Raw genomic sequence first — 57,671 nt, forward strand, 5'->3', positions numbered from 1 at the left:
GCTGCTGTTGTAGCAAAATACAATGAGAACCCTAATTACCCTGCTAAGGCTATGTACAGGCTTTCAGGCTATCAGTTCTATAATGTCAGCGAGTTCACTTTGCAGGAGCTGTGCAACGATGCCGACCACATTGCGGAAAACTTTAAGGCGTACATTCAGGGCTTTTCTGATAACATTAAGGATATTTTGAATAACCTCGACATGGAAACACATATCAAGAAGATGGATGAAGGCGGCTGCCTGTTCAACACGGTCAAAGCCTTTTCCGAACTGGATTTGTCTGTTGAAAGCTTTGACAGCATTAAGATGGGTTATATCTTCGAGAATCTTATCGGCAGATTCTTCCAGAACGTAGATGCCGGTCAGTTTTACACCGGTCGTGATATTGTTAAGCTGGGCGTATCTTTGCTTGTTTCCGAAGGCTGCGACGATATTTTTGATGACCACAAGCTGATTACAATTTGTGACCAGGCAGCAGGAACCGGCGGTATGCTGAGCACGGCGTACAGCTATTTTAAGCATTATAATCCTACTGCCGATGTTAAGCTGTTTGGCGTGGAGTTTATGGGAGTTTCCTGGGCTGTGGGCATGGCTGAAATGCTGATTAAAGGTCAGGATGCAACGAACTTTGTGCATGCGGATTCCTTTAAAGAGGATCCTTCCGCTGATACCAAGATGCGCTTCGTGCTGATGAACCCTCCCTTTGGTACTCCCTGGAGCGGTAAAGACGCAAAGGCAGGACAGGAAGAAGCAGTAATTAATGAATATGCTAAGGAAAACAGCCGTTGGGGTGCAGGTTTGCCCGGTGGTGGTGATTCTCAGATGCTGTTTTTACAGTCGGCCATTGCCAAGCTGGATGAAAAGGTTGGCCGTGCTGCGATTATCGAAAACGGTTCGCCGCTTTTTACCGGTGGTACAGCGTCCGGCGAAAGCCAAATTCGTCGCTGGCTGCTGGAGAACGATTTGCTGGAAGCGATTATTGCTATGCCGACGGATTTATTTTACAACACTGGCATTGCCAGCTACTGGTGGATTATATCCAAAAACAAGCGCCCGGAGCGTAAGGGTTATGTGCAGCTCATAGATGCGACCAATATTTATCACAAGCTGCGTAAGCCTGTGGGCAACAAGAAAAACGAGTTCTCCCCCGAGGACAGAGCGCAGATTGCTAAGCTGTATACCGATTTTGACAAGGCCGACAGCGAGTACAGCAAGATTTTTAAGAACGAGGATTTTATGTACCGTGAGTATGCTGTTATGCAGCCTTTGCAGCGCAGCTATTCTATCACTGAGGCAAGCATTGAGCGTATGCTGCAGAAGGGGGCGCTGAAGGGCTTGTGGGATGAAGCCAAGGTTGCAGAATACGAGGAACAAGGCAATGTTTTGAGTGGTAAGGACCAGAACAAGCTGCAGGCCTTTTATGCTACGAAGCCTGTTTATGATGCAATTTTGGCAAAGCTGCAGGAGCATATTGCTGATGAAAAATGGCTGTCGCCTAAAGTATTTACACCGGTGCTGCAAGCTGTTCTTGGCGATTTGGCTGATAAAAAACTCTTTGAGAAAATCATGGACGGACTTTCCGTTATGGATAAGACTGCGGAAATTCAGCGCGATAAAAAGGGCAACATTGTCTACGACAAGGAAACCAAGGATACAGAGCTTGTGAAGTACACCGAGGATATTGAAACCTACATGGCGCGTGAGGTGCTGCCGCATATTCCTGATGCCAAGTGGTTCTGGGAAGAGGATTTGACGAAGAAGAAGCCTGTAATCAAAACCGGTGCGGAAATTCCCTTCACCCGTTACTTCTATAAATATCAGGCACCCAGACCTAGTGCGGAGCTGCTGGCAGAGTTTTTGGCAATCGACAAGGCCGTGAATGAGCGCATTGCTCGCCTTATGAAATGAGGTGATGGGAATGCGTGAAATGAAGGATAGTGGGATTGAGTGGATTGGGCAGATTCCGAAAGATTGGGAGTTTCCGAAGATTACTCATGTATTAGATTATACGCATCCTTATCCGATCGGTGATGGTGATCATGGAACTATAAAAGCAGAAAATTATTCAGAAGAGGGTATTCCGTTTATTAGAGTACAGAATTTAGGTTTTGCTACTGAATTGGTTATGAATAATTTGGTTTATATAACCGAGAAACAAAATAATGGAATAATTAACAGTACATTATATCCGAACGATATTTTATTCGCTAAAACTGGTGCGACTATAGGGAAAGTTGGCTTTATGCCAGAAAATATAAAAAAAGCTAACACAACTTCTCACGTTGGTAAAATTACCGTTTCTGAAGAAGTAGTACCTAAATTTATTTTTTATGTTCTAAGCTCTTTTATAGGTTATAAACAATTTTGGGATATAGCGTTAATGAAAAGCACTCGTCCTGAATTGTCGATAGATGAAATCAAAACTTTACATGTGCTTTTACCAAAAACTTTAGTTGAACAACAGCAAATTGCTGACTACCTCGACACCAAATGTTCCGAAATCGACGCGACCGCTGAAGATATCCAAAAGGAAATATCTCTTTTGGAGGAGTATAAGAAATCCGTTATTACCGAAGCGGTTACCAAAGGTCTGAATCCTGATGCGGAGATGAAAGACAGTGGGATTGAGTGGATTGGGGAGATTCCGAAGGATTGGGAAGTGCATCCGGTATATGTTTATTTTGAAGAAGGAAAAACTAAGAATTATCGTATGCAAGAGCAAAATTTGTTGTCTTTAAGTTATGGAAGAATCATAAGAAAAGATATTAATACTAATGGTGGATTGCTTCCAGCTAGTTTTAATACTTATAATGTTATTAATGCTGGAGATATAATTATAAGACCGACAGATTTACAGAATGATAAACGCAGTCTTCGTACTGGGCTTGTTAAAGAACAAGGGATTATTACATCTGCGTATATTGATTTAAGACCTAAGGATAATGTTAACAGCGCATATTATCACTATCTTCTTCATAGTTATGATATTATCAAGGTTTTTTATAATATGGGAAATGGTGTAAGGCAAGGGTTGAATTTTAGTGAGTTTGCAAAACTCTTGTTGTTAGAGCCGACAACCGTAGAACAACAGCAAATCGCTGACTACCTCGACATTAAATGCTCCGAAATTGACACCCTCATCGCTGACAAAAAGCGTCAGCTCTATATCCTTACCGACTACAAAAAGTCCCTCATATACGAGTATATCACCGGCAAGAAGGAGGTTCCTGTTAAAGATTTTTGACACTGATTTTTGCCTGTGCTAAACTTTGAGTAACAAAGAAAGCACAGAGTATAGTTAGTCAATCGAGGTGTTTGCTTATGACTAGTACGTTAAATACTGCTTTTTTAAGCAATAAGGGCGAATATACTTTTTTTAAGTTTCGTGATAGGGTAATAACCTTTTTAACCGGAAAACGACTAGAAAAGTATACAGAAGTATTAGAATGGGATAATGGCTATATAGTTGTACTTTGTAAGAATAAAAATGAAGATAAATTGGAAGAGGATTATATAGATTTATTACCGATTTTGGATAATCTGTATATTGAATCTGCGGAATTTCTTGCGCCAATAAAGAAGGTTGAGGTTAGTTATGACTGAAGCAAAAAATGGCGATAGCAGATGCCGCTGAAAGGATTGTGGGCGTATCTGTGTTAGGACTGTGAGAATGGATTCTTTGACGAAAAGAAGTAACCATAACTGACAAGAAGGAGGCCTTCATGCATGAATAACATACTAACGGAAAAAGAATATCAGCGGTATATCATCGAGCAGCTTGTAAAGACGGAATGCGGTTACGTAGAAGCTCCGGCAGCGGAGTTCGACCGCCTTTTTGCTATGAACCGCAAAGCGCTGTTTGCTTTCCTTGACGCAACTCAGCCGGAAAAGCTGCAGGCTTTGCGCAAAATCTATAAAGAAAAAACCGAAGATACCCTTGTTGCCTTCATCAATCAGCAGGAAACGAGGGCGAACGGCAGTCGTCTTGATGTGCTTAAGCATGGCGTGGAGCTGGCCAACATTCATCTGGATTTGATGTATACGAAGCCTGCAACGACCTTCAACAAGGAACTCAACGCTTTGTACCATAAGAACATCTTCACCGTTTCCGAAGAGGTCTGGGCAAGTGATGATGAACGCATTGACCTTGTAATCTTCCTCAACGGCCTTGCAATCATCACCTTCGAGCTGAAATGCAATGCTGCAGGACAGTTCTATCAGGATGCAATCTATCAGTATCGCATGCAGCGTAATCCTAAAGACCGCCTCTTTTTGTGGAAGGCCGGTTCCTTGGTAAACTTCGCTATGGATTTGGAGCAGGCTTATATGTGCACCAAGCTCAGCGGCAGCAGTACCTTCTTCCTGCCATTCAATATGGGCTGTGGTGAAGGTATTCAGGTCGGTGCCGGTAATCCTTTGCTGAAAGATGAATACAGCGTTCATTATATGTGGGACGATATCCTGCAAAAGGACAGCCTGCTGGAAATCCTTGGCAAGTTCATGTTTATCGAGGTCAGCGAAAAAGAAGATGCCAACGGCAAAGTAAAGAAGAACGAAACAGTTATCTTCCCTCGCTATCATCAGCTTGATGTGCTGCGCAAGGTGCTTGCTGATGTTAAGGAGCATGGCAGCAGCCTGAACTATCTTCTGCAGCACAGCGCAGGCTCCGGCAAAACGAACGAGATTGCCTGGCTTGCACATCGTCTGGCGTCCTTGCATAGTGCAGACAACAAGATTATCTTTGATAATATCATCATCTGTACCGACCGCGTAGTAGTCGACAGACAGTTGCAGCAGGCAGTGCTTGGCATTGAGCACAAAGAAGGCCTTATCCGCGTTATGGACGACCAGTGCAATTCTACCGACCTTGCCAATGCTCTTGGCGGTAACACCAAGATTATTGCTACGACGATTCAGAAGTTCCCGTATATCGTGGATAGCGTCAAAGGCTTGAAAAATAAGCATTTTGCCGTAATCATCGACGAAGCGCATTCTTCTACCTCTGGCAAGAACATGGCAGCGATTACCAAGTCGCTTGGCTCCGGTGAAGTGGAAACCGATGTTGATGTTGAAGATATTATTACCGATGAAATCCAGCGCAACGGCAAGCAGCCTAATGTGTCGATGTTTGCCTTTACCGCTACGCTGAAACCGACTACTCTGCAGCTTTTCGGCAGGGTAAATGAGCAGGGACAGTATGAAGCCTTTCATATTTACTCTATGAAGCAGGCTATCGAAGAAGGCTTTATTCTTGATGTGCTGCAGAACTATATCACCTACGATACGTTCTATCGCCTCAACAAAGAGATTGAAGATGATCCGGAAATGAAAACGAATGATGCCAAGCGCCAGATTGCTCGCTTCGTGCAGTTGCATGAAACCAATATCTCGCAACGCATTGAGGTTATCATCGAGCATTTCCGCCAGAACGTCATGCAGGAGCTTAACGGTCAGGCAAAGGCTATGGTCATTACGGAATCTCGTGCCGGTGCGGTAAAATATCGTCAGGCCTTTGAGGACTATATCAATCGCAAAGGTTATACCGGCCTGAAGGCATTGGTTGCTTTTTCCGGCAAGGTCACCATCGACGGCAAGGAATATACGGAAGTAGGCATGAACGGCGTTGCTGAAAAGAACCTGCCTAAAGAGTTTGATAAGGACGAATATCAGGTGCTGCTAGTAGCAGATAAATATCAGACAGGCTTTGACCAGAAGAAGCTGTGCGCTATGTATGTGCTCAAAAAGCTGCGTGGCGTAAATGCAGTGCAGACCTTATCGCGCCTGAACCGTATTTGCCCGCCCTTTGATAAGAAAAGCTTTGTCCTTGATTTCGCCAATGATTATGCGGATATCGAGAAGGCGTTCAGCAAATACTACACTGTGACCTTGCTGTCCAACAGCATTAACCCGCGTTCTATTTATGATATCAGCGCGAAAATCGACGGATATTTCTTCCTTGATCCCGGTGATGTAGAGGACTTTAACACATTGCTGTACAAGGAAAAGGTTACCGCTGCGGACAAAAAGAAAATGACCTTCTTCCTGCAGAAGGCCAAAAACGTCATCGAAAAGAACAATGACGAGCAGACGCAGAAGGAAATCCATATGGCAATCCGCCATTTCATCCGCTGTTATGAGTTTTTGGTACAGGCAACCTGCTTTGAAGATGTTGATATTCATAAGAAATACAAGTTTCTATCCTACTTGCAGACGTATCTGAAAGTACGCCATTCCGGTGGCGGTTTTGACCTAACCGGCAAAATTAAGGCAGATAATTTCGTGCAGAAAAAGAGCGGAGAATTTGTTAACACCAAGCATAAGGCAGACCCGATTGTTACGCTGCCTACATCCGAGCTGTTGAGCCTTACGCCGGCAAAAATTGAGCGTCTGTCGCAGATTATTGCGGAAATCAACAGCAGAACAGGTAAAAACTACAACAATGACGTTGCAGTCAAGGCCATGCTGCAGATTAAAGACATCATGCTGAAATCCGAAAAACTGCGTGCCAGCGCTCAAAACAACACCGAAAGAGATTTTGAGTTTGCTTATTTTGACAACGTTGACGATGCTTTGGTAGAAGGCTTGGAGCAGAACCAGGACTTCTTCAGCTTGCTTTTGGATAATGATGAGATTAAGCGTCAGGTGCTGGGAATTTTCGCCGGTGAGGTTTATCACGCACTTAAAGGCGATAAGCAAACTAAAATGCTGTATCCGGAGCCCGGCAGGCAGGAAGAGCTAAAGGCTGCCGATGGCGCTGCTGCGTATGGCAAGCAGGGTGATGAATAAAGGTTAGTTATAAGGCGCAAAGATTAGGACGATTGGAGGTCTTGCATATGCCTAAAACGGAAATCTCTTTTGAAATTGTTGAACACATCGGTGTTCTGAGCACCGGTTCTAAAGGCTGGACTAAAGAGCTTAACCTTGTGTCCTGGAACGGACGTGAGCCGAAGTACGACCTTCGTGAGTGGTCTCCGGAACATGAAAAGATGGGTAAGGGCGTGACGCTCAGTAAAGAAGAGCTGGATGCACTGAAAGGTATCCTGGAAAAACGGGAGTAAATGACAGGAAACTCCTAAAGTAGACGACTGCAATATAAAGAGTCTACTTTAGGAGTTTTCATTCTAGCAAAATCAAAATATAACTTTATTGCTAAAAAGTACAATTGGTTTTATGCAGCTTGTCATGGCAAGCACTGTGTAATAACACCAAATTATTTAAGCATGCAGAGGCTTTCTCCGGACAATCATAATAGCATAGTTCACAATTAGGCGTCATCGCATAAATCATGCCATTGTCTCTAGGAAAAAAGCATTTGATTTCACTTGTCCTTGAGCCACAATAACGTGTATAGCTGATATGATGTACATTAGCTGGCGATTCTAGACTAATCAGCTTGCCGCATACAGGACAACGACCATACTGCCTAAGCCTCAATACATGACGTATAAATTGGTTATGGGTGCAATGCATGTGGGCTAGAAAGCGATCTTCTCTACCAAGTGCTTTATGCGCTTGACGCGCTTTTTGGTATTCTAATGTCGGTACGGTTGGTTGGTTTAAATTAAACATTTTTAGACATCTCCTTTATTTTAAGATGCCTGAATCATCAGCGTGGCTGACGCAGTTAGTCATAGAGCAGAGTTCAGCGAAGCGTAGCGTAGCTGAAAAGCTCTTGACTTACTGCGCCAGCTGCGCTATTCTTTAAATTACGAAATCAAACGGAGGTGTTTATCTACTATGAAATTACCATCTTTGCAATCTGCATATGCAATTATTTTAGATTTCGACAAAACAAATTTATCACTACCATACGATGAAGCTTTAAGTAATATACGTAATGTAATAGTTCAATTCCAATTTAAGCCTTTAACAAATAATGTTTATGTATGCACATCGTCAAAAAATCAATTGGCCTTGCTTTACATGCTCGTCCAGGAGTTATCTAATATTACCTGGCTCAGATCTTCTTTAGTAACTCTCAAAGCCTTTAAAATTGATAATATCTCTGATTTTACTGACATAATTAAAGGCAAATAGGATACTTTAATGTACCCAAAATACTCTTGCTATTAATATCTTCTGATGATATAATTTACTTAGTTGCACGGGTAGCTTCGCATATGCGTTGAGGTCGTGCCTGGCTGTGTGAGCCAGTGGCATCTGTCGAGCTTGACAGGTGCTTTTTTTATTATCCGTATACATGAAAGCGAGGTATGTAGAATGAAATATACTGTTACGTACAGCTGTGGACACACTGGTACCATACAACTTTACGGTAAAACAAAAGAACATAAACATCAACTAAGAAAATACGAAGAATTTTTCGTTTGTCCTGATTGTTATGATAATGATATCAATAGTATTAACTCCAAAAATTGCATTGAAAACGAAATGCTTTACAGCGAGTTTAAAAGAAATTACAAAGACTGCAAAACAAAGCGGCATAGCTATAATGATAAAACTAAAACTATTGTAGTTTATATTCCCATTAATAACCCTGATAATAAAAACGAAAGCGTTAAATAGACAACCATTAACTATGCGATAAAAAAGCGCTAACAACAATTTAATTTCAAATTCTTTTCCTATGTAATCGGCTTTGTAAATTTCAGCTGTATTTTCTGACAGCAGCAGTTCAACCCATTTATCATGATTTTGTTTATTATTAAGAGCCAGCCTAGCACATACGTCAGGTTAAAATTTGTTTCATTTAGGCGCTTTAATCAAGCTGTACATTATGCTGCTTCCTGTTGCCACATTGGCTGTGTCGGCAAACCAAAAGTTCTTTCTGGATATTATAAATGGCTTAAAGATACAAAGAATAGCAAGGAGACTGTGCCATGAATAACATAGACATTCTCATTTCTGATCTTACACTACAACTAATCAATATATTCACTGTTCCAAATGTCAAAGAAATAATATTATACGGCTCTGTCGCACGCGGGACAGCAACATCAGAATCAGATATAGATATAGCGGTAATTCTTGACGATTATACGGATAAAATGCACGATGAGATGATTGAATTTGTTGTGGATTTAGAACTGAAATACAATAAAGTTATATCCGTGCTCCCGATATACAACAAGCAATTTAATGAATGGGGTAATATTACACCGTTTTTCAAAAACATCAAAAAAGACGGGAAGGTATTATGGAAATCTACATTCTGATATGTCAATGGGTGCTCAAAATGCTCTTGCTCTTAATATCTTCTGATGATATAATTTACTTAGTTTCACGGGTAGCTTCGCATATGCGTTGAGGTCGTGCCTGGCTGTGTGAGCCAGTGGCATCTGTCGAGCTTGACAGGTGCTTTTTTATTTATTACGAAAGAGGTGATTCTTATGCCGATATTATATTCCTATACTCCTGAAGAAGTTGAAAAATTCAAGGCTAAATTAAAACAAACTGAAGAAAGAGCTGCGTTTTTCGAAAAAGCTTACAAACAAGAGCAAGCGAAAAACGCTAAGCTACAGCAACAGCAAAAAGCAGATTAACTTGCTCATTATTTAGGCTGTAAATCTCTCACATCGCCTTGTATATTGCTTAGTACAAGGAGCTTTAAATTATATCTGTTTAAGCTCGTAATTGCTCGCTAACTCATAATAGCCTGCTTTTACGAGCTTTTCTTTTGGTATTGATCTATTTTGAGTGCCGTGTCTCATGCATCTGAGCGCGTGGTGGATTTGCAATACTTAGTTATAGCCAATGCTGAGCGAAGATAGAAAAGGCTGGGGCAAGCCCCAGCCTTTGAACACTATGTTAGATTTCTACTTTTTTATCATATTCTACAGAAGTACAAGCAAGTACATCTGTTGCTGCTCCTGTATTTGCTGAGATTTCTCAAGCCTTACCTGTAAAAACTGCTCCTGCTAATGTTGCTGCAACTTGTTCTTGTAATTTACGAGAGTAAAATAATTTGAATGTAAAAAAAGACCGCCGGCGGCTGTCTTTTTTCATATGGGGACGTTTTAACGGGTGCCTGTTTGACGCTTACGAACAATCTTATCATAGAAAAGTTTTCCTGTTGCAAAATCGAGCTTTGTTATAATCTTTGTAGGTTGATCATCAATATATCTTTTAAGAATGTCGTTATTCATGCTATTCCCCTCCGAATATTATCTACATGCTTAATATTTGAGCAAAGCCTTTATGGAATCCATAATTTGCTCGTAAGTAATATTCTTTGCATAGGAAAACTGCTTGCGGTATTTATCCCACATCGTTTTGAGTTCCGGACTTTCTTCAATGTTATGAAGAATACTTGGAACATCTGCGATCTGATTTGTAGTACCGCGGTGATTTGCCGTTGCTTTCAATGCATCCTCAAAGACCGTAATATCAAATTTCTGCGTTGTAGTCAGTATGTAGGCATCGTAAAAATCTCTTGGACGGGTGTTGAATATGCCGCGTCGCAAAATGGTTTCCACCTTTTCCGCCATAACTGTTTCAATGTTGTATGCCCAAAGCTCGTATGATTTCTCGTCATCAAAAATCTCGGAGAAATTGTACTGCACCGCATGAGGCGTAATTACGTCTCCGGTGGATACATCAATGCTAAGCGGTGTTAGCATAATATCGAACCTGGCATTTAGCATGACACGATATCCGCCGTAAATGTCATCTTTACGGATGGGAGAGATTGTGCCAATTTCATACACAACGCCGTCATCGAATGCGATGCTGCAGATGTCTTCCAACGCACTGCGAATTGCTTCCGGTGTTAAAGGAAGGTTTTTGAGCGTAGTATCCATATCCATCGTTGCACGGTTGTCGAGACCAACAATCGCTGCTACCAACATTCCACCCTTTAATACAAATTTTTCTTTGTATTCAGAAGCAGACAAACGGACAAGCAAACGCTCAAACATATAGTTCTGCAAAATGACCTGTGCAGGAATATTTTTCTGCTTGGCAATATTGCGAATTTTCGCTTTCAGACTCATTGCTTTACTCACAGAAGCACCTCCAAATACTGACGCAGGATATTAGACACTCGCATCTTTTTTGCGTAAGAGTTTAGTTTGTTCAAATCTTTCTTTGGGTTAGCTGCATACAGTTTTAATGCCGCAAGGAAAGTTTCTGTTCCCAACTTGTTGCGACTGCGGATTATATCGCAGACCGTGCGTTCAAGATCGTATGCGGTAACATCATTTCCTGCAGATGTCTTCATCGTTGTTTTGCCAAGCTCAAATAATTCGGGTTTGATGTAATATACCTTGCATTCAGATTTGATTGCTGCAGATGGAATACAACCGGACGGTGCTGTAACCGTATGCTCGAATGGGGTTCTGTCTGAAATCCCATGAAGGTAAAGGGCTGTTTCATGAGAAAATATTACTCTTTCAGAACGATTACTGATTGCCAACAACTCATCCTGCATATCATCGGGAAGAATGTACTGACCTTTTACAATGCGTTGTATTTTATCTTCTTTGCACAACTTATAAAGCATTGCTTTGGATATGCCATGTTGTGCTGCTATTTTTGTTTTGATAATTCCGCCATGCGATTTTGCAATAGCGGTAAGTTCAGTCATGTAATCCATACACTCACCTCAATTGTAACAACTCAATAATATTATATTTATAATTACGATGTAAGTCAACAAAGTGGAGCAATCATTCGAAAAATATTTAATAAGGACACACCGCTGGGCAAAAAAAGAGTTGGCGTTTTCATACCAACTCTACTAATTTGATCTTGACAATATCCCTTAGATGAGTAGATGTAAAGATTATCTTCAACATCAGCATCATCTACAACTCTATTAGCTTGGGTTATATGTCTACTATAATTATGCTGGGTTTTAATGGTTCTGGCTTATTCCTATAATCTAAAGGTCTTTTTCTTCATGCACTTGACCGAAGCCATTCTTGATTTGCTCTATACTTCTATCAAGTTTAGCAAGGTATTCTGCATTGCGGACATTTTTCATAAGCTGATTATAATTATCAAGGCTCATAATAACAATGCTCTTTGATTTTTTACGAGTAACAATAATAGTTTGATTATTATCACTTGCTTCATCACAATAATCTTTTAAATTGTTTTTGAGAGTAGAGTAGTTTACAGCTAACATAGTTATAGGCCCCCTTTGCTTCAAGAATGTAAGGCAAAATCATTGAATTTGTTCATATATACCAACGCGCTATATTTACCAAACTCACCAATGCCCACAATATCTATACTTTACGTAGTGTAGCTCTTCCAATAACAGCTTGTTTAACAGCGGAGTGCATGCAAGTATCGTAAGCCCTTCATTGTACCATGGCAAGGTTTTTCTATAATCAGCTAAAATCTCTTCAGCCTCTGAATAGGTAAACCGTCTCACAATATCCTCTTTTTCAATTCTTATCAACATATGCAAGAGGACATTATGGACTAAAGTTTTATTGAATACAACATTCATACGAGCTAGTATAAATATCACAGCAAAATCTAACACCAACAGCTTATACAACAAATTAATATCAGTATAAATCTGCATTTTTACTGGGAGTATGAATAAAGCTAAGCTTATCAAAAATAAAACAATATCGTATATTTTTTCCAGCTTTCTTTTTCTCCAAAAAATGCCATAGCCAGATTTGTTAATACAAATGTAGGATGAAAATGTCATTTTTAGCTCAAAATAGCGAATTGCCAATACACATCCTATCAATCCTTCAGCAAATAAAAGCGTCATTAATACCGGTTCAACCATCTCATCCCCTCCTTGCCTTTATTATAGCAGAGTATGATATATTAGTCTATTGTTTTTACGTTAAAATCATATATAATAACAGCGATTATCATAACTATAATTATAAATATAAATATAATTATAGTTAGTGTCATAACGTTAATTATAGACATAACTATGGTTAGCATTATAACTTTAATTATTGATATAACTATAGTTAGTAGACTAATATAGGTGACTTTTATAATCACACTACCTAAGCTTACATGTCCCACTCGCTACTCTTTCGACTGTTAAGGCTTACGGTCATTTTATTCCGTCTTATGTTTTCCTTGCCTGCATTTATGATATTGCGTAACAGATTATTTATATCATTCCTTGCGTCAAATATAGCTGATGCTCCGTTGCCAAGTTCTGGAGCACGATATTTAGATTTCATTCTGTAATGCAAGTGCGGGTTTATTTTCCTGCCAACTTCGATAATCTCTTTTCGCAATTCTCTGTACTCATTATTTAATTTGAGTAGATTCAATTTTTGATCCTCCATGTCTTTACTTTGTTCGAGCATTTCTTTTATCAATTTTTTATACCATTTATCACCTGCTTCAGAGCTGATGAAGCTGTGTATTTCTGCATCTTGCTTTTTATAATCAGCTTTCAGAATTCTGTAAGATCGTCCTTTTTCGTTATACTCTGCTCGTATATTATTAGGCATAGATTCTTTGGGACCGTATAGGCTTAAGATTTCTTTTAGTCTAGTTTTAAGACTGATTATTGCTTCACCTTCTTTTTGCAATTTTTCAAATTTGCCGCTGGTCATAATATTAAGTACCTTGCTTGGCATTTGATCAATCGGAGTTATTGTTTTTTCAATTCTTATAATTGCAGATTCGTTATATTTTATTTGGTTATTAACTGAACCAAGTAATTTTACAAAATCTTTTCTGATAATTTCGCCGGACATAGTAAGTTCGGCAAATCGTTTTTCACTATATTCCTTTTCTTTACGTTCTAACTCAATTTGTTTTTTGTATTTTAATTCAGCAGCTTTACGTGCTTTTTGAATTTTATCTATAATTACGCCAAAAGCCTTGACACTCATTTGATAAATTTTGTCCAAGGTATTATCGATATTTTCTTGATCATAACCATTTTCTTCAATGATTTTTTTGGTTTTATATGCGAGAGCAGGTCCAAGATGCTCCTGGGGTTCGCGATCAAAAAAATCGGCAAGATCATTATCTCCTGCTGCAGCTGCTAAATCTCGTTGGACCTTTAACGTTTTGCATGATACAGTTTTGTTTATTCTACGTGATGTGTACTCCGTGTTAACCATATCTTCCCAGCTCTGTCGGATTTTCTTTATGCTATCGCGTGCATCACTAGATGTAAAACGCTCATCTTTTTTGTATCCACTATTATCCGGACTCTTTCCATTATATCGTTTAAAAAATTTAGAGGGTGATTTGGCTTTTGTCATGCCATCTTCTACAACTCGTTCACAAAACATTATATGTGCATGGATTTGTTCTTCATCATCATCGAACGTAGCAGGTTTACTGTGGATAGCATATGCCCATACTTTGTTATTTCCAATATGCTTACCAACAAAATCATTTACCAATTTTTGATTTTCCTCGTGCGTTAGCTCATTTGGTAGTGCTATCTCAAATTCTGAGTATGCTCTGCCATTAGTGCGCTCGTACTTATCTGCGTGCGCAAAAAAATCAGACGCAGACATAGCCCAATGTGGGAGATTGGCGTTTTTATAAACGAGTTCTTCCGCACGTCGCCCACTACTAAAGCGTCCCTCGCGCAGTATATAGTCTGCATGTTGCTTTGCAGTTCCAGTTTTCCCATTTTTAAGGCTTAAATGATATGTTGCCATTATGCTTTCCTCCTGAAAAAAACAAAAAATCCTTAAGCAATTCCTGCAGATATAATCTGCAATTGATGAGGGACCAATGGTCCTCATCCTCCTTGCTTAAGGATTATGTTTCTTTTTATTTTTTTAGCTTTCTTGCACGGGTTTCTACCAAGGCTCTGCCTTGGTACGAGAAACCCATAAGTGCGCCTAATGCTACGCGTAGGAAGAGAACGTAAAAATCGTTACTCATTTATTATATTTTAGCGCATAAATTCTATGGTTACAATAGATTGTTTTTATATTTACCTATAAAAAAGTCCTGGCTTATGAGTGCCAGGACTTAATGTTAAAGCTTTGATTCATTTATACTACACGTTTTATAGAAATATCTGAAGTAATCTGGTCCAGTTTCCCATAATCCAGCTTCAAAATCATATAGGGCTTTATAAGCTTCGGGATTTAAGATTTTGTGTCTCGTTTCCTGCCAGGAAATACCTTCTTCATCAGCCATATCCATAATAGCATCAGTCAAAATCAAATCTGCACAAAACCTTTCTTGTTCGGTACTTTTATCCGTAACTGCCTCTAGTTTATTACAAACTACTCCTTCAAGCTTAACACCATTTATTTTTAACATCTCTACAATATCGTTAACAGCACACTCGTCACTACTTAAACTTAACATATCATACGTATCTTCAATATACTTCCATACACCATACGTCTCAAACAATTTATTAGTATCAGCAGACGAAACTTGCAATTTTTCGCAGAACATTCTAAAGATACGTACTTCAAAAAAGATAAGTTCATTTAACATGATTGCGTTCCTCCTTAATACTAATATTGTAGCTTACACACTAAAAAACAACAATACATTCAACTATGCTATATTGATTTTATTAATACCGCTTCAGGTTAGTTCACCTATTTTATCGTACCGGTACTTTATAGGCAACAATATTTTCCAAAGATAACGCTCGCGTCGTAAGGTAATATGTACCTACGCCATTAGTCCATTGCATTTCTATTGTTGTGGTAATCCATTGTCTGTCTAGTAAAACTTCAAAAATACTACCACAATGCAATTCTCGTTCATCTCCTTCTCCTTTAATCACATATCTATCAGTTCGACGATTGTATACTAATTGTTTCATATCGCTGTACTCCTTCCTAAAATTGACTTTATAAATTGTACCCTACTTATCTCTATCATGCATAGTATGTTGTTTTGCGTAGAGCTTATTAGATGTTTGATATATTATTGTTAAGAGAGTAGGGGCGGAGTAGTGTTAATGGATTTTTTGCCTTGTTGAGCAGAGGAGGAAACAGACACTGCTCCCTATAGCAGCTCAAAAAATGAGTTACTATAGGGTATGCTTGGTTGGCTAATCATCGCCCCGCCGTCGTCGTGAGGTATCCATCCACCCATCTCCTGCATATGAGTTACATCAATCAGCTAAAATCAGTCCTAGCCGTCCGTAACCTACCCCGACGTAATGTCGCCTGATTACCATACCGCGCCGTTATGGCCGCGCACGCCACTAAACGATCCTGGTAGGAGAGGTATGCCAGTCTGTCCGCTTGTCCAGGCGTCAGATCGTTGCGGTTGCTTGGGCGGTGTCCGCTACACCGGCGTTTTTTTGTGTTTCGCCTCGGCGGCGACCGCAGTGTTAGTCCGTTAACCACTACAGCAATCCTAGATAATCTATTGCCTAAATTAGATTAATGGTGTATAATCTAAGTAGCTAATTGGATAGGCGTTCTGGCTAGATTATTGTCGGCTTGAGCGCTTATTTTATTTTGGGGGACGACTACATTTTGAGTACACTTTGACTCCGTTTCTCCAAAAACTGGATAAACTGGGTATAAAAAAGGTAAAAATTATAAACAAAAAGCACTATTCCATTAACTGATAAAGCTAATGAAATAGTGCGCAAAAAGAAGTTAAATAATTGCGGCGCTGGGATACCAGCACTACATATTGTTTAAAGTCTTCTGTTTATGACCTCTATGCACTATATCTAGTGCATAGAGGTTTTTTGGTTCTATAATAAGTGTTGGAAGTATTGACTTAATCCAAGTCAATACCCCAACACTTATTATAGAACCGCTTTTTTATATGTAATTGAGAATTTATGGGCTGCTAGGGGCTAAATCAAGCTATACTTTTCAAAAACTATGCTGTTTCTCAAAAACTGATTATGTATAACCACCGAATAATAAAAACGATTATAAAAAACCGTTGACAAAACATGGCGGTGGGTATATAATTAAGACATACTAAGTTAGGATAGTAAAATGAGTAACAAAATGGAGGGATTAAATTGGCTAACGATATTTTGAATACAAAAATTAATGAGGCTACTTGGGAAATTAAAAACACATTGAGAATGAATGGCCTCCAAGACAACTACTTTACTTTTAGTTCTATTGTATTCCTTCTCTATAAGGCAAGTATCAGAATTGATTCCCATGATCTGAGTTACAACGATGTTTTATCAACTTTAAATGAAAATGAAAGAATGGTTGTAATGGATTCAATGTTTTTACGTAATCATGAAGTTGAGATTTGGGAACAAGTCAAAGGATTGTCTGTAAAATATACGCCTGCAGTATTCGCTCAAATACTTTTAAATACAGAGGACGAGAAATTTGGTCGATCATATGGGTTCATTGATAGGCCTAAGTGCTTTATTGGGCTTTTAGAAGAAATCCTAGATATTCACGATGGCGAAAAGTTTTTAGAGACTTCTTGTGGTATCGGAGATACCTTGATTGCTCTGAGCCAAAAGTATGACTGCAAATTCACTGCATACGAAGTTGATTCGATGGCCAAAGGCATAGCTAGTATTAGATATGGTCTGCTGAATAAGGCATGCACAATTATTAATAGACCGTTTTTACATTTGGAACACAAGCGTAATCTTGATGTAAAGCCTTGTTATGATAAAATCCTCTCTATGCATCCTCTGGGGTTAAGGGCTGCATTTAGTGGCTTAACTGAGGAAGGATATGTTGAATCTATTAATAATGAGTTTTGCTACCAAATTTTAAAAAGTGGCACCTCCTTAGATTGGCTTTATGCTATAGGTGCAGAAAAGGCTTTAGCAGATAACGGTAAAGCGGTTTTGCTTGTTGCCGATGGTTGTTTAATGAATGGCCTAGATGAGCAGCCTAGGAGATACTTTGTAGAGAATGGCTTGCTTGAAGCTGTTATTAGCTTGCCACCCAAGCTATTCTCTGTAATTGGTGTAAATCTATCCCTGTTGGTTTTGAGCAAAGGTAATAAATATACCCGTTTGGTTAACGCTAGAAAGTTCTATCAGCCTGGCAGAAGACAAAACATTATGTCCGCTGAGGACATTTCTAAAATCATGGATGCTTATCACAATGGTGGTAAATATACCGTTGATATTACGGCCGGCGATATTCAGACTAATTCCTACTCCTTGAGTCCCGAAAGATACATGGCTGTAGATACTATTGACCTAAAGAATCCTGTACCATTGGCTAGTGTGGTTGATAGCTTTGGCCGTACAGCTCCTTTAAATGCAGCACAACTCGACGAATTGGCTTCGGATGAGCCCACTGATATTAAATATGTTAGATTGGCGGATGTGCAAGATAATATGGTTAACAAGGAATTACCTTACCTAAAAGCTGTGGATAAAAAATATGAAAAGTACTTCTTAGAAAATGACGATATGTTGCTCTCTAAGAATGGTTACCCCTTTAAAGTTGCTATAGTAAAAGTTGCAGAAGGTGAGAAAATCTTGCCGGTGGGCAATATGCATGTCTTAAAGGTAAATAAAAATAAGCTTGATATAGTGTACCTAAAGGCATTTTTGGAGAGTTCCAAAGGCATTGGACTCCTGAAGAGCGTTGTTTCTGGAACCACTATTCCAGTTGTAAACCTAGCAAGCTTAAAGAAAATGCCTATTGAGCTACCTACTATGGAGCAGCAGAAAAAGATCACTGAGAAATATAAAACCATTAGCGATGAAATCGCTCTGTTGAAGCTTAAGATTGAAAGGGCCAATGATAGATTGGCCAGAATCTTGGACGAAGAGGATGGTGAATAGAATTGCTGAATGTTGAAGAATTGATGGAATTGGAAGAGAAGTTCCGCAAGACTATTGCTGAAAAGTCAGAAGAAATTTTGTCAAAACTAAATAGGGATGGCAAATTGGAGGAAGTACTAGAGTTATTGGGACTAGCAGATTTATTGGCAGATGATTGTGCATATAAACCTTACAAGACGGGGAAGGTGTTTATTGTTGGACAATGTGAAGTAAAAATGCAACAATTACTTGGCCTCATAAAAGGTATGGGATTTGACAAGAATCGTTTTGAGTTCTGCTTAGACTATGATGATGTCAAACGCTTTAATTTTGAAAAGTTATTCTGGAGACCGGAAAATACTTTGGTCCTTGTTGGTCCAATGCCACACAAAACATGCGGTACAGGTGATTATAGTAGTGCCATTGAAGCAATTACTCAGAGACCTGGCTCACCTAATGTTATAAGATGTGGTAGTAATTCACTCAAAATGACAAAGAGCAGTATTCGTGATGCACTGCAGCAGGCATTGGATTTAGGAATGGTTGTTGCTTAAAGTAGTTAATAATTGAGTAGATGGTGGTGAGGGCATGAATTTAAACTATGTTTTACAGGCATTAAAACCATATATGAGAGACAATAATGTGATTTTATTGCCTGGCTTTAATGTGGCTTTTAAATATTTGGGTGAAGAACTAAAGCATGAGATTCAGAATGAATTGAGCTCTAGAGGATATGTTTTTATTAACATGAGTTCGGTTGATTATGATTCTCGGATTAATGCGGGTAGAGGTGAGTTAGTTAAGCCAAATAATACTGCTGATGAGATAACATATTATCCCGCATCTAATGAGGTAAAGCAGAGCAATGAAATATTGTGTGCCCTCATCAAAAGAGGCAACGAAAAAGCAAAGAATGATATATGCATAAAAAACCAAAGGCTTGTGTATATGTTTGCGACTAAGTATTTAAACTTTGCTGGAAATGATTTGGAGTTAGAAGACCTGGCGCAATATGGTATGATGGGCTTGTTGCGGGCCACTGAAACTTTTGATAGTAGTATTGCAGAAAAATTTTCCACATATGCAGTGCCTTGGATAAAACAACATATTTTAAGAGCCATTTATGATAATGGATTTACTATTAGAGTACCTGTACATCTGATGGAAATCATAACTAAAGTGACTGCTTTGGACAACAGATTATACCGTGAGGGAATAGATTTACCAGAGAGAATTACCAAGATAGCGATTGAACTAGATATAGACACCGCAAGAGTTGAAGAAGTAATGGTGATACGCAACTGTTACCTTAATACTGTCTCTTTAGATGTGCCGGTTGGGGAGGAAGAAGAAACGGTATTGGGAGAGTTCGTTTCTGATGAAGGTAAACCGTCCGTGGAAGATCAGGTAATGGCGGCAGCCTTAAGAGATTCCATTGATGCAGCACTATCTCAATTGAAAAGCAAAGAAAGGGATATAATTATAGAGCGCTTCGGTTTAGATAGTGGGCATCCCAAAACTTTGGAGTTGATTGGGCAAAAATATGGCGTGACCAGAGAACGCATTCGACAAATTGAAGCAAAAGCATTGAAGAAATTGCGTAGCCATCATTTTAGGCAGCTCTTTAATGATTATTACGAGGAGAGGTGAGCATATGCAACAATATTTTGTTGAACTAATAAAAGCTAAATTAGAGAATCTGTATATAGATGAGAATACTATTGTTGTCCTGAAGGGGTTTTCAAAGGATGTTTTGGCCGCTTTTGGTTGCGAAACAGCTGATTTGCAGGCAGCCGTAAAGAATAAAATAATGTATTTTGCTAGTGTGATTTCTAAAAGAAAGTATATTTCTTATGAAGAATACCTTTTGCTGGCAACTTTTATACAGGAACAATTCAATAATGTATATGTAGTGAATAATAACCTCTTCATGAACAAGTACCCCTTGAATGTGTGCTTTGATGAGGAGACAAAGAATAATCTTTTGAACCATTATTTGGTTACTGATGATGATTCACAAGATGATTTAGCAATTGGTAATATTGATAAATACGTTGAGATTTATGATGATTTCCAAAGTGTAAATGGCCAAATAGTGGGTGCATATTGCGCTTTGAAGGCTGGTGATGAAACAGGGGTAACACAGGTTAATGTTTTTGACTCTAATGTTGAGAAGCTCACTGTTAAGGATAATGCAGTTCAGGAAATATTCTATTTGAACGAAGAGAATGATTTCATTAGTTTAGTTCTAAAGGCTGAGTCTTTGGCTGGAGAAATATTTATTGACATTAATGGATACGTTGGAGATAGATTTCTGTTAGAGGAACATTTGGCATATTTAGCTAGCATTATTAGAGATAGGGCTAGTTTATATTTTGTGTCTTTGGAGTCCGAAGAAGAAGGCTATAACAGCAGAAAAGAGTTCACCCAAATATTAAAAAAATATTGGGGCTATGATAGTTTTAGAGAATTACAGGTTTACAATCTGAAGAAACTCAACGATGGTAAAGAACGAGAGATTGTTAGCATCTCTCAGGAAAGAATTATTGCTAACCTAACGGATGAAGCCGAAAAAGCAAGCAATAACCAAAGCTATAGAGATTTGTTTGTTACTGCTCCGACTGGCTCAGGAAAATCTGTTATGTTCCAGATTCCTGCTATTTATTTAGCTGAAAAGTATAATTACCTTACAATAGTCATTTCACCTTTAATAGGCTTGATGAATGATCAGGTTTATAATTTGAGCAAGCGTGAATACAAATATGTTGAAACGATAAATTCTGACCTTTCTAATATCGTAAAGGAAGATATTAGGCGCAAGGTTGCAGAAAATAAGATTCACATTCTTTACATTTCCCCCGAAACCTTATTGAGTCGTAGTGACATTACTAGTTTAATTGGGGACAGGACTATAGGCATGGTTATTGTTGACGAAGCTCACATTGTTACTACCTGGGGAAAGCAATTCAGACCTGACTATTGGTATTTAGGTGACTATATTCGCAAACTGCGTAGAGAGAGGGACAAAAAATTCGTTGTTGCCACTTTTACGGCCACAGCTATTTACCATGGTTTTGAAGATATGTATTCTGAAACACTGAATAGCCTGCATATGATTAATCCTATTACTTATTTAGGCTATGTGAGGAGAAATGACATAAAGATTACTATTAATAGACTAAAACCTCCTCCTGGAAAACCTGTTGAATATGAGCTGGATAAGTTTGATGAGATTATGCAGATTGCCAACGAAGCGGTCGTTACCTGTAAAAAAACCTTAATATATTTCCCAACCGTAGCCTTAATTAACAGATGTGAAGAATTCTTGCGGGCACAGAACCCGTTAGTTGCAAAATACTTGGCTGTATACCATGGTGCCTTGAGCAAAGATAGAAAAAGCGACGCATATGAGGGCTTTAAAAAGCATTATGATAGTGGGAACCCAGATTCTCCTGAGAATGAAGGCATCAGATTTGTAATGCTTGCCACTAAAGCTTTTGGTATGGGTGTAGATATAGACGATATTGAAAAAGTCGTTCATTTTGCTCCTACCGGCAATGTATGTGATTATGTTCAGGAAATTGGTAGAGCCGCCAGAAAAGAAGGGTTAAATGGTGAGGCTTATTACCACTATAATAGCAGGGATTTTAAACACATTAATAGATTACATGGCCTTTCTTCTATTAGAAAGTCTCAGCTTATTGAAGTAATTAGCAAGATTGTCGAATTGTACAAGCGTTCTTTGGCTGGTAACGGTGGTCGACCAACCCGCAAGCGTCACTCTATGCTTCTTGATGCAGAGAACTTTGCTTATATTTTTGGTGACCCAAGGGGTGATGAGGATAATACTATTAACAAAGTAAAAACTGCTTTGTTGATGATTCAAAAGGATTACGAAAACCAGAAGGGCTATTCTCCGATTTATGTAAAACCTATTCCCATGTTTGCTAATGGCTACTTTCAAATTAGTAGTGTAATGCAAGAAAAAATAGCAAATAGATTTCCTGGATGCGTTAGCCGCATAGATACAAAGTTCCCCGACATATGCAAGGTTAACCTGAAAAGAATTTGGGAACAAGCGTACCATAGTATGTCCTTTCAAAAGTTTAAATATTTGCTTTATACCAAGAGTGATGAATTGTCCTTCAATAAGAAGTTTGATTTAACTGCTGCCCTTCAAGTGAAAATAGATTTTCAAAGTAATGCCAAGGCTTTGTATAAAAGACTATGGGGGGTTTTTGAAAATATTATTTATAAGCATGTTGAAGATGGTAAATACGTTAGTGTTAATACCATTGCGATGGAATTCAAGAGACAAGCTAATATAGAAGAGTACAAGGCTCGGTCTATTACAGAAGTTATTATTGCGTCCATGGATTCGTTCCGTAAAAGATATATGAAACAGCCCACCAGAATTGTGCAGGAAATGTCCAATAGAAAAGGTGAGATAACATATTGTTTCTTTAGTGCTGTAAACCATTATTTTGCCTGGGTTAGCAGAAGGTTTGATGACATAATCCGAGAAACGATAGATGGTGAACTGTATTTAATTGATAATGCCAACAGCAAGGCAGGCGAGTTCTCTACTGTTTTGGGCGTATTAGAGGCTATGGATGTTCTTTCTTTTGAAATGCTGGGTGGAGCTAATAGTCAACTATATATTTATGTTACCCAGATTCAGCATTTAATAAACATTCTGAGCATGCCTAAAAACTACGATAACAAGCTATTGAATAGAGTGTATGAAAGGCATTTACTGGCTGTAAAAATGCTCACATACATTTATGAAAGCGATTTTTCTAGTGACGAAGTATGGGATATTCTTGAAGATTATTTCTTAGGTAATGTGCCAGAGATGGTCAAAATTGCCTGTCATAGAGAAAACCCCAATATTACCTTTGATTGACTGTTGCTTTAAGGTTGAGCAAATATAAAAATGGATGGAGCAACCAAAATAGTAGTAGCTCCATCCATTTTTAAGAAAGCTATCAAAACTTTCAACTTGGTACTGTCAATAGTTTTGCGCAAATTTCTTCAGACATCCTAGCAGAAGTTTAGTATATAAGTTTAACGGTTAGTGCACTTCACCGTTAAATATCAATTAGCTTCTGCTTGAGATACCTTTGCTTATTAAGTTAACTGTTTTTAAGATATTTTTGCTTCATAATATAGTTCTTCGGCAAGCATATCTGTTAGATGTTTCATGTTCAAGTAACGTTTTTTGCCCCAATCATTGCTGGCTATATAACGCAATCTTGCACATACAAGCATCAATGCTGATTCACCATCAGGAAACGTGCCAATCACTCTTGTGCGACGCTTTATTTCTCTGTTTACACGTTCAATAACGTTATTGGTACGTATACGTAGCCAATGCTCTGACGGAAAATCCATATAGGTCAAGGTTTCCTCTAAACCATTTTCTAGTTTGTCGGCAGCCTTGTTAAGTTTCATCTCACGTAATCTGGAAATTACTGATTTTGCCTTTTCTTTAGCTGCTGCTTTATTCTCCTGAGCATGAATTGCTTTGAGCATCTTGGCAACTTCCTTGACAGTTTTATGTGGTACTACAGAGAATATATTACGGTACATATGCACCGTGCAGCGTTGGTATCTGGCATTTGGAAACACTTCACCTATGCTTTCTACCATGCCTAAATTTTTATCGCCAATTATAAGTTTTACGCCATCTAAGCCACGGCTTTTCAGCCATACAAAGAAATTTTTCCAGCTTTCGGTATCTTCTTTGAGGCCCTCGGCTGTACCTATAACTTCTCTGTATCCGTCTTCAGTGACGCCAATAGCAACTAATACAGATGCGTTTTCAAAGGAGCCTCCCCAACATCTCTTTAGGAAAATACCATCTACAAAGACATAGGGACACTTTTCTGTAAGCTTTCTGGAGCGCCATTCTTCAATTTGAGCAAAGCATTTTTGATTCAGATTGCTAATGGTTTCGGCTGAAACCTTCTGTCCCCAGAGAATCTCTGTAATACTTTCAACACGACGCATAGAAACTCCGGCAAGATACATTTCTACCAAGGCTTCTTCTACGGAGCATTCACGTCTTTGGTAGCGCTGAATAATAGCAGACTCAAAAGTAAGACCTTTTAATTTAGGCACTTTTAAAGTAACGTCACCAGCTTGAGTAGAGAATGATCTTTCGTAATGTCCGGCACGATAACCTTTTCTTGTTTGGTCGCGTGCGTAGCGTTCAGCTTATACAAGTTTGTCAGCCTCAGCGTCCAAAAGAGCATTGAGAGTTTCTTCTACACTATTTTTTACAATAGTTTGCAATTCGTTGTGGATAAATTGCTCATTTAATTGTATAATGTTACCAGACATAGATTCTACCTTCTTTCATGTTTTGTGTGGTAACTTAATTGTAAGCAAAGGTAGTCTTTATGTCTATCTTTTTGAATTGAATTTGCGCAACTTATTATACGTTATCAATATCATGGGTTACTATCACATAAACGATACTGGAAAAGGCGTTATCATCAAGGATTTTGACAATATCAGCGAGGATTATAAAATGCCTCCTATTGATTACATCAAAGAATATTTTGAAAGCAAAAGAGGAATTGGCAAAAAGAATCTTGAATGGCTTGCTAGTATGGATGTCTATCATCAGTTAGCATATCTTGCCCTGAATGATTACCGGCTTTCTTATATTGTAAGCAATTTGGATGAAAAGACTCCGGAAGCTTTTTGTAAAAAATATGATGAAAGCTATAGCAATGAATTTTCTTCTGATGTGGCAGATATTTTCGAGTGCTTGTTTTGTTATAGGTTTGGGTATCCTTTCGGCTGCTTTAAGGGGATTTCGGATTATGATGGAACTATTATGTTTTTCTGTAATGTGCAATATCCTCCTAAAACTTATAATAAGAAACTAGGAGAGTTGACTGAAGTTGTTTTCATCAAAGAACTCAGAGAGTTTTTCTATGAGCTTTTTAAAGACGACTATTATAAAACAGTGGAACTTGAATTATGTGAAGAATACATTAAGGAGTAAAGGCAGTCATTTTATAATTTAATGTTGAGAAATAAAAACAGCGATAAAACCGGCATAAAGATATAAGCTTCAACCTTGCTTAATGTTCTAACATAAAAAATGACATTATAATATTTTTATGTTATAATAATAAAAAATATGTTAGAAAGGAGAGAGCGAGATGGAGAAATTCTTGAAAGATATTTTTGGAATAGATGCAGTGTGCAAAAAATTTAGCGATTTTGCTAGCTTAAGCCGTTTGCTTGTTGAGGCTTACGATTACGTTTTGGTAGAAATAGATGAAGTGAAATTCCTGGCTATAGCTCCTGTATATGAGCAGCCTACGATTCCTACACTGGTTAATCATATGAAAAAAATAAGCAGTGAGAAAAATTTACCTGTCGTTTATCATCCGAGAAGCTTAACATATTCTAAAATGAAAGGCTTGCTTCAACAGAAGGTTCCTTTTATTGTGGATGCCAAGCAAGCCTATCTGCCGTTTTTGGGAACGTTTTTGCAAGCGGTCAGCGACGAAAAAAATGAAAAAGTAAAGTTCTCACTGCCAGCGCAGCTTTTGGCAATGATGTATCTTTATTCTCGCGAGCCTTTCCTCTATATAAAAAAAGCTGTTGAGTTTTTGCCGTATTCTGCTATGAGTATAACGCGAGCAATGCGTGAGCTTGAAGCCAGCGAATTGTTTTACGTAGAGAAGGACAAGCAGAGTAATGTTTTGCGCAGTCAGTTAGCGAAGCAGGAACTGTTTGAGGAATTGAAAGCAAGATTTAATTCACCGATATGGAAGTGTGGATATATAGATAATGGATGTCTTGTGAAGGAAATGGTGCTGGCCGGGGAAGATGCGTTAGCTGAAAAAAGTATGCTTGCCAATACTTTGCCTGCTAAGTATGCTACGTATAGAAAGAATGTTGATTTAAGTGTCCTGCATAGTGAATTACTTGATAACAAAAAGCAAAGTGAATTGCAATTATGGTCATATAATCCGTTGCTGTTTTCGCAGCTGGATATACCTGATCCGATATCTTTAGTTCTGTCGCTAATGGATATTCATGATGAACGCGTCGAGCAGGCGCTGGATGGAATTATGGAAGAAGTTTGGGAGGGACAGCATGGTACCTGGATTAAAAAGTTTTAAAGAAAGCTTTAGTGACTTTATGGATCAATATGTTATCATAGGCGGTGCTGCTTGTGATATCTATATGGAAAGTGAAGACAGTTTTTTTAGGGCTACTAAGGATTTGGATATTGTGCTGATTGTAGAAGCGCTTACACCGGAGTTCGTCAGCAAATTTTGGCAGTATGTACAGACGGCTGGATATCAGCATATTGACAAGAGCAAGCAGAAGCCAGAGTTTTACAGATTCAGTAAGCCTATAAGCAAAGAATATCCTGCTATGATAGAATTGTTTAGCAGACCGCCGTATAATGTGGAGTTAAGCTTTGCTGCTAATGTTGTTCCTATTCATGTTGATGATTCGTCAATCAGCTTATCAGCTATTTTGCTGAATGATGAGTACTATGAGTTCATGAAGTCTGGCAGGATTAGTATTGATGGTATAAGCATCTTGGATTATCAATATATCATTCCGTTTAAGGCAAAAGCTTGGCTAGATTTATCTGAGAGAAAAATTTCTGGCGAGAGTATAGACAGCAAGAATATTAAGAAGCATAAGAATGATATTTTTCGTTTGTCTGCTCTGCTTCTAGAAGGTAAGTCCTTGAGTTTACCTGATAAGATTGCTGAGGATATGCTGGAGTTTATTACAAAGGTAGCTGATGAGCCTGTCGATATGAAGAGCTTAGGACTCAAGGGTATGAAAGTTGAGAGCCTGTTGGAGCTTATTCGTCAATACTACATGTTGCGTTAGAAAAAATCGCTGGTACTACCGTGATACTATCAGATTGTTGATTCGTCTGCAATCCGACTCCCGATGCACTTAGGTGTGTCGGGAGTTTTTTTGATTTTCTGCCTCAAAGAATATATAATATTTGCAACGGAACCAGGAGGTGAGTAGGGGATGCAAGTCAATTATCAAGGCAATCGCGACGCAAAAGTAGTCTTGCTGCAAATAATAGGAGAACATGAGTTGCCGTTTATCGAAGATGAACTGTCCCATATAAAAGCCGTAACACAGAATACAGATTTTTTGTTTATTACCGTGCAGGTTGATAGCTGGAACGACGACCTTTCGCCATGGGTGGCAGAGCCGATTTTTGGAGATGCTGCCTTTGCTGGCAATGCGGAAAAACTTCTAACACGTATAAAAAATGAAGTAATTGTTCCGTTATTAAGTGAGCATCAAGATATAAAGATTTTTGCGGGCGGCTATTCCTTAGCCGGATTATTTGTATTGTGGGCGGCTTATCAAACAAATTTATTCGAAGGTATAGCAGCAGTATCTCCGTCTGTGTGGTTTCCTAAATTTATTGATTTTGTACATAACAACAAAATATTAACCAATAGAGTCTATTTAAGTCTTGGCGATAAGGAAGCAAAGACACGTAACAAAATTCTGGCACAGGTGGCAAATGATATTCGTGATGTGTATACATCATTGGAAGATTATAGGTTGAGCAGTATTCTTGTTTGGAATCAGGGAAATCATTTTAAGGAACCTGCTTTGCGTATGGCAAAAGGATTTGCATGGTTGATGAGTTATGAAAAGATTCACTCATATGAATTTTTTCTTAAAATATTTGAGCATGATGAAGTTTTTCTTGTTGATGAAACCTTATTTTATTTTGATGATGAGCCTAAAAATCAACAGGAACATTACCTTGGCTGTTTACGTGAATATGATAAACTATATTGGGTGGGGTATTGTGACATACCTGATGGTGAGGAATTCTTGACTGCCAAAGAAATGTTAGAAGCCAAAATCTTTGAAGGCAAGTCAATTAAGGATAGATGGGAACATGTTGTGATTGTAAATATAGGTGGATTCTGTTGGGAGGATTGGCTAGATATGTATATGAATAAGCTAGGTGGAATAAGTGATTTAAAGTAGTATTTATTTGCAAGATAATACATTAATAATTGACTTGGATTTCGGCTGTAAAGTAATTAGCGATATCACTTGTAATATATACTTTCACCTTAGCTCAGCTTTCTAATAAAAAAATTACATTCTAACATTCTTATGCTATAATATAAAAAATGACCTACTATATTGCTGTGTAAAAATGATAGAGATTTTTTATAAAGGAGTTTTATATGCTTACAGACGAAAAACGTAAAAAGCTTTTAGCTGGTACGCTGATAGCAGTAATGCTGACTGGTGTTGCAGGCTGTGGCAACGATAAAGACAGTGAGTGGAAGAATGATAACTCTGCTCAGAATAATCAAGATGAAAAGAAGGATGAAAATAACGGCGGAGGCTTTTTTCATGGCTTCTTTCCCTGGTACTTTATCGGTCGTACCTTTGGCGTAGGACCTGCAGCAGGTGTGCGTACTGCGCCTGCAGCTAATACGAAGCAGGATAATACAGCTGCAGGTTCAGCTACGGCCAGAGATAGCAGTAATGCAGCTAATGGTGCCTCTGTGCAGCAGGGAACTGCAGGAAGCACGCAAAATTCCAAGCTCGGCAGTACGGGCACTACAGGTAAAAGCGGTATCGGCAGTGGCATGAGCCGCTCCAGCGGCAGCGCAATTTCCTGAGGTGATGAAGATGTATAAATATCGTAAGCCTGATACCTGGCTTGATAAAATTGATTTGAATATTATGCCGTATGTGGATGCGACGGAGTGGGAAAACCGTTATCCTACTATCAGCGCGCTGCTTATGAGCAATGCCAATAAGCGTGAGCTGCAGCGCATCAGTGCCGGCCTTACAGCAGCACTCTCACGCCTGGCAGAGGCTTTGCGTACCAATAATAATGGTGCAATGCCCTTTAATCTGTTTAATATGACGGATAAGCTCACACCGTATATCCTTGCGGATAACTCGGATCATGTGAGCTATATCAGCCGTCTTGACTTTGTAAAGAATACTGACGGCTGCTATAAGCTGGTAGAGATCAATTCGGATACTCCTTGCGCCTTGCCGGAAACATTTTATGCCAACAAGGTAGCGGAAGCATATTTTGCTAAGGAGTACGGCCTGCATTTGCAGCCGCGTTCGGATGGTGAGGAGCTGGCGGAGCCCTTTTTAAAGCTTTTGGAACAGCCTAAATATGCAGATAAGGATGTAGTGCGCATTGCTTTTGCTGCTGATAAAGGCTACAGCGAGGACTGGGCTAACGCCAAATTTTTATTTGAGCGTGTGCAAGAGGTGTTGCGTGAACGCATTTTGAGCAGGCAGCCCTTTGTCTGTCGCCTTGTCGGTTTAGATGAGCTTATAGTACATGATGACGGAGTGTACATTCATAATGAAATATTCCATAAGGAAGATAGAATTGATATACTGTACCGTCTGCATCCGCTGGAGCTTTTGATGGATGATGAAAGCGAGGATGGCTATCCTGTTGGCTTAAAGCTCATGGAGTTAGCTAATTTCGATGCTGTTGATCTGGTTAATCCGGTAAAATCCATTGTACTGCAGAATAAAGCACTGCTGGCACTGGCATGGTATTTATATCAGCATCGTCTGTTCTGGACACCGCAGGAGGAAGAACTGTTGGCTGCGCATTTAACGCCGACCTATTTGGACAGCAAGCAGCTGGCTGGACAGCGTTATATTAAGAAGCCTATCTTTGGGCGTGAGGGTGCAGGCATTGCTATTGTAGAGCCTGATGGTGCGCTGAGCTACGAGGCGGAGGAATGCGATGACTGCGATTTGATTTACCAGCAGTTTGTTCCTTCTGCCGATGTACAGCAGGAAACAGATAACGGTGAGGCAACTGGCAAGTATACTTATTCCTGCTTTGTGATCAACGGTAAAGCGTCGGAGACCTTTGTGCGTTTGCAGCCGGGAGAAATTACCGGTGTAGAAGCATATTTTGTACCTGTTCTTGACGAAAAGTAAGAATTTGAGGAGTCCATAAAATGAACATCCAGGTGTACCAATCCTTTTTGACTGTAGTACAGTGCCGCAGCTTTACGCAGGCTGCGAAATATCTTAACTTTACCCAGCCTACAATCAGCAATCATATCAACGCGCTGGAAGAGGAATATGGCGTCATTCTTTTTACCAGAGATGGCAAGAATGTTTATCTGACGCAGGCCGGTAAAAATTTTGTGCCGATAGCACAGCAGCTGATGGCTGATTATCAGAAAAGCCAGGAGGTAATGCGCCAGTTTCAAAAGAAGAATTACAGCTTAAAAATCGGCGTTTCTACTCAGGGCATAAACTTTTACCTTTTACCAGTACTGCTGAAGCTCAAAAAAGAATTTCCCGAGCTTGATATAGAGGTTAACCGCTGCATGACGGTGGAATCGACTATCAATGATGCCTTTGTGCAAAAGCTGTATGATTTTGCCTTTGTGCATATTGATGTGCAGCCGCTTTATACCAAGCGTGTACAGCTTTGGAATCAGCCGATGGTTTTTGTAGCCTCCAAAGAACTGTATGAGCAGATGGGCAGAAATAATAATATTTATGATTATCCTTTTATTGCCTATCCTGCAAGCGAGGTATATTATAAGCATCTGAAATCGAAGGTTGATTTCACGCGTCTGCAAAGTATATTGACCTTCAGTGATTCGGAATCCGTGCTGATGGCAGTTGAGCAGAATCTCGGTATAGCTTTGACACCGCGGGTAAAAGTAATGAAGGAACTGCAGCAGGGAACATTAGTCGAATTCCCAGTCAAGTATTCGGGAAATATGCCTATTTCGGTTCTTTACGATTATGAATTTAACTTTACCTTGCCGACCAAGCGCTTTTTGGAGCTTTTAAAAGAGTCACAGGAAAAGATAAAGGGTTAATTTACTTTCTGTTCTTTATATAAGAATAATTTATCAAAATGCTATAACAGGAAAAATAATCTTATTGATTTTCTGATTTAGGGCTTCTTCAGCATGTTTGAAGAAGTCCTAAATTTTTAGTATAAAAAAGCGCATGGTTAAGCAAATGTCCACGAATTATAGTACAAATTTTGTATACAAAATACAGAACGGCGAATAAATTGCTTATGTATACAAGAAAAATTCCAATAAGTATAGATAAAGAAAAACTGTTGAGATAATTAAGCTATAATGATAAAATTTTTATAGATAGCGTTGCTTGCGCAAAATTAAGCCGGCTATATGACCGGCAGAAATGAGGGTATTATGTCAAAGGATATGCAAAAAACTGAAGAAAAAACAAATAAGCGTATGCCAACCTTTACGGAATCTATTATTCCTATTATTGCTATGATGGTTATTCTGACCGTCGGCAAAGGTTATCTGGGGTATGCAACCGAGCCGCTGCTGCTTTTGGTAGCTGCCATTGCCGGCCTGATTGCTTACCGCGTCGGTGTTACCTGGGATGAAATGATGGACGAAATCTGCCAGAAGATTGCCAAGGGCATGTCGGCAATTTTGATCCTGACCTGCGTTGGTGCGCTGGTTGGTACCTGGATGGCTTCCGGTACTATCCCGATGATGATTTATTATGGCGTGCAGATTGTAAACCCGACCTTCATGCTGGTAACTGCGTTCCTGATTACTGCAGTTGTATCTATCGTAACCGGTACCTCCTGGGGCTCTGTTGCTACCATGGGTGTTGCACTGATGGGTATTGCCAGCACTTTGGGTGTAAACCTGGCAGCTACTGCAGGTGCTGTAATCGCCGGTTCTTATTTCGGTGATAAAATCTCCCCGCTATCCGATACCACTAACCTGGCACCGGTTGCAGCTGGTTCTACTCTTTATGAGCACATTGCTCACATGTTCTGGACTACCGTTCCGGCAACTATTATTTCCCTGGTTGTTTATGCTTTCGTTGGCTTAAAGGGCAATATCGGCGGCGATGTTTCTTCCGAAGCAGTAAGCACTATGCTGACTCAGTTAGATGGCATGTACAACTTTAACATTCTGCTGATTCTGCCTGTACTGCTGATTTTGGCAGGCTCTATCTTTAAGAAACCGACTCTGCCGGTTATGATGGCTTCCACTGTTCTGGCTGGCGCCGAAGCATTGGTTTTCCAAAACATCAACCTGAAAAATTTGCTGCTGGCTACCGTAAAAGGCTTCAAAATTTCTATGCTGACCACTCCTGGCTTTGACCCTGCTACTGCTGCTCCACAGATTATCAAGCTGTTGAACCGCGGCGGTATGGCTGAAATCATGGGTACCACTCTGCTGGTATTCTGCGCATTCTGCTTTGCCGGTATCATGAGCAAGGCTGGTTGCCTGGATGTAGTTCTGCAAAAAATCCTGACCTTTGCTAAGAGCACCGGCGATCTGATTGCTTCCACCGTTGCTTCCTGTATTACCATGGGCCTGTGCACCGGTAACTCCTACCTGTCCATTCTGATTCCCGGTGAAATGTTCCGTGATGCTTATAAAGCAAGAGGCCTTGCTGCTAAGAACCTGTCCCGTACCTTGGAGGATGCAGGTACTGTATTTGTACCGTTGGTTCCCTGGTCTGCAGCAGGTGCTTATATGACCGCCTGCACCGGCATTGAAACTCTGGATTATGCACCGTGGGCAATTCTTTGCTACACCGGTTTCATTATCGCTCTGTTCTACGGCTACACCGGTATCGGTATTGCTAAGCTGGAAGACGAAAAGAAATAAGCCGATTGCGCAAGCAAGTCGGCAGTACTGAGCAGCTGCTTAGTACACAATGAAAGGAAAAGTGACACATTTTGATTAAGTTAATTAGAAACGCTGACGTTTATGCACCTGCGCATCTTGGTAAAAAAGATGTGCTGGTTATTGCAGATAAGGTAGTGCGTATTGCTGATAAAATCGAAGGCTACGAAGGTATGCCTGAGGTTGAGGTATTTGATTTCAGCGGCAAAAAGCTGTTGCCCGGTTATATTGATATGCATATGCATATCACCGGCGGCGGCGGTGAGCAGGGACCTGCTTCCCGCGTACCCGAAGCAATGCTGAGCCAGATTACCAGCTGCGGTATTACTACTGTTCTGGGCCTGCTGGGTACAGATGGTGTGACCAGAAGCGTAGAAAACCTGGTAGCTAAAGCACGCGCACTGACGGAAGAAGGCATTACCGCCTACTGCCTGACCGGTGCTTACGGTATCCCTTCTCCGACCATTACCGGTTCTATCGAAAAGGATATCATGATGGTTCCACCGATTATCGGCACCAAGATTGCAGTAAGCGATCATCGTAGCTCTAATCCTCAGGGACCGGAGCTGATTGAGGTTGCTACCGCAACCCGTCGCGGTGGCCTGTTGGCCAACGTTGCCGGCCTGGTAACCATGCATATGGGTTCCGGTGTTGGTAAGCTGGACCCGCTGTTCTACGCACTGGACCATTCCGATGTTCCTGCCAAAAACTTCCTGCCGACTCATATGCTGCGTACTCGCGAGCTGATGGAAGAAGGTGCAAAGCTTGTACGTCGCGGCGGTTACTTCGACATGACTGCCGGCAGCACTGATGAGGATATGGAAATCGGCGCAGAGCAGATTATGGAAATCCTGAGCTGGGAGGGTATGAGCACTGATCATCTGACGATGAGCAGTGATGCTTTCGGTTCCCAACCTAAGTTCAATGAAAATGGTGACTGCATTGGTCTCACCTACTGCTCTCCTAAATATCTGCATCTGACGATCAAGAGCCTGGTACGCCGCGGCCTGCCGCTTGAAGAGGCTATTAAGCTGCTGACCTCTACACCTGCCGAGCTGCTGGGCAAGACTGGCGTTAAGGGTTGTGTTGCAGTTGGCGCGGACGCTGACCTGTTGGTTCTTGACGAAAACCTGGATATTGACGCATTGTTTGCTAAAGGCCAGGTAGCTCTGCTGGATAAAGAGATTGTACTTAAAGGACGTTTTGAATAAGACGTGGCTATAAAGTTACAGACACCCATAAAAATGAGGTGTCTGTAATTTTTTTTGAGCTAAATCTTGACAATTTGCATTATTTATGATAACATATCATACTACATCATTATTATTTTTGCAGGTGTAAATTTTGACAACAAATACTGCCGGGTCAGTGGTTGAACGGCGTATCTTGCTTATAATGAAAGATGAGGCTGCTCATCGAAGACAACTGACAAGGTCCTTGTGGTAAGAACCTTGTTGTTTTTTTTGTCGGGAGTGATGCTGCCAAGTTTAGTATGCTGATAATACAAGAAGGGGTGAGGAATTACATGTTTAAACCGGTTCCAGTAGGTGATAGGACTCGGTATAGTTATGCGAGAATCAATGAAATTCTGGCTATGCCGCATTTGATTGATATTCAAAGAAAGTCCTATGAGTGGTTCATTCAGAAGGGCCTTATGGAGATTCTGCATGACATTTCTCCTATTAAAGACTTTGCAGGCAATCTGGAGCTTTACTTCGAAAGCTTTGAATTAGGAGCTCCTAAATATAGTGTTGAAGAGTGTAAGGAGAGAGATGAATCTTATTCTGCACCAATGAACGTAAAAGCTCGTCTCGTTTTCAAAGATGACTCTGGCGAGATGAAAGAATCCTCTGTGTTTATGGGTGACTTCCCGCTGATGACTGATACCGGTACCTTTGTTATCAATGGTGCTGAACGTGTTATAGTCAGCCAGCTGGTACGTTCTCCTGGCGTTTATTATAGTGTAACTATGGATCCGAGCGGCAAAAAGATTTATGGTACTACCGTAATTCCTAACCGTGGCGCTTGGATTGAATATGAAACTGATATCAATGATATTATCTCTGCTCGTGTAGACCGTACCCGTAAGGTTCCGGCAACAGTGCTGCTGCGTGCTTTAGGCTTATCCTCTAATGATGAGATTATCGCATGCTTCGGCAATCATCCTGCATTGCTGGCTACCCTGGAGAAGGATACCACTACCAACAAAGATGAAGCAATGCTGGAGCTTTACAGAAAGCTGCGTCCTGGCGAGCCTGTTATCCTGGAAAACGCTGTACAGCTGATTGAGAATACCTTCTTCGACAGCAAGCGTTATGATCTGGCTAATGTTGGCCGTTATAAGCTCAACAAGAAGCTTGGCTGGCGCAACCGTTTGAGCGGTACTGTACTGGCTGAACCTATTGTTAATGAAGAAACTGGCGAAATCATCCTGCCGGAAGGCACTAAGATGACCGACGAAAATCTGGATAAGATTGAAGAGAGCGGTGTCTACAGTGAACGTGGCCTGCGTGCTGTTAAGGTTAAAAATCATGAAGCAGATATGCTGCTGATGTTTACCACCGGCATTGATGCAAAACTGCATACAGTTACCCAAGAGGATGTATTTACTTCCTTTAACTATCTGCTGAACCTGATGGATGGTCATGGTACCGGCGATGATATTGACCATTTGGGCAATCGTCGTGTACGCTGCGTTGGCGAATTGCTGCAAAACCAATTCCGTATCGGCCTGTCCCGTATGGAACGCGTTGTTAAAGAACGTATGACAATTCAGGACAATGAGGCTATTACTCCGCAGGCGCTGATCAACATCCGTCCTGTAGTTGCTGCTATTAAGGAATTCTTCGGCAGCAGCCAGCTGTCCCAGTTTATGGACCAGAACAACCCGCTGGCAGAGCTGACTCATAAACGTCGTTTGTCTGCCCTCGGCCCTGGCGGTCTGTCCCGTGAGCGTGCAGGCTACGAAGTCCGCGACGTACACAACTCCCACTATGGCCGTATGTGTCCTATCGAGACGCCTGAAGGTCCTAACATCGGTTTGATCGGTTCCTTGTCTACCTATGCTGTTATCAATGAATACGGTTTCATGGAAACTCCGTATCGTGTTGTTGATAAAGCAAATAAACGTGTAACTGAAGAAATCAGATACATGACTGCTGATGAAGAGGATAAATATATCGTAGCACAGGCCAACGAACCGTTGGATGATGATGGCTACTTTATGGGCGAGCGTGTAACTGCCCGTGCTAAGGATGATGTTCTGTCTATTACTCCTGATAAAGTAGACCTGATGGACGTTTCTCCTAAACAGGTAGTATCTATCGCAACTGCACTGATTCCGTTCCTGGAAAACGATGACGCTAACCGTGCTCTGATGGGTGCGAACATGCAGCGTCAGGCTGTACCTCTGCTCTGTACTCAGGCTCCGATTATCGGTACCGGTATGGAATACAAGGTTGCTTCTGACTCCGGTGTCTGCGTCCTGGCTAAACGTGCCGGCGAGGTTATCCGCGTAGTAGGCAACGAAATCCGTGTACGTGCTGAAAATGGCGAGGTAGACGTATATCCGCTGCTGAAATTCAAACGTTCTAACCAAGGTACCTGCGTTAACCAGCGCCCTATCGTCTTCAAAGGCGACAAGGTTGTTGAAAAGCAGATTCTGGCAGATGGCCCGGCTACCAATCACGGCGAGCTGGCTTTAGGCCACAACGTAATCGTTGCTTATATGCCTTGGGAAGGCTATAACTACGAGGATGCTGTTCTGCTGAACGAGGACCTGGTAAAGGCTGATATCTTTACTTCTATCCATATTGAAGAATATGACTGTGATGCCCGTGATACCAAGCTTGGCAAAGAGGAAATCACCCGCGAGATTCCTAACGTATCTGACGAAGCTCTGAAGGATCTGGACGAGCGTGGTATTATCCGCATTGGTGCTGAAGTACGTCCTGGCGATATTCTGGTAGGTAAGGTTACTCCGAAAGGCGAAACCGAGCTGACTGCTGAAGAACGTCTGCTGCGTGCTATCTTTGGTGAAAAAGCACGTGAAGTACGTGACAGCTCCCTGCGTGTACCGCACGGCGAAGCTGGTAAGATTGTCAGCGTTAAGGTATTCAGCCGTGAAAACGGCGATGACCTGCCGCCGGGAGTAAACGAACAGGTTCGTGTACATATTGCCCAAAAACGTAAAATCTCCGAAGGCGATAAGATGGCAGGTCGTCATGGTAACAAGGGTGTCGTTTCCCGCATCATGGCGCGTGAGGATATGCCGTTCCTGCCTACCGGCGAACCGGTACATATCGTACTGAATCCGCTGGGCGTACCTTCCCGTATGAACATCGGACAGGTGCTGGAGAACCATCTGGGATGGGCAGCACGTGCGCTGGGTATGGAGATTGATACTACCAACCTGGCAGCTAAGCTGAACGCAGTTGAAAAGACTGGTGCAGCAGAAGGTACTCCGGAATTTGAAGCAGCTTATAAGGAAGAGCTTGCTAATTCCGAAACCGCTAAGAAATTAGAGCATTACGGCTACGATTATGAAAAATATGGTATGCCGGAAACTGTTGAAATTGATAAATTCGGTGGCAAGAGCGTAAAAGCAGTACAGATTTCTGTACCTGTATTCGACGGTGCGCATGAGCAGGATATTGCTGATGCCCTGGAGCTTGCAGGCATTGATAAGACTGCTAAGACTACTCTGTATGATGGTCGTACCGGTGAGCCATTCGATAACCCTGTTACTGTTGGTCTGACCTATTACCTTAAGCTTCACCATTTGGTTGACGATAAGATCCATGCACGTAGCACCGGCCCGTACTCCCTGGTTACCCAGCAGCCGTTGGGTGGTAAGGCACAGTTCGGCGGCCAGAGATTTGGTGAGATGGAAGTTTGGGCGCTGGAAGCATACGGCGCTGCTTACACCCTGCAGGAAATCCTGACTGTTAAGTCCGATGACGTTGTTGGCCGTGTTAAGACCTACGAAGCAATTGTTAAAGGCGAGAATGTGCCTGATCCTGGCATTCCTGAATCCTTCAAGGTACTTGTTAAGGAGCTGCAGTCTATCGGCCTGGATATCAAGGTTCTCAACGAGGACGAAGAAGAGGTTTCCTTGCGTGACGATGATGATGAAGATATCGCAACCACCGCTCGCGAAATGGACATGGATATCAACGGCCAGGTAATTGAAAATGCACCTGAAAAGCCTGTTGATGATTATGCTGATAATGACGCTACCGAGGATGTAAGTGACTCCGGGGATATCATTGCTGATATGGGTAATTTCACAATTACCGATAATCCCGACGGTGACTTAAATGATCCGGATAATATGTAAGAGAAGGGAGCGAATGATTCTTGATCGACGTAAATAATTTTGTGTCTATGCGTATCGGTTTGGCCTCTCCTGACCAGATTAGAGCCTGGTCTTACGGTGAGGTAAAAAAACCCGAAACCATCAATTATAGAACCCTGAAGCCGGAACGTGATGGCCTGTTCTGCGAAAGAATCTTTGGCCCTACTAAGGATTGGGAATGTCATTGCGGCAAATATAAACGCATCCGTTATAAGGGCATTGTCTGCGATAAGTGCGGCGTTGAAGTAACCCGCAGCAAGGTTCGTCGTGACCGTATGGGCCACATCGAGCTGGCTGCGCCGGTTTCCCATATATGGTACTTCAAGGGTATCCCCAGCCGTATGGGCCTGATGCTGGATATTTCTCCGAAAAGCCTGGAGCAGGTTCTGTATTTTGCTAAATTTATCGTTCTTGATCCGGGTGAAGGCACTGACTTAGTTAAAGGTCAGCTGCTGACTGAGCCTGAGTATATGGAAAAGCGCGACAAATATCCTGAAGCAGGTATCCGTGTAGGCATGGGTGCGCAGGCTATTAAAGAGCTGCTGCAAGCTATTGATCTGGAAGCTTTGACAGAGCAATTGCGCCATGATATGAAGGAGCTGAGCGGTCAGCGCCGTGTACGCGCTATCCGTCGTCTGGAAGTTGCTGAAGCTTTCCTGAAATCCGGCAACCGTCCTGAATGGATGATTTTGGATGTAGTACCGGTTATTCCGCCTGAGCTGCGCCCAATGGTACAGCTGGACGGTGGCCGTTTCGCTACCTCCGATTTGAATGATTTATATCGCCGCGTTATCAACCGTAACAACCGTTTGAACCGTTTACTGGAGCTGCATGCGCCTGATATCATTGTCCGCAATGAAAAACGTATGCTGCAGGAAGCAGTAGATGCTTTGATTGACAATGGTCGTCGCGGTCGTCCGGTTACCGGTCCTGGCAATCGTCCGTTGAAATCCTTGTCCGATATGCTCAAAGGTAAACAGGGCCGTTTCCGTCAGAACCTGTTAGGTAAACGTGTTGACTATTCCGGCCGTTCCGTAATCGTAGTAGGTCCTGAGCTGAAAATGCATCAGTGCGGCCTGCCGAAGGAAATGGCTTTGGAGCTGTTCAAACCCTTCGTTATGAAGCGTTTGGTAAACAGCGGTGAAGCAAGCAATATCAAGAGCGCTAAGCGCATGGTAGAGCGTGCTACCAACGCCGTATGGGATGTTCTGGAAGAGGTAATCAAGGAGCATCCGGTACTGCTGAANNNATATCCAGGGACTACCTGTTACTCCTGACCGGTGCACCGACTCTGCATAGACTTGGTATTCAGGCATTCGAGCCTATCCTGTCTGAAGGCCGTGCTATTAAGCTGCATCCTCTGGTATGTACCGCTTATAACGCCGACTTCGATGGTGACCAGATGGCTGTCCATCTGCCGCTTTCCGTTGAGGCTCAGGCTGAAGCACGTATGTTGATGATGTCTGTAAACAATATTCTGGCACCGAAGGATGGCAAGCCTGTTGCTGTTCCTACTCAGGATATGGTTTTGGGCTCCTACTATCTGACTATCGTCAAGACCAGCAAGGATGACCCGAACGTTAAGGGTGAAGGAACCCGCTACAGCAGCGTGGACGAAGCTCAGCTGGCTTACTTCCACCATGCGGTAGATCTGCAGGTACCTATCGAGGTTTATATTCCCAACAGCGAAATCTATGATGAAGAAAAGGGTGCAGCTGTCGGTGAAACCGGTATGTCCCTGGTAGTTACAACTGTAGGTAATACTATTTTCAATGGCGAGCTGCCTCTGGAAATGCGTTACTATCATAAAGAAAAAGATCAGGTTGTTGAAAAGCATCTGGATGCTGAAGGCAACGTTGTTGAAGAAACCGTTGAGATTGAACGTTGGCACCTTGGCAAGCTGATTGACAAAAAAGAATTGGGCAAACTCGTTGCTAAAGCTCATAAGCTGTACGGCAACCTGCGTACTGCCGAGATTCTGGATATTGTTAAAAAGATGGGTTACGATAATGCTTGTAAGTCCGGTATTTCTATCGCAACCTCTGATATTCAGATTCCTGCTGAAAAAGAAGTTATTCTGGAAGCAACAGAGCATGAGGTTGATAAGGTTGAGCGCCTCTTCCGCCGTGGCTTGATGAGCGATGACGAACGTTATCGTAAGGTAATCGATCTGTGGAACGAAGCAACCGATAAGGTTACCGATAAGCTGATGAAATCCACCATGAACAAGTTCAATCCTGTTTCCATGATGGCGGACTCCGGTGCCCGCGGTAACAAACAGCAGATTCGTCAGCTGGCCGGTATGCGTGGTTTGATGGCCGATCCTTCCGGTCGTATCATTGACCGTCCTATCAAATCCAACTTCCGTGAAGGCCTGACCATTTTGGAATACTTCATTTCTTCTCATGGTGCTCGTAAAGGCTTGGCCGATACTGCATTGCGTACTGCTGACTCCGGTTACCTGACTCGTCGTCTGGTTGACGTTGCTCAGGACGTAATTGTACGTGAGGATGATTGCGATATTGTAGGTATGAACCTGGTTAAGGAACGTAGCCGTCTGAGCAAGGCTGTTCTTGGTGCAAGCCAGAACAAAATCCGCGAAAAGGTTATGGGCCGCACTCTGGCTTCCGGCGTACATGACGCAGAAGGCAACCTGATTGCAGAAGCAGATACCAACATCACTGAAGAGCTTTTCGCTAAACTCAATGATGCTAAGATTGAAGAGATTAACCTCTACTCTGATGAAGATATGAATGGTGAGGATATTGAAACTGTCCGCATCAACATCAGCGACACCTTTGCACATAATGTGCTGAAGGAAGCTATGATGCATAACTTCAACAATAAAGAGGTAGCAGCTGATATCGTTAACGGTGCAGGCGAAGTGCTGGCACATACCGGCGACACCATGACCGAAGACATTATCAACGCTATTTTGGCTGACGGTACTGTTAAGGAAATGCGTATCCGCAACAACGAAATTGCTGGAATTGAGGTTGAGGCAATTACCGAAGGCAAGAAAGAGAAAACCATCATTGAAACATTGCATGACCGTATCATTGGCCGTAACCTGGCTGAGGATATTCTGGATGAAAATGGTGAAATTCTCTATCATATCAATGAATATGTTACCGAGCCTATGGCAGAACGCATCTGCCAGCTGCGTGAAAAGGTTAAGATCCGTAGTGTACTGACCTGTAAGGCTAAATTCGGCGTTTGCCGCAAGTGCTATGGCCGTAACCTGGCAACCGGCAAGAACGTTGATGTAGGTGAGGCAGTCGGCACTATCGCTGCACAGTCCATCGGTGAACCTGGTACTCAGCTGACCATGCGTACCTTCCATACCGGCGGCGTTGCAGGTGCTGATGATATTACCCAAGGTCTGCCGCGTGTCGAGGAACTGTTCGAAGCACGTAAGCCGAAGCATCCTGGCATTCTGTCCGAGGTTTCCGGTCACGTACATATTACCCAGGAAGGCAACAGCCGCAAGGTAACTGTGATGGCACTGGATGGCGAAAACCAGGAATACCAGATTCCTTATGGTGCTAAGCTGTCTGTTGTTGAGGGCGAGGAAATCGCTAAGGGTGACCGCCTGACTGAAGGCTCTCTTAACCCGCATGACGTACTGCGTATCAGCGGCGTCAAGGCTACCCAGAACTATCTGGTATCTCAGGTAGTTGGCGTTTATAAGTCTCAGGGCGTAGATATCAACAGTAAGCACATCGAGGTTATGGTTCGTCAGATGATGCGCAAAATCCGCATCGAGGAATCCGGCGATACTACGATGCTGCCGGGTGAAGACGTTGATGTGGCAGAATTTGAAGATCAGAATACCGAGATGCTGGAAGCAGGCAAGACTCCTGCAGAAGGCCGCGCTATTCTGCTGGGTATCACCAAAGCTTCTTTGGCTACCGATTCCTTCCTGTCTGCCGCTTCCTTCCAGGAAACCACCCGCGTACTCACCGATGCCGCTATCAAAGGCAAGGTTGACCCGTTGCTGGGCCTGAAAGAAAACGTTATCATTGGTAAGCTTATTCCGGCTGGTACTGGTATGAGCCGTTACCGTGATATCAAAGTAAAATATAATGTTCCGATGCCGGAAGTTCAAACTGCTGAAGCTGAAGCAGAGGAAACTACTGATAAGGAATAACGTATAAGCAAGTGCGCCTCAAAGCCTTAGGCTCTGAGGCGCTTTGCTCTATGAGGAGAACGATTTATGCTGATAAAAAAATTTCCTGTTCCCTGTCGCGTTGACTACGTGCCTTCTCCCTATGAGCCTGATGAGGATGGCGTGCAGGATGTCGGCTATTATAACGGCAAGCTGAGCGATGGCCGCGCCTATCGCCTGGAATGCTGGCGTATGGACGATATGCTGATGCTGACCGTAATGTTTTCTGACCAGTGTCTGGAAGGCTACAGACGCGATGATATGCCGCTTTTACTGGAGCTGGAAGGCATTGTGAGTTTTACAGGTACCAGTCGTAAGCTGCAGGCTACACGCACGGAGGATGATCGTGGGCAGGCAGTATGGGCCATTAATCTTATGCTGGCCAATAAAAAAGGCACCTATGCGGAAATAGTGCCGCCACTGAACAGATATATCATGTAAGACAATCGCTGCTGAAGGCAATGCCTCGGCAGCGATTTTTTTCAGCTTAAATTAGTTTTACCTGCCTATACTGCATTGTGATACAATAGCTGTAACGGAGGCGGAAGCAATGAAGATTTTATTAGCTGAGGATGATATAAATTTAGGCAAGCTTTTGAGCATGCTGCTGAAAAAACAAAATATAACTGTGAACTGGGTGCAGGATGGCGAGGCTGCCTACGATGCTGTGTATGCTGTATGTCTATGATGTGCTGGTATTGGACTGGATGATGCCGCTTTTGAGCGGGCTTGAACTGTGGAAGCGCTTGCGTGGCGAGGATTATCAGGGTAAAATACTGCTGCTGACGGCTAAGGATACACTGGCTGATAATGTAGAAGGGTTAAATAGCGGTGCTGATGATTATCTGGTAAAGCCCTTTGAGCTGGAGGAGCTGGTGGCGCGTCTGAATGCCTTGTGCCGCTGCCAGGGACAGTACAGTGCGGAAAAGCTACGTTACGGTGCTTATACCTTGGAAAGCTCTACCTATTGCCTTGCCTATGGCGAACAGCGCGTAGAACTGCGACCGCGTGAATTCAAGCTGCTGGAGCTGCTTTTGCGTAACCGTGGGCAGGTTATGCCGCGTGCGGTTCTGCAGGATCGTATCTGGGGCATTGACAGCGATGTGACTGACAACAATCTGGATGTGCATATTCGTCTGCTGCGCAAAAAGATAATGGAGCTGAACGGCGAGGAGCTGATTAAAACAATGCGGGGCGTAGGCTATTATGTGGAATAAGCCTTTTGAAAAGCTGCGCAGGCGTATGACCTGTTTATATGCAGTCATCTTCGGTGCTTTGATTTTGGTAATTGTGGCTGCTGCCTATACCTTTATCTGGTGGGAGATATTGCCGCATGAAAAGGAAAACCTTGTAGCGCAGATTTACCATGAGGGCGAGGAATGGGTGGAGTCCGAGGAGGCTTCCTGTTCTGAAGCAGCTATCCGCAGCGGCAAGATGCTTGCTTACTTTGTGGATGCGGAGGGTACGAGAGTTATTTTGAACCAGCTGGGGCAGGGCGAGGCCGGACAGGAAATTATGCAGCATAAAGCTGACTGGCCGAAAGAGCTGAATACATCGCGCCTTTTGCGGATGCATGGAGCAAACGGCGAGCGTTATCGTTATTTGGCTGCTGTTGCTCCTGTTATTGATGCTGACAAAAGCTGGATTGTGCTGATGGCAAAAAAAGGCTAAGCCGATATATTACTACGTAGCTTATAAGTGCTTGCAATGTGTTATTGCAGGCACTTTTTATAATCTGCAGATATTCTGCAAGATAAAGAATAATTAAGTTTAAGATATTATGCTATAATAAGAAAATGATAATTAGACAGGAGGCGTAAGTATGCACAATAAAAATTCCGCTATGGCGTTCATCGTGCTGCTTGGTGTTGTCAGCTTGTTCAGCGATATGACACATGAAGCAGCGACAAGTATCAAGGGCGCATATTTATTGATTTTAGGGGCGAGTGCTTCTACCATCGGTTTTATCTCCGGCGTAGGCGAGCTTTTGGGCTATGGCCTGCGTTATCTTTTTGGTCGTTTGGTAGATAAAACGCACAACTACTGGGGCTTTATGATTTTAGGCTACGCTGTGGATGTTTTTGCCGTACCGGCGTTGGCGCTGGTCCATCGTGACGGCTGGATAGCAGCCTGCGTGCTGCTTGTTGTTGAGCGCATCGGCAAGGCGATAAAAAAGCCTGCAAAGAATACTATTCTTTCCTTTGCGGCCTCGCAGGAGGGGGTCGGCAAAAGCTTTGCTATACAGGAAGCCTTGGATCAGCTTGGTGCTCTTATCGGTCCTTTACTGCTTTATGTAATAATGCTTTATAAAAATGGTGATGAATACGAGGTATATAATGCAGCCTTTGCTTTTCTGACGTTGCCAGCAGTCTGTACAATTGCTTTTTTACTGTTTGCTAAAAGCCGTTTCCCGAATCCGGAAGCCTTTGAGCCGGAAGCTAAGGAGAACAAAAAGAATAGCTTTGTAGGCAAGAAAAGCTTTTATTTGTATCTTGCAGGTATCAGCTGTTTTGCTTTCGGCTTTGTAGATTTTCCGCTGGTGACTATGCATTTGGCAAAAAATAAGCTTTTTGATGACAGTATTTTGCCGTTGCTTTATTCCGGTGCGATGCTTGTGGATGCGGTGGCAGCGCTTTTCTTTGGCTGGCTGTTTGACAAAATGCGCACGAAGGCATTGGTTATTTCTACTGCGATTTCCGCGTTCTTTGCTGTGTTTGCTTTTGGCGCGACTTCGCCGGGAATGATTATGCTGGGTATTGCTTTGTGGGGCGTAGGCATGGGTGCTCAGGAATCTATTATGAAAGCAGCAGTTGCCACTATGACCAGTAAGGAGCATCGTGCCAGCAGCTACGGTGCGTTCGAATTTTTCTTTGGCTTAGCGTGGTTTTTAGGCAGCTGGCTGTTGGGAGCTGTTTATGATTATTCATTGAATATATTCATCATTGTTTCGGTAGCAGCACAGCTTATTGCTTTACCATGTTATCTTTTTAGCGAGCGCAGTCTTGCACGTGAAAACTGCTAACGAATTGCTTCAAAAGTTACACTCCCTTATGTATTCGTGTATACATAAAAAAATCTTAAAAAAAGGCTTGCGTTCTTTAAAAAGTGTGTTATAATAGCGTACATAAGTAAATAACGAGTGGATGATGTATATGGGAGAAGGCACTGCCTACCGAAGGAGCAAAACTCTCAGGTGCTTAATTTTAAGCAGGAACCGTATGCTGACACAACTCTGGAGAGTCCCTTAAATGGGCGCCGAAGGTGCAAAGATGTATTCTGAAATTCAGAAACGTCCTTATCTCTCAGGCCAGTGGACAGAGCAAAGCTTATGTGATGGCGCTATTGCCTATCATATGTCATTGACTTTTACCGGAGTATTTTTTTGTATACTCCGGTTTTTTATTTGCTTATAAATAATTAATGGGAATTTAAAGGGAGATGTTTGAATCATGTTGGAAATTTTGAATGAAATTGATGCGTTTGTCTGGGGTCCGCCGCTTCTGGTACTTTTGGTTGGTACCGGTATTCTGCTGACCTTCCGTTTGAAGCTGCTGCAGGTTTTCAAGCTGCCTCAGGCTTTGGGCCTGATCTTCAGTGCCAAGAACGATGGCAGCGGTGACGTAAACAGCTTTAAAGCATTGTGCACCGCACTGGCTGCAACTGTTGGTACCGGTAATATCGTTGGTGTTGCAACCGCAATTAAAGCAGGTGGCCCGGGCGCATTGTTCTGGATGTGGATGGCAGCCTTCTTCGGTATGGCAACTAAATATTCCGAATGTCTGCTGGCTGTAAAATACCGTACTGTCGATGCCAACGGCAATATTTCCGGTGGCCCGATGTACTACATTGAAAATGGTCTTGGCAAAAAATACAAACCGCTGGCTGTTATGTTTGCTGTATTCGGTGTTCTGTGCGCATACTTTGGTATCGGTACCTTTGCTCAGGTAAACTCCATTGTTGAAATTACCCAGATTTCTGCAGGTATTCCTGTTGTTTACACCGGTATTGCTCTGACTGTTGTTGTTGCTGCTGTAACCATCGGCGGTCTGAAATCCATCGCAACTGTTGCTGCAAAGGTAGTTCCTGCTATGGCTCTGCTGTACTTCCTGACTACTGTTGGTATCATGATTGTTTTTGCAGACCAGGTTCCTGCTGCAATCGCAACAGTACTGAATTCTGCTTTCACTCCGACTGCTGCTCAAGGCGGTTTCCTTGGTGCAACCGTTATGCTGGCAATGCGCAGTGGTGTTGCCCGCGGCGTATTCTCCAACGAATCCGGCTTAGGTTCTGCTCCTATCGTAGCTGCTGCTGCTAAAACCAAATGGGCTGCAGAGCAAGGCTTGATTTCTATGACTGGTACTTTTATTGATACTATCATCATTTGTACTCTGACCGGCTTGTCCCTGGTTGTCAGCGGTGTATGGTGCGGACCTCTGAACGGTGCTGCAATGACTGAATCTGCCTTCACCATGGCGTTCCCTGCATTTGGCAGCATTCTGCTGTTGGTTGGCCTTGTACTCTTTGCTTTCACCACTATCCTTGGCTGGAACTACTACGGCGAACGCTGTGTAGAATATCTGATGGGCGTAAAGGCAATTCTGCCGTACCGCATCATCTTCATCTGCCTGATTGCCTGCGGTCCTTTCCTGAAGCTGGAAGAGATTTGGGTTTTGGCGGATATTGTTAACGGCCTGATGGCTATTCCTAACTTAATTGCTCTGCTTGCTTTGTCCGGCGTAGTTGTTGCCGAAACCAAGGCTTATCAGAAGCATCTGGCTGAAGAAAAGAATAAATAAGTAAGCCTAGTATTTCATCTTTATATAGCAAAGCGGCGTTGTGCGACTCTCCCCAGAGTTCCCACAGCGCCGTTTTGTTATTAAAAAAATCAATAAACATACGTCGATTTACAGTTTTATATGTATGCGTGTATACATTTACGTAAACTCTTGATTTTAAATTCAAGTGTGTTATAATCAGATACATAAGTAAATAATGAGTGGATGAAGTACATAGGAGAAGGCAATGCCTACCGAAGGAGCAAAACTCTCAGGTGCTTATAAAAAGCAAGAACCGTGTACAGACACAACTCTGGAGAGTCCCTTGAATGGGCGCCGAAGGTGCAAAGATGTGCGTATACACATCCTTATCTCTCAGGCCAGTGGACGGAGCAAAACAACAATTATAGCATAGCTATCAGGGCCGCTGACAAACCGGAGTATCAGATAATCATACTCTGGCTTTTTATTTACTTAGGGAACTTTGAAAATGAGAGGGGAAATCATCATGTTGGAAACATTGAATGCAATTGATTCGTTTGTCTGGGGTCCACCGCTACTGGTGCTGCTTGTAGGCACCGGCATTATGCTGACTATTCGTTTAGGCTTGCTGCAGGTATTGAAGCTGCCGCAGGCATTGAAGCTGATCTTCTGTGCCAAGAATGATGGTCACGGTGATGTAAACAGCTTTAAAGCTCTGTGTACAGCTCTTGCTGCAACTGTTGGTACCGGTAACATTGTCGGTGTTGCTACCGCAATTAAGGCTGGTGGCCCCGGTGCATTGTTCTGGATGTGGCTGGCTGCCTTCTTCGGTATGGCAACCAAATATGCGGAATGCCTGCTGGCTGTAAAATATCGTACTGTCGACGCTAACGGCAATATCTCCGGCGGTCCGATGTATTACATTCAAAACGGTCTTGGCAAGCAATATAAACCATTGGCTATGATGTTCTGTATTTTCGGTATCATGTGCGCGTACTTCGGCGTAGGTACCTTCGCTCAGGTAAACTCCATCGTTGAGATTACCAAAATCTCTGCAGGCATCCCGGTTCTCTATACCGGCATTGCGCTGACAATTCTTGTTGCTGCCGTAACCATCGGCGGTCTGAAATCCATCGCTACCGTTTCTTCTAAGGTTGTTCCCGGTATGGCAGTAATTTACTTCCTGACTACCTTAGGTATTCTGATAGCTTTCTCTGATCAGGTACCTGCTGCTATCGCATTGGTTATTGAAAGCGCTTTCACTACTACTGCCGCACAGGGCGGTTTCCTCGGTGCAACTGTTATGCTGGCAATGCGCAGTGGTATTGCCCGCGGAGTATTCTCCAATGAATCCGGCTTAGGCTCTGCTCCTATCGTAGCAGCTGCTGCCAAAACTCAATGGCCTGCCGAACAAGGTCTGGTTTCCATGACCGGTACCTTTATCGATACCATCATCATCTGCACCATGACAGGTTTGTCCTTGATTGTTACCGGCGTTTGGAACGGTGATTTCAACGGTGCTGCAATGACTAATGCAGCCTTCACCTCCGCATTCCCTGCTTTCGGCAGCTGGCTGTTGTTTGTTGGCCTGGTGCTCTTCGCCTTTACTACTATCCTCGGCTGGAACTACTACGGCGAACGTTGCGTAGAATACCTGATGGGTGTTAAAGCAATTCTTCCGTACCGCATCGGCTTCATCATTCTTGTTGCCTGCGGCCCGTTCCTGAAGCTGGAAGAAATCTGGGTTATGTCCGATATCGTTAACGGTCTGATGGCTCTGCCTAACCTGATTGCTCTGGTTGCTCTTTCCGGCGTAGTTGTTGCTGAAACTAAAGCATATCAACAACATCTCAAGGAAGAATCTGAGCTGGTTCCGGCAAAATTAGCCGAAGAAACCAATCATTAAGTTTTCCCAATTAATTTTATATAGGCAGCGGCACTGTGAGACTCTCCCCAGAGTTCCCACAGTGCCGCTTGCCTTTGCGCTTGCACAAAAGTTAGCGGTATGCTAAACTAGCCTTAGAGAGATTACTTACAATCTTTTAAATCAAATGTATCAGTAACCAATTACGTGTATATTTTTCGGTGTGCCGGTTGGTTTGTCAGTATCAGTAGATGAAAGGAAGTGTGCAATGAGCATTATCGGTAATATTATCTGGTTTTTATTTGGCGGTATTTTAGCAGGCATTATCTGGTATCTGGTAGGTCTTGTGTGGTGTTTGACAATTATCGGTATTCCTGTCGGGCTGCAGTGCTTTAAGCTGGGACGCTTGAGCTTCTTCCCCTTTGGTAAGGATGTAGTTTTGAGCGGCGAAACAACTTCATTGCTGTTAAATATTTTTTGGCTGATTTTCGGTGGTATCGAACTGGCAATTACGCATGCTGTTTTTGCTGTGATTTTGTGCTGCACGATTATCGGCATTCCCTTCGGTATGCAGCATTTTAAGCTGGCTAAGCTGGCACTGCTGCCGTTTGGAGCACAGATTACGGATAAATAAGCGTTAATTTTTAATGCAAGAGCAGTTCATGCAGGAATTTTATTCACGATTTCTTCAAAACTTTGCCTTTGCTATGTCACAGCAATATAGTATACTATGAGTGTAGCAAAAAGTTGCTACACCCTTCCCATCAAATTCATCATAAACAGCTTTCCTAAGAGAAACAGCCTGCAATATCCCCTGCAGGCTGTTTTCTCGTTTTCTAAAGCTCGTGTTGCTTTGTTGGCATTAAAATTGAACGTTTTGATTTATAAAAATAAGCCGTAAACGTGCTTTAGCGTTTATGGTTTACTTTTTTAGCATTATGGTTAACCTTACAATAAAAGAAGGTTGACTAATCTTTTTATCACGTATATAATTATTAAGTACACGAATTTATGATGGAGGCACTGTTGTGATTAGTATAAAGAATTTGAAGCATTACTATACAGATGCTGATGGCAACGAGGTAAGGGCGCTGGACGGCGTAAGCCTGGAGATTAAGCAGGGCGAATTTGTTGCTGTTATCGGCGCTAACGGCAGCGGTAAATCTACGCTGGCACGTCATTTGAACGCTTTACTGCTGCCGACTGACGGCACTGTGCTGGTAGATGGCATGGACACTGAAGATGAAAGCAAAATGTGGGATATCCGCCAAAAGGTGGGCATGGTATTCCAAAATCCCGACAACCAGATAGTAGCTGCGATTGTAGAAGAGGACGTGGCCTTTGGTCCGGAAAATATCGGCGTACCGGGACCGGAAATACCGCAGCGTGTAGCAGATTCGTTGGCTGCTGTAGGCATGACGGAATATGCCAAGCATGCACCGCATCTTTTGAGCGGCGGCCAGAAGCAGCGCGTTGCTATAGCAGGTATTCTGGCGCTGCAGCCGGAATGCATTGTGTTGGACGAGCCGACAGCGATGCTCGACCCGCAGGGACGCAAAGAAATCGTCGGCACTGTACGCAAGCTTAATGAAGAAAAAAAGATGACCATAGTTTATATTACGCATTATATGGTGGAGGCCCTGGCTGCCGACCGCGTAGTTGTAATGGAAAAAGGTCATATCAGATTTATGGGTACTCCGCGTGAGGTTTTCAGCAGAGTTGATGAGCTGGAGGCTTTGGGACTGGAGGCTCCGCTGGCAGCGAAGGTAGCCAGCGAGCTGCGCAAAAGCGGTGTAAAGCTGTCGCAGGATATTATTACAGATGAGGAGCTGGCGCAGGCATTATGTCAATAAAACTTTCTAATATATATCATACATATTCCAAGGGCACGCCGTTTGAACGTCTGGCGCTCAATGATGTGTCGCTGGAGATTTCCAAGGGCGAAATAGTTGCCATTATAGGACACACCGGCAGCGGCAAGTCTACATTAGTACAGCATTTAAACGGCTTGCTGAAGCCGGATAAGGGCAGCGCAAGCATTGATGGCATTGATATTACTGCCAAGGGTGCGGAGGCCAAGACTGCACGCCAGCAGGTTGGCATGGTATTTCAGTATCCCGAGCATCAGCTGTTTGCGGAAACTGTTTTTGAGGATATCGCCTTCGGCCCGCGCAATAAAGGCTTTGCCGAGGATGAGGTAGAAAAGCAGGTGCGTGAGGCTATGGCCTTCGTCGGTCTGGATTATGATACCTTTGCGCAGCGCTCTCCGTTTCAGCTGAGCGGCGGCCAGATGCGCCGTGTAGCTATTGCCGGCGTAGTTGCGATGAATCCGGATTATCTGGTTTTGGACGAGCCTTCCGCAGGCCTGGACCCGCGCAGCCGCAATGCCGTATTCAAGGAAATCATGTCGCTGCACAAGAGCCGCGGTATTGCCATTGTTTTGGTAACACACAGCATGGAGGAGGCGGTAAAATATGCTGACCGCCTGCTGGTTATCAACGCCGGCAAGGTGCTGTTTGACGGTACTCCCGCAGATATTTTCAAGCAGCATGCCGATGAGCTGGTTAAGGTTGGCGTAGATGTGCCGCAGGTTTACAAGCTGGCGGATTTACTGCGCAAAAACGGCTTGGCAGTGAAAGAGAATATTAAAGACGATATGAGCCTGGTTAAGGCGATTAAGCAAGCAAAGGGGTGGAAATAATGCTGACAGATATAACCTTAGGACAATATTTCCCCGGTAACTCCTTTATCCATAAGCTTGATCCGCGTACTAAACTGTTGGCTACCTTGATTTATATCATTGCTATTTTCTTTGCGGTAACGCCGTTGGCCTATGGTATCCTGACCGCCTTTGCCGCTGTGGTGATTCTTATTTCAGGAGTACCATGGATGTTGGTCTTCAAATCTTTGAAGCCTATCTGGATTATCGTTATTCTGACGATGCTGATTCATATGTTTACCGCTCCCGGTGAGCATATTGTTTTTACCTGGAAGTTTTTGAGCGTAACTGCCGAAGGCATCGATATGGGCGTAAAGATGGCTGTACGCCTGATTCTGCTGCTGCTGTTTTCTTCGGTGCTGACCTTTACGACATCACCGATTGTACTGACAGACGGTATTGAAAATCTGCTGCGTCCGTTCAAAAAGCTGGGCGTTCCGGCGCATGAGCTGGCTATGATGATGACTATTGCTTTGCGCTTTATCCCGACATTATTGGATGAAACAGACCGCATTATGAAGGCACAGACCTCTCGTGGCGCTGATTTTGCCAGCGGCAATATCTTCCAGAGAATGAAAAATATGCTGCCACTCTTGGTGCCGCTGTTTATCAGTGCCTTCCGCCGTGCCGACGAGCTGGCAGTGGCTATGGAAGCACGTTGCTATCGCGGCGGTGAAGGACGTACACGCATGCACGAGCTGGTATATGCCGGCCGCGATTATCTGGCCTTTGCTTTGATTATTATACTGGCAGTTGGTCTTGCAGTATTGCGCTGGGGGAACGTATGCGTACAATAAAGCTGGTTGTAGCTTATGACGGCAGTGCCTATCATGGCTTTCAGAAGCAGAAGAACGTGCAGACGGTGCAAAATGTTTTGGAAGAAGCGTTGACTATGCTGTGTGGCGAGCCTGTAGTAACCGCAGGCAGCGGGCGCACGGATGCCGGGGTACACGCTTTGGCGCAGACGGTGACCTTTACTACGAATGGACGCATTCCCTGTGCTAATCTGGTGCGTGCGGCGGCAAGCCTGCTGCCGGAGGATATCGTGGTTGTGAGCGCCGAGGAGATGACGGAAGGCTTTCACGCACGCTTCAGCGCACAGTGGAAAACGTATCATTACAAGCTGCTTGTCAATGAGCACGTCAATCCCTTTATGGTGCGTTATGCCTGGCAGCTGCGTCAGCAGCTTGAGGTGAAGGCTATGAACGAGGCGGCTGAATTACTGTTGGGAACACATGATTTCAGTGCCTTCCGCAGCAGCGGCAGTGTTGATACTTCGCCGATAAAAACAATTTATGCTGCCAAGTGGCAGCAGCAGGGAGAAGAGCTTCTTTTCCTCATCAGCGGTGACGGCTTTTTGTATCACATGGTACGCAACATAGTCTGGTCGTTGGTACAGGTGGGAATGGGCAAGCGTACGGTGCAGGATTTTGCCGCCGAGCTGACGGCACAGCGCTGTGAATTTTTAAACGAGCCTGCTCCGGCACAGGGTTTATATCTTGCTGAGGTCGGTTATCAGGAATATCCGCAGCTTTAAGGTAAAAACTCTTGGAAAATGCTAAAATTTTAACAAAAATACTTGACTTAAACTCTTAAGTTGCGTATAATATATCTACGTGATTTTCCGCTTGATTTCACTAGCCCCGAAATACGGTGAGAAGATCGCAACGAACTGTATATTTGGAAAATATCTAGGAGGGACACAAGCGATGAAATCTTTTATGGCTAATCCGTCTAACATCGAACACAAATGGTACGTTGTTGACGCAGCTGATAAAACTCTGGGCCGCCTGGCTGCAGAGGTTGCAAAAGTCCTGCGCGGTAAACACAAACCGACCTTTACCCCGCACATGGACACCGGTGATCACGTAATCATTATCAATGCAGATAAGGTTGTTCTGACCGGCAAAAAACTGACTCACAAAATCTATTTCCGTCATTCCGGTTATCTCGGCGGCGACAGCTATGTAAAAGCTGGCGACATGCTGAAGAAAAACCCTGTAAGAATGGTAGAGCTCGCTGTTAAAGGCATGATTCCGCACAACAGCCTCGGCGCTCAAATTTTCTCCAAACTTCATGTATATGCTGGCAGCGAACATCCGCATGCAGCTCAAAAACCTGAAGTAATGGAAATCAACGTTAGATAATATCCGGGAGGGAACAAATAAATGGCAGTAGTTACTTATAACGCAACTGGTCGTCGTAAATCTTCTGTTGCTCGCGTTCGCCTGGTTCCGGGTGAAGGCAACATCGTTATCAACGACCGTGAATTGAACAAATACTTTGGTCTGAAAACCTTAGAGCTGATTGTTAACCAACCGCTCGAAGTTACCGAAACCAAAGGCAAATATGACGTACTCGTTAACGTAAACGGCGGCGGCATTTCCGGCCAAGCTGGTGCTATCCGTCACGGCATTGCTCGCGCACTGCTGAAGGTTGACGCTGAATTCCGTCCTGCTCTGAAAAAAGCAGGCTTCCTGACTCGCGACCCGCGCGAAAAAGAACGTCGTAAATACGGCTTGAAGAAAGCTCGTAAAGCTAGCCAGTTCTCCAAACGTTAATAGAGAAGGCTATCTCAATCAATCACAAATCGCAAGAAAAGCCCGTAACCATGCAGGTTGCGGGCTTTTTCTTTGCTCACGTTATTTTCAAAAAGTGTCCACAGCTCATAGAAAATAAGCTACGTATGTAACAAGTATGTAACTGGTATGTAACACGTATGTAACAAACTATATTAAATTAATAGCCTCTAACAGTTGTTCTAACGTCTTATGAGTGTAAACCCTTTCCGTCACGTCAGAGCTGGCGTGCCCCAGAATTAATTTCTTGATTTTTACATTTACGTCTTTATCATCAAGTAAGCTTGCGCAGGTGTGACGGCCGTCACCGGGCAAGTGGTCCATCTTAAACATATTCATTACTGGTTCCCAATATTTGCTGCGGTACGCGTCATAGGATATATTCTTTCCCCGCTCATCAGAGAAGATGCATTTGCCGGTGCTACGTTCGTAGGCAGCCTTGAAGAAGTCGAATATTTTATCAGCAATAGGAATTCTTCTGCCACGGCCTGCCGCAGTTTTCATGCCGCCAACGAAGAATTTATTTTCAAAATCAACGTCCGCTTTCTCAACCTTCACTAGCTCGGTAGGGCGCATACCGGTATAACAGAGGATAAGCACAGCTTGCACTTTTATATCCTGGCTGTTCTCCCATAATATAGCAAGCTCCTTTTGTGTCAGCGGATTGTGTATTCTGCTTTCAACCTGGGGCGGCAGATTGGTAAGCTCGACATAGTTCTTTACTATAATATCATTCGCAAGTGCATACTTGGCCATCAGATTACATACGATTCGGATTGCCTTCTTGGTAGCGTAGCCTTTGTCGCAGTCATTTATGACTTGCTGAAATTGCGCAGTCTTAATATCTTTGAACGGTATATCCCATAGTGGCGCGCAGCGCTTATATGCTGCCTTATATTGGTTAGATTGCTCTTTGCCGTCAACGTAGGTTGCGGCTTCCCATCTCTCGTGTACCTGGGCAAACGTCAAGCCTACGCTTTCAACATCATAGGGTGATTGATTGTATTCAGCCAGGGCATTAAGGGCTTCCGTGCGCTTTGCATAGTAGCCTAGTATTTTCATAAGCTGGCGACCTTCATCGGTAAAGCCCGTTGTAATGCGGACCATATACGGCCGCCGCCGGTTCCCGGTCAGCTTCGTAACAGAGCCATAGCCGTTAGGTAATTTCATGTTTAGTTGCTCCTTCCTTTTTCAGTTGTTGCATTTTTTGCAACAGTTGTGGATAAACTGTGTATTAATTCTTTCAAGCGTTTATATGAAGTTATTATTCACAAATTAAACATATTATCATGATATAATATAAGTAGGTGTTCGGGGCGGCTGTGCGGTCCGGTGTAGGCGCAGTAGACGGCGCAGTTTCCGCGAACACTGATACAAGCACTATAGTACCTTCATTTTTTCGGGGTGTTGAAATGAAGATGCAATCTTGATTTTCCTTAGCTCTTCTTTTTTAGGTTTTCATGTGTTCAGATTCTTTATGCTAAACAACCTCTTTTCAAAATTGTGTTTACGATTCGGCAAAAACAACAGCAACAATAGCTCACGTGTACGGCGTGGGCTATTGTTGTTTTTGTTTGAAAATATCGTTGCTTATTGCTGCAATGGATTTGGGCCATATTCGTTTGCACCGGGATTGCTTTTTTTACAAAACAAATAGAGCAGTAGAAGAAAGTAGAATAGCGCAACAGTGTTGCTTGCAAGGAACATTGCTAATGTCCATCTTGAACTTTTATCAATATCATGAAAGCGTCTGTTTGTGTTGGCGTATAAGAAGAGTGTAAAAGGGAACATAAAGACAAGCATTAATGCGCTATATAGAGAAACTTTTTCTAGTTCACTTGTTGAACCTGCTAACCATGAAAAGAATACCGCTACCAGAATAATTCCTAAATATGCAATAGCGGTTCTTTTAATAAAAACTTTTCTTCCTATTCTGCCTTTGAAAGTAAAATAATTATCGTCAGACGGAACGAAGTCGTAATTTTGGTTGGCCTGTTGAATTGGTGCATCAACAGGCTTCTTTGCAAACATCTTTTTTATTTTTTGGGGCAGTTCTAATATAGTTTCGCATAACGAATTAGGAATAAGAGATATACATACGGTAAAGATTAGCACACCAATAAGATAAGGATTCCCGTTAAGCAACTCATAGAAAAACTCTATTGGATTAAATCTCATTATAAATACTCTCCTTTGTAATAAAAAAATAATGGGCAGCTTTTTAGACTGCCCATGTCACGCCTTGCGTCAATGGCACAGCGAAAATTGTTTGATAGAGGTTCTTAATCTGTAGGCTTATAGTGTCACTGTCAACCATGTTAACCACCTTACTTTCTGTCTTTATTTGATTTAATAATAGCACATTTAAATGTAAACTGCAATTCAAATAATTACTTTTCCTAAAACTCTTTATAATGAGCGAGCTTAGTGGTAGAATATAAATAGGTTCTTAATGTTGTAGGCCTGCTTTAATTTGAATGGAGGGCACAATGCAGGTTTTATTGAGTAGGATAATCGGTATATTGCAGGAAGTGAAAGATGAAGAAACGCTGGCTGTCATATACAGCTTTATCCTTGGACTTGTAGACGAAGATTGATTTTTTATTTGCTGCACTAATTTAAAAGGCATAGCAAAATCCCCCGTACCGCGGATGGTACGGGGGATTTTTTTATTTGCCGGTTATTTGCTTTTGGCCAGATTGTGAACGAAATCTTCAAATAAAGTTTTCATCTCGGGCGGCAGTTTGAGATATTCCAAAAATAGGTTTTTGGTAAACTCATCATCTGTCTTTAGCAGCTTGCCAACTTGCAGTGCTAATTCTTCGTTGGTTGTATTCCTGGCACGGAACATATCACCTTCGCCAGCACGTAACCAATCTTCATTAACATAGAACACACGGCAAATATCGG

At 42.4% G+C, this 57,671-nt stretch carries 46 protein-coding genes, 3 pseudogenes and 2 riboswitches (1 of these 51 running past the window's edge); of the genes and pseudogenes, 36 read left to right on the forward strand and 13 right to left on the reverse strand.

Annotated elements, in window-relative coordinates; all coding sequences use genetic code 11:
- The 5 genes from BN587_RS09630 to BN587_RS09650 all read left to right on the forward strand — a co-directional run.
- A partial coding sequence (locus tag BN587_RS09630) for an HsdM family class I SAM-dependent methyltransferase (RefSeq protein WP_044484808.1) occupies positions 1-1,908 on the forward strand: 1,908 nt, incomplete at its 5' end.
- A 10-nt stretch (positions 1,909-1,918) separates the two neighbouring features.
- Entirely contained in the window at positions 1,919-3,244 is a 1,326-nt protein-coding gene (locus tag BN587_RS09635; protein WP_021720915.1) for a restriction endonuclease subunit S, read from the forward strand.
- A gap of 77 nt (positions 3,245-3,321) precedes the next feature.
- On the forward strand, positions 3,322-3,603 hold the full coding sequence (locus BN587_RS09640) for a DUF7724 family protein (protein WP_021720916.1): 282 nt from the start codon (positions 3,322-3,324) through the stop codon (positions 3,601-3,603).
- A gap of 123 nt (positions 3,604-3,726) precedes the next feature.
- Complete coding sequence (locus BN587_RS09645; RefSeq protein ID WP_021720917.1) at positions 3,727-6,786, forward strand: type I restriction endonuclease subunit R; 3,060 nt, start codon at positions 3,727-3,729, stop codon at positions 6,784-6,786.
- 47 nt (positions 6,787-6,833) lie between these two features.
- Positions 6,834-7,058, forward strand: a complete 225-nt coding sequence (locus BN587_RS09650) for a YdbC family protein (RefSeq protein ID WP_021720918.1) — start codon at positions 6,834-6,836, stop codon at positions 7,056-7,058.
- Positions 7,059-7,149: 91 nt separating this feature from the next.
- Here BN587_RS09650 and BN587_RS12015 read toward each other — a convergent pair whose 3' ends face one another.
- Positions 7,150-7,569, reverse strand: coding sequence for a hypothetical protein (locus BN587_RS12015; RefSeq protein ID WP_021720919.1), 420 nt, complete (start codon positions 7,567-7,569; stop codon positions 7,150-7,152).
- Between the two features lie 651 nt (positions 7,570-8,220).
- On the opposite strand from BN587_RS12015, the gene BN587_RS09660 reads away from it, so the two are divergent.
- The 3 genes from BN587_RS09660 (at position 8,221) to BN587_RS12020 (ending at position 9,503) form a co-directional block, all read left to right on the forward strand.
- Positions 8,221-8,526 (forward strand): hypothetical protein, encoded by a 306-nt coding sequence (locus tag BN587_RS09660; RefSeq protein ID WP_021720921.1) that lies wholly within the window; start codon positions 8,221-8,223, stop codon positions 8,524-8,526.
- A gap of 314 nt (positions 8,527-8,840) precedes the next feature.
- Entirely contained in the window at positions 8,841-9,176 is a 336-nt protein-coding gene (locus tag BN587_RS09665) for a nucleotidyltransferase domain-containing protein (protein WP_021720922.1), read from the forward strand.
- 174 nt (positions 9,177-9,350) lie between these two features.
- Positions 9,351-9,503 carry a hypothetical protein gene (locus BN587_RS12020; RefSeq protein ID WP_021720923.1) on the forward strand — a complete coding sequence of 51 codons (153 nt, stop codon included), beginning with the start codon at positions 9,351-9,353 and terminating at the stop codon, positions 9,501-9,503.
- A 474-nt stretch (positions 9,504-9,977) separates the two neighbouring features.
- Here BN587_RS12020 and BN587_RS12025 read toward each other — a convergent pair whose 3' ends face one another.
- The 8 genes from BN587_RS12025 to BN587_RS09705 all read right to left on the reverse strand — a co-directional run bounded on the left by BN587_RS12025 (position 9,978) and on the right by BN587_RS09705 (position 15,715).
- The gene (locus BN587_RS12025) at positions 9,978-10,106 is read right to left on the reverse strand and encodes a hypothetical protein (protein WP_021720924.1); all 129 of its coding nucleotides are present in this window, start codon (positions 10,104-10,106) and stop codon (positions 9,978-9,980) included.
- Between the two features lie 30 nt (positions 10,107-10,136).
- Entirely contained in the window at positions 10,137-10,964 is an 828-nt protein-coding gene (locus BN587_RS09670; RefSeq protein ID WP_021720925.1) for a nucleotidyl transferase AbiEii/AbiGii toxin family protein, read from the reverse strand.
- Positions 10,961-11,554 carry a type IV toxin-antitoxin system AbiEi family antitoxin domain-containing protein gene (locus BN587_RS09675; RefSeq protein ID WP_021720926.1) on the reverse strand — a complete coding sequence of 198 codons (594 nt, stop codon included), beginning with the start codon at positions 11,552-11,554 and terminating at the stop codon, positions 10,961-10,963. The genes BN587_RS09670 and BN587_RS09675 overlap by 4 nt, the downstream gene beginning before the upstream one ends.
- 288 nt (positions 11,555-11,842) lie before the next feature.
- Positions 11,843-12,088 (reverse strand): type II toxin-antitoxin system Phd/YefM family antitoxin, encoded by a 246-nt coding sequence (locus BN587_RS09680; protein WP_021720927.1) that lies wholly within the window; start codon positions 12,086-12,088, stop codon positions 11,843-11,845.
- A gap of 84 nt (positions 12,089-12,172) precedes the next feature.
- Positions 12,173-12,712, reverse strand: a complete 540-nt coding sequence (locus BN587_RS09685; protein WP_021720928.1) for a hypothetical protein — start codon at positions 12,710-12,712, stop codon at positions 12,173-12,175.
- Positions 12,713-12,953: 241 nt separating this feature from the next.
- Positions 12,954-14,579 (reverse strand): MobA/MobL family protein, encoded by a 1,626-nt coding sequence (locus BN587_RS11520; protein ID WP_021720929.1) that lies wholly within the window; start codon positions 14,577-14,579, stop codon positions 12,954-12,956.
- 325 nt (positions 14,580-14,904) lie between these two features.
- Positions 14,905-15,378 carry a DUF3791 domain-containing protein gene (locus tag BN587_RS11525; RefSeq protein WP_021720930.1) on the reverse strand — a complete coding sequence of 158 codons (474 nt, stop codon included), beginning with the start codon at positions 15,376-15,378 and terminating at the stop codon, positions 14,905-14,907.
- A 112-nt stretch (positions 15,379-15,490) separates the two neighbouring features.
- Positions 15,491-15,715 (reverse strand): DUF5348 domain-containing protein, encoded by a 225-nt coding sequence (locus tag BN587_RS09705; protein ID WP_021720931.1) that lies wholly within the window; start codon positions 15,713-15,715, stop codon positions 15,491-15,493.
- 1,170 nt (positions 15,716-16,885) lie between these two features.
- On the opposite strand from BN587_RS09705, the gene BN587_RS09710 reads away from it, so the two are divergent.
- The 4 genes from BN587_RS09710 to BN587_RS11530 are packed head-to-tail and all read left to right on the forward strand — an operon-like array spanning position 16,886 to position 23,528.
- Positions 16,886-18,643: an N-6 DNA methylase gene (locus BN587_RS09710; RefSeq protein ID WP_021720932.1), complete on the forward strand. Its 1,758-nt coding sequence runs from the start codon at positions 16,886-16,888 to the stop codon at positions 18,641-18,643.
- Between the two features lie 2 nt (positions 18,644-18,645).
- Positions 18,646-19,176, forward strand: coding sequence for a hypothetical protein (locus BN587_RS09715; RefSeq protein ID WP_021720933.1), 531 nt, complete (start codon positions 18,646-18,648; stop codon positions 19,174-19,176).
- 34 nt (positions 19,177-19,210) lie between these two features.
- Positions 19,211-20,272 carry a sigma-70 family RNA polymerase sigma factor gene (locus tag BN587_RS09720; protein WP_021720934.1) on the forward strand — a complete coding sequence of 354 codons (1,062 nt, stop codon included), beginning with the start codon at positions 19,211-19,213 and terminating at the stop codon, positions 20,270-20,272.
- Positions 20,273-20,276: 4 nt separating this feature from the next.
- Positions 20,277-23,528, forward strand: coding sequence for a DEAD/DEAH box helicase (locus BN587_RS11530; protein ID WP_021720935.1), 3,252 nt, complete (start codon positions 20,277-20,279; stop codon positions 23,526-23,528).
- Between the two features lie 239 nt (positions 23,529-23,767).
- Here the strand turns inward: BN587_RS11530 and BN587_RS09730 are convergent.
- Positions 23,768-24,967: pseudogene (locus BN587_RS09730) on the reverse strand (IS256 family transposase).
- Positions 24,968-25,079: 112 nt separating this feature from the next.
- Here BN587_RS09730 and BN587_RS09735 point away from each other — a divergent pair.
- The 24 genes and pseudogenes from BN587_RS09735 to rpsI all read left to right on the forward strand — a co-directional run bounded on the left by BN587_RS09735 (position 25,080) and on the right by rpsI (position 54,743).
- The gene (locus BN587_RS09735) at positions 25,080-25,640 is read left to right on the forward strand and encodes a hypothetical protein (protein ID WP_303684962.1); all 561 of its coding nucleotides are present in this window, start codon (positions 25,080-25,082) and stop codon (positions 25,638-25,640) included.
- Between the two features lie 160 nt (positions 25,641-25,800).
- A complete protein-coding gene (locus BN587_RS09740; protein WP_021720939.1) occupies positions 25,801-26,772 on the forward strand; it encodes a hypothetical protein in 972 nt (323 codons plus the stop codon).
- The gene (locus BN587_RS09745) at positions 26,747-27,505 is read left to right on the forward strand and encodes a hypothetical protein (protein WP_021720940.1); all 759 of its coding nucleotides are present in this window, start codon (positions 26,747-26,749) and stop codon (positions 27,503-27,505) included. The genes BN587_RS09740 and BN587_RS09745 overlap by 26 nt, the downstream gene beginning before the upstream one ends.
- A gap of 150 nt (positions 27,506-27,655) precedes the next feature.
- Positions 27,656-28,645 (forward strand): hypothetical protein, encoded by a 990-nt coding sequence (locus tag BN587_RS11535; RefSeq protein WP_021720941.1) that lies wholly within the window; start codon positions 27,656-27,658, stop codon positions 28,643-28,645.
- A 206-nt stretch (positions 28,646-28,851) separates the two neighbouring features.
- On the forward strand, positions 28,852-29,295 hold the full coding sequence (locus BN587_RS09755) for a hypothetical protein (RefSeq protein WP_021720942.1): 444 nt from the start codon (positions 28,852-28,854) through the stop codon (positions 29,293-29,295).
- 10 nt (positions 29,296-29,305) lie between these two features.
- Positions 29,306-30,601 carry a glutathionylspermidine synthase family protein gene (locus BN587_RS09760; RefSeq protein ID WP_021720943.1) on the forward strand — a complete coding sequence of 432 codons (1,296 nt, stop codon included), beginning with the start codon at positions 29,306-29,308 and terminating at the stop codon, positions 30,599-30,601.
- Between the two features lie 20 nt (positions 30,602-30,621).
- The gene (locus BN587_RS09765) at positions 30,622-31,503 is read left to right on the forward strand and encodes a LysR family transcriptional regulator (protein WP_021720944.1); all 882 of its coding nucleotides are present in this window, start codon (positions 30,622-30,624) and stop codon (positions 31,501-31,503) included.
- Positions 31,504-31,848: 345 nt separating this feature from the next.
- Positions 31,849-33,300, forward strand: a complete 1,452-nt coding sequence (gene nhaC, locus BN587_RS09770; RefSeq protein WP_021720945.1) for a Na+/H+ antiporter NhaC — start codon at positions 31,849-31,851, stop codon at positions 33,298-33,300.
- A 71-nt stretch (positions 33,301-33,371) separates the two neighbouring features.
- Positions 33,372-34,529, forward strand: a complete 1,158-nt coding sequence (iadA, locus tag BN587_RS09775; RefSeq protein WP_021720946.1) for a beta-aspartyl-peptidase — start codon at positions 33,372-33,374, stop codon at positions 34,527-34,529.
- Positions 34,530-34,843: 314 nt separating this feature from the next.
- On the forward strand, positions 34,844-38,656 hold the full coding sequence (gene rpoB, locus BN587_RS09780) for a DNA-directed RNA polymerase subunit beta (RefSeq protein ID WP_021720947.1): 3,813 nt from the start codon (positions 34,844-34,846) through the stop codon (positions 38,654-38,656).
- A gap of 20 nt (positions 38,657-38,676) precedes the next feature.
- Positions 38,677-42,824, forward strand: a pseudogene (gene rpoC, locus BN587_RS09785) (DNA-directed RNA polymerase subunit beta').
- 66 nt (positions 42,825-42,890) lie between these two features.
- Positions 42,891-43,283: a hypothetical protein gene (locus BN587_RS09790; protein ID WP_021720950.1), complete on the forward strand. Its 393-nt coding sequence runs from the start codon at positions 42,891-42,893 to the stop codon at positions 43,281-43,283.
- A 109-nt stretch (positions 43,284-43,392) separates the two neighbouring features.
- A pseudogene (locus BN587_RS09795) lies at positions 43,393-44,059 on the forward strand (response regulator transcription factor).
- Positions 44,049-44,513, forward strand: coding sequence for a hypothetical protein (locus BN587_RS09800; protein ID WP_021720953.1), 465 nt, complete (start codon positions 44,049-44,051; stop codon positions 44,511-44,513). Before BN587_RS09795 ends, BN587_RS09800 begins: the two are co-directional and overlap by 11 nt.
- A 151-nt stretch (positions 44,514-44,664) precedes the next feature.
- Positions 44,665-45,864: an MFS transporter gene (locus BN587_RS09805; RefSeq protein WP_021720954.1), complete on the forward strand. Its 1,200-nt coding sequence runs from the start codon at positions 44,665-44,667 to the stop codon at positions 45,862-45,864.
- Between the two features lie 200 nt (positions 45,865-46,064).
- Positions 46,065-46,170, forward strand: a riboswitch (glycine riboswitch).
- Positions 46,171-46,291: 121 nt separating this feature from the next.
- Positions 46,292-47,638, forward strand: coding sequence for an alanine/glycine:cation symporter family protein (locus BN587_RS09810; protein ID WP_021720955.1), 1,347 nt, complete (start codon positions 46,292-46,294; stop codon positions 47,636-47,638).
- Positions 47,639-47,920: 282 nt separating this feature from the next.
- Positions 47,921-48,018: riboswitch (glycine riboswitch) on the forward strand.
- A gap of 107 nt (positions 48,019-48,125) precedes the next feature.
- Positions 48,126-49,505 carry an alanine/glycine:cation symporter family protein gene (locus BN587_RS09815; RefSeq protein ID WP_021720956.1) on the forward strand — a complete coding sequence of 460 codons (1,380 nt, stop codon included), beginning with the start codon at positions 48,126-48,128 and terminating at the stop codon, positions 49,503-49,505.
- Between the two features lie 226 nt (positions 49,506-49,731).
- A complete protein-coding gene (locus BN587_RS09820) occupies positions 49,732-50,097 on the forward strand; it encodes a YccF domain-containing protein (RefSeq protein WP_021720957.1) in 366 nt (121 codons plus the stop codon).
- Between the two features lie 394 nt (positions 50,098-50,491).
- Positions 50,492-51,316, forward strand: a complete 825-nt coding sequence (locus BN587_RS09825) for an energy-coupling factor transporter ATPase (RefSeq protein WP_021720958.1) — start codon at positions 50,492-50,494, stop codon at positions 51,314-51,316.
- On the forward strand, positions 51,307-52,164 hold the full coding sequence (locus BN587_RS09830; protein WP_021720959.1) for an energy-coupling factor transporter ATPase: 858 nt from the start codon (positions 51,307-51,309) through the stop codon (positions 52,162-52,164). The genes BN587_RS09825 and BN587_RS09830 overlap by 10 nt, the downstream gene beginning before the upstream one ends.
- On the forward strand, positions 52,164-52,979 hold the full coding sequence (locus BN587_RS09835; protein ID WP_021720960.1) for an energy-coupling factor transporter transmembrane component T family protein: 816 nt from the start codon (positions 52,164-52,166) through the stop codon (positions 52,977-52,979). The genes BN587_RS09830 and BN587_RS09835 overlap by 1 nt, the downstream gene beginning before the upstream one ends.
- Positions 52,967-53,719: a tRNA pseudouridine(38-40) synthase TruA gene (gene truA, locus BN587_RS09840; RefSeq protein WP_021720961.1), complete on the forward strand. Its 753-nt coding sequence runs from the start codon at positions 52,967-52,969 to the stop codon at positions 53,717-53,719. The genes BN587_RS09835 and truA overlap by 13 nt, the downstream gene beginning before the upstream one ends.
- A 172-nt stretch (positions 53,720-53,891) precedes the next feature.
- Positions 53,892-54,329, forward strand: a complete 438-nt coding sequence (gene rplM / locus BN587_RS09845; protein ID WP_021720962.1) for a 50S ribosomal protein L13 — start codon at positions 53,892-53,894, stop codon at positions 54,327-54,329.
- Positions 54,330-54,350: 21 nt separating this feature from the next.
- Positions 54,351-54,743, forward strand: coding sequence for a 30S ribosomal protein S9 (gene rpsI / locus BN587_RS09850; RefSeq protein WP_009145170.1), 393 nt, complete (start codon positions 54,351-54,353; stop codon positions 54,741-54,743).
- Between the two features lie 168 nt (positions 54,744-54,911).
- On the opposite strand, the gene BN587_RS09855 is transcribed toward rpsI, so the two are convergent.
- The 3 genes from BN587_RS09855 to BN587_RS09865 all read right to left on the reverse strand — a co-directional run.
- A complete protein-coding gene (locus BN587_RS09855; protein ID WP_021720963.1) occupies positions 54,912-55,931 on the reverse strand; it encodes a tyrosine-type recombinase/integrase in 1,020 nt (339 codons plus the stop codon).
- 420 nt (positions 55,932-56,351) lie between these two features.
- Positions 56,352-56,939 carry a DUF805 domain-containing protein gene (locus tag BN587_RS09860; protein WP_021720964.1) on the reverse strand — a complete coding sequence of 196 codons (588 nt, stop codon included), beginning with the start codon at positions 56,937-56,939 and terminating at the stop codon, positions 56,352-56,354.
- Between the two features lie 502 nt (positions 56,940-57,441).
- A protein-coding gene (locus BN587_RS09865; protein WP_021720966.1) for a helix-turn-helix domain-containing protein crosses the window boundary here: on the reverse strand, positions 57,442-57,671 show its 3' portion. The gene runs 136 nt beyond the window's last position; the window shows 230 of its 366 coding nt (coding positions 137-366); its start codon lies beyond the right edge, outside the window; the stop codon is at positions 57,442-57,444.

The organism is Phascolarctobacterium succinatutens CAG:287 (genome assembly GCF_000434895.1).
Classification (GTDB): Bacteria; Bacillota; Negativicutes; order Acidaminococcales; family Acidaminococcaceae; genus Phascolarctobacterium_A; species Phascolarctobacterium_A succinatutens_A.

Excerpts from the sequence above, each read along its gene's own strand:
- BN587_RS09635 (WP_021720915.1), top strand. The coding sequence starts at position 1,919 with ATGCGTGAAATGAAGGATAGTGGGATTGAGTGGATTGGGCAGATTCCG.
- BN587_RS09640 (WP_021720916.1), top strand. The coding sequence starts at position 3,322 with ATGACTAGTACGTTAAATACTGCTTTTTTAAGCAATAAGGGCGAATAT.
- BN587_RS09645 (WP_021720917.1), top strand. The coding sequence starts at position 3,727 with ATGAATAACATACTAACGGAAAAAGAATATCAGCGGTATATCATCGAG.
- BN587_RS09650 (WP_021720918.1), top strand. The coding sequence starts at position 6,834 with ATGCCTAAAACGGAAATCTCTTTTGAAATTGTTGAACACATCGGTGTT.
- BN587_RS12015 (WP_021720919.1), bottom strand. The coding sequence starts at position 7,569 with ATGTTTAATTTAAACCAACCAACCGTACCGACATTAGAATACCAAAAA.
- BN587_RS09660 (WP_021720921.1), top strand. The coding sequence starts at position 8,221 with ATGAAATATACTGTTACGTACAGCTGTGGACACACTGGTACCATACAA.
- BN587_RS09665 (WP_021720922.1), top strand. The coding sequence starts at position 8,841 with ATGAATAACATAGACATTCTCATTTCTGATCTTACACTACAACTAATC.
- BN587_RS12020 (WP_021720923.1), top strand. The coding sequence starts at position 9,351 with ATGCCGATATTATATTCCTATACTCCTGAAGAAGTTGAAAAATTCAAG.
- BN587_RS12025 (WP_021720924.1), bottom strand. The coding sequence starts at position 10,106 with ATGAATAACGACATTCTTAAAAGATATATTGATGATCAACCTACAAAG.
- BN587_RS09675 (WP_021720926.1), bottom strand. The coding sequence starts at position 11,554 with ATGGATTACATGACTGAACTTACCGCTATTGCAAAATCGCATGGCGGA.
- BN587_RS09680 (WP_021720927.1), bottom strand. The coding sequence starts at position 12,088 with ATGTTAGCTGTAAACTACTCTACTCTCAAAAACAATTTAAAAGATTAT.
- BN587_RS09685 (WP_021720928.1), bottom strand. The coding sequence starts at position 12,712 with ATGGTTGAACCGGTATTAATGACGCTTTTATTTGCTGAAGGATTGATA.
- BN587_RS11520 (WP_021720929.1), bottom strand. The coding sequence starts at position 14,579 with ATGGCAACATATCATTTAAGCCTTAAAAATGGGAAAACTGGAACTGCA.
- BN587_RS11525 (WP_021720930.1), bottom strand. The coding sequence starts at position 15,378 with ATGTTAAATGAACTTATCTTTTTTGAAGTACGTATCTTTAGAATGTTC.
- BN587_RS09705 (WP_021720931.1), bottom strand. The coding sequence starts at position 15,715 with ATGAAACAATTAGTATACAATCGTCGAACTGATAGATATGTGATTAAA.
- BN587_RS09720 (WP_021720934.1), top strand. The coding sequence starts at position 19,211 with ATGAATTTAAACTATGTTTTACAGGCATTAAAACCATATATGAGAGAC.
- BN587_RS11530 (WP_021720935.1), top strand. The coding sequence starts at position 20,277 with ATGCAACAATATTTTGTTGAACTAATAAAAGCTAAATTAGAGAATCTG.
- BN587_RS09735 (WP_303684962.1), top strand. The coding sequence starts at position 25,080 with ATGGGTTACTATCACATAAACGATACTGGAAAAGGCGTTATCATCAAG.
- BN587_RS09740 (WP_021720939.1), top strand. The coding sequence starts at position 25,801 with ATGGAGAAATTCTTGAAAGATATTTTTGGAATAGATGCAGTGTGCAAA.
- BN587_RS09745 (WP_021720940.1), top strand. The coding sequence starts at position 26,747 with ATGGTACCTGGATTAAAAAGTTTTAAAGAAAGCTTTAGTGACTTTATG.
- BN587_RS11535 (WP_021720941.1), top strand. The coding sequence starts at position 27,656 with ATGCAAGTCAATTATCAAGGCAATCGCGACGCAAAAGTAGTCTTGCTG.
- BN587_RS09755 (WP_021720942.1), top strand. The coding sequence starts at position 28,852 with ATGCTTACAGACGAAAAACGTAAAAAGCTTTTAGCTGGTACGCTGATA.
- BN587_RS09760 (WP_021720943.1), top strand. The coding sequence starts at position 29,306 with ATGTATAAATATCGTAAGCCTGATACCTGGCTTGATAAAATTGATTTG.
- BN587_RS09765 (WP_021720944.1), top strand. The coding sequence starts at position 30,622 with ATGAACATCCAGGTGTACCAATCCTTTTTGACTGTAGTACAGTGCCGC.
- nhaC (WP_021720945.1), top strand. The coding sequence starts at position 31,849 with ATGTCAAAGGATATGCAAAAAACTGAAGAAAAAACAAATAAGCGTATG.
- rpoB (WP_021720947.1), top strand. The coding sequence starts at position 34,844 with ATGTTTAAACCGGTTCCAGTAGGTGATAGGACTCGGTATAGTTATGCG.
- BN587_RS09790 (WP_021720950.1), top strand. The coding sequence starts at position 42,891 with ATGCTGATAAAAAAATTTCCTGTTCCCTGTCGCGTTGACTACGTGCCT.
- BN587_RS09800 (WP_021720953.1), top strand. The coding sequence starts at position 44,049 with ATGTGGAATAAGCCTTTTGAAAAGCTGCGCAGGCGTATGACCTGTTTA.
- BN587_RS09805 (WP_021720954.1), top strand. The coding sequence starts at position 44,665 with ATGCACAATAAAAATTCCGCTATGGCGTTCATCGTGCTGCTTGGTGTT.
- BN587_RS09810 (WP_021720955.1), top strand. The coding sequence starts at position 46,292 with ATGTTGGAAATTTTGAATGAAATTGATGCGTTTGTCTGGGGTCCGCCG.
- BN587_RS09815 (WP_021720956.1), top strand. The coding sequence starts at position 48,126 with ATGTTGGAAACATTGAATGCAATTGATTCGTTTGTCTGGGGTCCACCG.
- BN587_RS09820 (WP_021720957.1), top strand. The coding sequence starts at position 49,732 with ATGAGCATTATCGGTAATATTATCTGGTTTTTATTTGGCGGTATTTTA.
- BN587_RS09830 (WP_021720959.1), top strand. The coding sequence starts at position 51,307 with ATGTCAATAAAACTTTCTAATATATATCATACATATTCCAAGGGCACG.
- BN587_RS09835 (WP_021720960.1), top strand. The coding sequence starts at position 52,164 with ATGCTGACAGATATAACCTTAGGACAATATTTCCCCGGTAACTCCTTT.
- truA (WP_021720961.1), top strand. The coding sequence starts at position 52,967 with ATGCGTACAATAAAGCTGGTTGTAGCTTATGACGGCAGTGCCTATCAT.
- rplM (WP_021720962.1), top strand. The coding sequence starts at position 53,892 with ATGAAATCTTTTATGGCTAATCCGTCTAACATCGAACACAAATGGTAC.
- rpsI (WP_009145170.1), top strand. The coding sequence starts at position 54,351 with ATGGCAGTAGTTACTTATAACGCAACTGGTCGTCGTAAATCTTCTGTT.
- BN587_RS09855 (WP_021720963.1), bottom strand. The coding sequence starts at position 55,931 with ATGAAATTACCTAACGGCTATGGCTCTGTTACGAAGCTGACCGGGAAC.
- BN587_RS09860 (WP_021720964.1), bottom strand. The coding sequence starts at position 56,939 with ATGAGATTTAATCCAATAGAGTTTTTCTATGAGTTGCTTAACGGGAAT.